Below are 56,104 nucleotides of genomic sequence, written 5' to 3' on the forward strand. Positions count from 1 at the left end.
GATGGAGCCGAGGCCACCTTCGACGATGTTGACGGCGCCGACGAAGTGACCTACGCCGTGACCAACAGCGGTCTCAAGGAGGACATCCTTCTGGAAAGTGCGCCCTCAACTTCCGACCCGGCCCTCGAGTACACCTACAGCCTCGACGCCAGCGCCGGCATCACACCGGTCATGGCGGAGGAGGGCTCGATCGAGTTCCGCGACGCCGCAGGTGACGTCAAGGTCCTGATGCCGGTGGCGTACATGTTCGACTCCGCAGCCCCGGACCCCGCGTTCAGCTACGACGTGGACTACGACCTCGCCCCGACTGGAAGCGGATGGGAGGTGACGGTCACCCCGGACATGGACTGGCTGCTCGACCCCGCCCGGGTCTACCCCGTCACAGTGGACCCTTCGCTGGCTCAGGAGCCCCCCTCGAAGGACTGCTGGATCCGCGACAGCACCCCGACCGGCAGCAACTGCGGCGACGCCTCGACCTTTATCAAGGTCGGACGGAGCACCGCGCCGGCAACGTTCCGGGGTCTGCTGGACTTCAACACTTCGTCGATCCCCACCAACGCCGACATCTCGTACGCAGGCGTCGCCCACCACCGTGGGTGCAGCCCAGCCCTACGGCGCCATCTTGAAGGCTGATTTCGCCGCCAGTTTGAGCGGTGTAGGCGACTTCGAGTACTACCGAACTGACGCTGCGCTTGTCAATAACGACGCGTGCCCGACCTGTATCCGCCAGGTGACCACCGCCCGTCTTGATAGCAGTTATCAGATTCGTTGCGATTCCATGACTTACTTCAATCAATCACCTGGTTGTGTGGTGCCAGCGGCGGAGCCAACCTTTGGGCTCAGTATGTCGAATGAGAACGTCGACGAGTCGGCAGAATTCATCAAGCGCGTTCAGGAGACTGTGGCGCCGTGGGGGGTCGCAGAACCCTACTGGCTCACTCGGACGACGCCTGAGTATCGAGATCTGAACAGAAAGGCGGCGTGCAGAGGTTTCGATCGTCAGGGTAAATCATGCGATGAATTCCCGTTCGCAAGCACGCTCCAGGGTTGTTTCACCTGGGCGAGCGAGTCAAGTTGCAACGCTGCCTCAGTGGACCTGCAAGACAATGTGAGGGCTGGCCGGAAGCTTGGCGCATTCTATAGGCGTGAGAGAATAATGCGATCTCGATCGGACGACCAGTTTTATGTTAAGATCTATCCATAAGTTGTTCGAATGATTATTAATGCACTTGATGGCGCTTACTACGTCATGAATGAATTCTTCGACGGACCACTCCCGTTGATAGGAGACGGGGCTATTTCAATTGCGGCCGCGAAGGACCTCGCCATTGTCTCTACCCTGGCGAACTGGGAACCGGTTCGCGTCCATCTTGCAGTGGATTCGGTTCGGGTTCGGCTGGGCGACGGATGGCCCACCAAGGTGGAAAAGGTGGTGGAATTTAGCGGCCCGGTCCGGGTAACCGACATGGAGTTCGACCCGAACGATAGCCCGATCGTTGACATCAAGCCTGGGCCGTACCTCGTTCAGGTTTTTGCGAGGTCGGTCGAGTACGTCGCTCAGCGGCCCAAGCTGCAGGTGGACGACGTGGCCATGGAGCAACACCTGGTCTTCTTGTCGCCGTTCCGGTGACAAGGTTGGGGGCGTCCGTTGCTGTACAGGATCGGGCATGTGTCACCCGATCAGGAGACGAGCGGTGTATTACGTGTGTGAGGACGTCAGTGAGCCAGCGGTCTGAGCTCGTACCCGCGCGGGATGAGGTGGACGACTTCGATGAGTTTGTCCAAGCGCGAATCCAAGCGCTCCATGCTTTCGCCGCTTCGCTCACCGGCGACCATCATGAGGCATGGGACCTGGTTCAAGACGCCCTGATGCGTCTGGCGGTGGCATGGGACCGCGTCGACTGCGCGCGTAACCCTGACGCATACGCGAGGACGATCCTGGTGAGGCTCAACCTCAACCGCCTTCGTCGACTCGGACGCGAGACCCGCGCCTACGTCAGGTTCAAGACGGACGACTCGACGCGACAGCCTCAGACGGCGGAGCCACCAGACCCTCAGACTTGGCTCGCGGCCGCACTCCACGCGCTTCCCGCGCGTCAGCGAACCGCAGTCGCTTTGGTTCACGTTTGGGAGTTCACCCTCAGCGAGGCGGCCGAATTCATGGGCTGCAGTCCGAACACCGCCAAGACGCACGTCGCCCGGGGCATGAAGACCCTGCGTGCTGTCACATCCGAAAGGAAGGACGATGTCGACTAACGACTCCTCGGATCGGGAGCTGCGAAACGGTCTGCGTGATCTGGCTCGGTCTGAGCCGAACTGGCGACGCGCCCCTGGTAGGCAAGAGCTGATGCGGCGGCACCGAGCGCGCCGGCGAGGGCTTGCTGTTGGCGCGGTTCTTGCTGTCTCGCTCGGGGCGGTAGCCGGTGGAGTTGTGGCAGTCGCCCGACCGGGCTCGGACCCAACCGCCATTGCCTCTGAGGCTGGCGAGAACGACTGTATCGATCCCGCTATATGGGAGCAGGTGATCGACGATCAGACCCAACGTGCCGAGTCGCCAACTGGGGCCGTCATCGACCTGACTGCGAGCAGTGTCGATGTGCTTGCTGTGCGCAGCACGAATGCCAAGACGCGAGAGGTCGACGTCAGCGATCGGCGAGGTCGCCCTGGCACCTACACGGTGGTCAGGGTTGGCCAGGCGTGGGCGGTCACTAAGGGGCTGGGCTGCGGCGCAATGTCAGGAGCTCCGAAAGGTGGGGACTGCCCGCCAGTGGATGTCCCCAGCGCCTCGCCCGGCACGATTATCAAGCAGGTCTGCTGATCCTGCCTGCATCCGTGGCGGAGGTCGGAGTTCTGGTGCCATGTATCGGGATATGCGCACCCGCGCCGTATGACGGCGCTAAGCGTCGCATCGACGACGCTCTCAAGATCATCCGCCCGCTTGAGCGCATTGGACAAGACCACCCGGCTCACCCCGAGTTCCGTGCCGATGGCTGTGTAGGTCCAACCGTCACGTCGTAGGACAACTGCGCATTCAGAGCCTCTCCAGTCACCCTCGCCTGGTTGGTGGGCCGAGCTTTGATCCCACGAGCTTTCAAGTTGTTGAGCACGGTCTCTCCATCAATGCCGTACTTCTCACCGCGTCGTTCGATGACATCCCCGCCTGGTAGTCAGCGATCACCTGATCCATCTCGGCAGTAGCCAGCCGACGCTGCAGCTGCTGCAGGCGTCGTCCCACCGGCAGATCCACTGCCCTGTCTGGGGGATGCGCGAGCACTCGAGCCGCTGGACCCCAGATCGAACGGGTCCAACGTTGTGTCAGTTGGGCCGCCAGTACAAAACAGCCTCTGACCTGGGGAAACCTTGGGCCAGAGGTTGTTTTGCTTGGGCAGCGTGCCAGATACGTGCCAGATTGCCGCAACCAGACACGCACCGTGCCCGATCCTGCCCATGCAAGAAGACGTATCGAGCGCAGGTCCCACGACTAACCACCACGGCACGAGCATCCTGTTCGCCGCACTCGACATCGCCGCCGGCCAGGTCACCGCCGCGTTGCAGCCACGGCACGGCCACCAGGAGTTCCAGGCCTTCCTGCGCCAGATCGAGCGGGCCTACCGCCACGGGGTCGACGAGTCGGGCGTCCCGGACGTCACCGGGTCCTTCTCCTCGCCGAGTGCGCAGCGCCCCGATCGGCCTACGGCAAAGCAGGCGGATCGGGGCGCTGGTCTACGCGAGACCACTTCTCGTAGATCTTGCGGATGACACCTTGGAAGAAGATCACCAAGGTTCCCTCGTCCTCAGCGTCGACCACCTCGGCGTGTGGCAGGTGCAAAGAGACGCCATTCTTGGTCTTCAGCAGTCGTTGCTTCTCCAGGTCATCTCGGACAGCGAGATAGAGGAAGGGCCCCGACGCCAGGTTCTCGGTGACCCATCTGTCCCACTCCGGCTCGACCCTCAGCAGATGCCAGGCCTTGTCGAACGCCTTTAGTTGGGCTGATGTCGCGTTGATGCTGAGCCATGCCGTGCTAATCCCAGAACGAGGCGGGTAGGCGGCCCCCACTTCACCGTCATTCGCATCGCGACCCGAGCCGCTCCTCACCACGAATTCGACAGTAGCGGTGACCATGCCGTGCGGCAAAGGAGTTCGACCCGAACGACAGCCCGATGATTGACATAAAACGGCGATAGCTGGTCCAGGTGTTTGCGAGGTCGGCTGAGTACGCGGCTGAACGGCCCAGACTGCAGGTGGACGACGTGGCCATGGAGCAGCACATGGTGTTCCTGTCGCCGTTCCGGTGACGAACGCGACGTAGGTCCAATCGGCGTGCGTACGGACATCGGTCAGATCCGCCACCCACAGCTGGTCCGGACCGGCCGCACGCTCTCCTGAGCGCCGCGTCGCCCAGTGCTCAGCGGCGCTCGTCGTCCGGCTCCGGCTGGTCGGGCTCGGTCGGCTCGACCGTGAGCGCGAAGTCGTCGCCGTGCATGATCACCCCGCTGACCACCGCGTCGTCGACGACCTGGGCGCCGTACGCGCGGCGCACCATCATCGGGTCGCGGCGCAGGTCGCGCAGGAGGGCCCAGCAGATGCCGACCATCACGAGAGCGAAGGGGACGGCGGCGACGATGGTGAGGTTCTGCAGGCCCGTCAGCGCGTCCTCGTCGATGAGCAGCATGACGGCGGCGACGCCGCCGGTGGCCACGCCCCAGAAGACGACGTTGAGGCGGCTGGGCTCGATGGTGCCGTTCTGGGAGAGCGTGCCCATCACGATCGAGGCCGCGTCCGCGCCGGAGACGAAGAAGATGGCGACCAGCACCATGACCAGGACGCTGGTGACGGTGGCCCAGGGCATCGTCTCGAGCAGGGCGAACAGCTGGCCCTCCGGCGTCGCCTCGCCGGCTAGGTCGATGCCGGCCTCCTGCGCGTGGATCGCCGCGCCGCCGAACACCGCGAACCAGACCAGGCTCACCAGGCTGGGGACCAGCAGCACCCCGGTCACGAACTGCCGGATCGTGCGCCCACGGGAGATGCGGGCGATGAACATGCCGACGAACGGCGTCCAGGACATCCACCAGGCCCAGTAGAAGATCGTCCACGCCGAGAGCCACTCCGACATCCCGTCGCCGCCGGAGGCGCCCGTGCGGGCCGCCATGGTGCCGAGGTCGGAGACGTAGCTGCCGAAGGTCGTCGGGATCAGGTCGAGGATGAACACCGTCGGGCCGACGAGGAACACGAAGAGCGCGAGCGCGACGGCCAGGACCATGTTGGTGTTGGACAGCCACTGGATGCCCTTGGCGACCCCGGACACCGCGGAGACGATGAAGCAGATGGTCAGGACGACGATGATGCCGACCAGCACGCCGTTGCCGACCGTGCCGATGCCCGCCACGATCTCCAGGCCGCTGCCGATCTGCAGCGCACCGAGCCCGAGCGAGGCAGCGGAGCCGAACAGCGTCGCGAAGATCGCGAGGATGTCGATCACCCGCCCGGCGGGGCCGGCCGCGCGGCGCTCGCCGATCAGCGGGGCGAACGCCGCGCTGATGAGCTGCCGGCGGCCCTTGCGGAACACGCCGTACGCGATGGCGAGCCCGACGACGGCGTACATGGCCCACGGGTGGAAGCTCCAGTGGAAGAGCGTCGTGGCCATCGCGGTCTGCACCGCCTGGTCGTTGCCGAGCTCGCCCGTCCCGGGCGGCGGCGTGACCAGGTGCGACAGCGGCTCGCTGACGCCGTAGAACATCAGCCCGATGCCCATGCCGGCGCTGAACATCATCGCCACCCAGGAGACCGTCCGGAACTCTGGCTCCTCGTCGTCACCGCCGAGCGGGATGTCGCCGTACTTACTGGCCGCGAGCCACAGCACGAACACGACGAAGCCAGAGGCCAGGATGGTGAACAGCCACCCGAGGTTGGTCACCGTCCAGGTCAGGGACTTGTCGGAGGCCGTGGCGAGGCTCTCGGTGTTGACCAGCCCCCAGATCACGAACGCGATCGCGATCACCGCGGTCACGGCGAAGACCACCCGGTCGAGCTGGGGGTGGGCGGGGTCCTTCGCGGCCGTGCTGGGCGGCTCCAGGGCCGGGTGATCCGGCAGATGGGGGCTGCCGGGAAGCACCGTGCTGCCCCGACGCGAACGCCGGGGCCGGCGGTGCGGGTGGCTGTGGCGGTTCGTCTCTGTGCTCATGGTGCCGCGCGCCGCTGCCTCGGCGCGGCCTTCCCGAGTGCGATGGCAGTCCTACGAGCCCACCACACCCACGGTGGCGGAGCAACCGCCGAGTGGACGGTCAGCTCGACCCGACTCAGATCTCGGTACGGCGCTCGCTGACCGTCTGGCTGCCGTCGGGGTGGACGGTGGTCGCAGTGCTGCGGGCGCGACGGCCGGCGTTCATGGTCACGGCGGACAGGATGATCACGCCGAGTCCGACCAGTGCGCAGATCCAGCCGACCATCTGCAGGTCGACCTCGTTGATGCTGTCCTGGACGGCGAGCGCCAGAACGAGTCCCACGACGAGGAGAAAAGCTCCGAGTCCGTATCCCATAGCGAGCTCCTTCTTCCGTGGCCCCTGCGGTGGGCGCCAACCCCGGCCGCTTACCCGGCCAGCGGTCGCCCGAAACATCCGACGGTCAGCCGCCAGGGCGGTCCTCGTCCAGGCAGAGCGCCACCAGGACGCCTGGGCGGCGCTCGGTGAAGACCGCCCAGCCCTCCTCGAACGAGACGTGGTGGAGCCGGCCGTGCCGGCGGATCAGCGCCGATCTCGGCTGGACCTCGGCGCCGAATCCGGCCTCCGCGCAGTCGTGGCGCTCGAGGGCCCGCGCCAGCCTCGTCGGCGGGTCCGGCAGGTCCACCGTCGAGAGCGGCGGCTGGGGCCGGGACGGAGGGGGGCTCGGGCTCCCGACCAGGCCGAAGGCCAGCACGACCACCGCCACGAGCACCAGCGACTTGGCCACGGACAGCGCGAGGGCTGCACTCGAGGGAGGTCTGCGCCGCATGTCGTTCTCCTCCTGCCGAGCTCCTCGTCTGCCCAACGAGGCACGGTGGGGCGGGTCACGCCGCGCCGCGGAGGGGGGCGGTGCGCCAGGATGGGGGCATGACCTGGTTCGCCTCGCCCGCCGACGCCGCCGAGCGTCTGACCGCCGCCGGCTACCTCGCCGACGCGGCCACTGCCACGACGACCTTTCTCGCCGGGGCGCTCGAGAAGCCGATGCTGGTCGAGGGGCCGGCCGGGGTGGGCAAGACCGAGCTGGCCAAGGCCGTCGCGCGTGCGACGGGCTCCGAGCTGGTGCGGCTGCAGTGCTACGAGGGCCTCGACGAGGCGCGTGCGCTCTACGAGTGGAACTACAAGAAGCAGCTGCTGCGCATCCAGTCCTCGCACGGCGAGCAGGAGTGGTCGGCGACCCACGACGACATCTTCACCGAGGAGTTCCTGCTGACCCGGCCGCTCCTGACGGCGATCCGCCGCGAGGAGCCCACCGTCCTGCTCATCGACGAGGTCGACAAGACCGACGTGGAGGTCGAGGGGCTGCTGCTCGAGGTGCTCTCGGACTTCCAGGTCACCATCCCCGAGCTCGGCACGGTGTCCGCCGTACGCCGGCCGCTCGTCTTCCTGACCTCCAACGCGACCCGAGAGCTGTCCGAGGCCGTCAAGCGTCGCTGCCTCTACCTGCACCTCGACTACCCCGACGCCGAGCGCGAGCGCGAGATCGTCGCCTCGCACGTGCCGGAGCTCGACGACCGGGTGGCCGAGCAGCTCGTCGCCACGATCGGTCGCCTGCGCGAGCTGGAGCTGAAGAAGGCGCCGTCCATCGCGGAGTCCGTGGACTGGGCCCGCACGCTGATCGCGCTGGAGATCCGCGACCTCGACGACAAGGCCGTCAACGACACCCTCGGCGTGGTGCTCAAGCACGCCTCCGACCACGACCGCGCGGTCCGCGAGCTCCGGCTGAACAGATGACTCCCGCCGCTCCCCGCTCGGGTCTCGTCGACCGCCACATCGCCTTCCTCGAGGCGCTGCGGGGGGCCGGGCTGCCGGTGTCCCTGGCCGAGGACCTGGACGCCGTCGCGGCCCTCACCGCCCTCGACTGGTCCGAGCGCCTCGTCATCCGCGACGCGTACGCCGCCACCCTGGTCAAGCGGCGCACGCAGCGCCCGACGTTCGAGGCGCTCTTCGACATCTACTTCCCGCGTCTGGTCGGCGCGGGCGCGGCGCCGTACGGCGAGGAGCAGGGCCCTGACGAGTCCGGCGCGCGCGACAACGGGCAGGCGCTGGCGAGTTTCCGGCAGGAGCTGCTGGAGGCGCTGACCGAGGGCGACGAGCAGCGGCTGGCCAGGCTCGCGGCCGACATGGTCGGCCGCTTCGGGGCGATGCCCGGTCGCGGACCGGGGCTGTCCTCGTGGTCGGCCTACACCGCGCTGCAGCGGGTCTCGCCGCAGCAGCTCGTCGACCAGATCGTGTCGGCGCTGCTGGCCCAGGGCCGTAGCGAGGAGGAGGCCCAGCGGGTGTCCGGGCGCCGGGTCGGGGCGTTCACCCGCCAGGTGGAGGACGACGCCCGCCGCCGGATCGCCGAGGAGAAGGGCCCCGACCACGTCGCCAAGGTGGCGACCAGGCCGAGCATCGACCGTGTCGACTTCACCGCCGCGCGCAAGTCGGACCTCGAGGAGATGCGCCGCGAGATCTACCCACTGGCCCGCCGGCTGGCCACCCGGTTGACCCAGGAGCACCACGCCCGCCGGCGCGGGCCGCTCGACTTCCGACGTACCGTCCGGGCCTCGATGTCCACCGGCGGCGTCCCCCTCACCACCCATCACCGGCCCAAGCGGCCGCACCGCACCGAGCTGGTCGTGCTCTGCGACGTCAGCGGCTCGGTGGCCAACTTCGCCCAGTTCACGCTGCTGCTGGTCTTCGCGCTGCAGGACCAGTTCCAGAAGGTCCGGGCCTTCACGTTCATCGACCACGTGCACGAGGTGACCCACCACTTCCGGCCCGGCGCGGACGTCGTGGACGTCATGGCCGACCTCGCCGCGAGCACCTCCCACGCCGCGCTCTGGGGGCGGACCAACTACGGGCGGGCGCTGGCGAAGTTCGAGGAGGCGCATCCCGACGCGCTCGGGCCCAAGTCCTCGCTGCTGATCCTGGGCGACGCGCGCTCCAACTACAGCGACCTCAACGCCGACGTGCTGGTGCGGCTCGCGCGCTCGGCGCGCCACGCCTGGTGGCTCAACCCCGAGGCGGTGCGCCACTGGGGCACCGGCGACTCGGCCGCCCGGACCTACGGCGACATCGTGCCGATGGTCGAGTGCCGCAACCTCACCCAGCTCGGCGAGTTCGTGCACGACCTCGCGGTCTAGCGCTCAACCCTTCACGGCTCCCGACAGGAAGCCCTGGGTGACCTGGCGCTGCAGGGCCACGAACAGGACGACGACGGGCAGGATCGTGATGAGCGCGCCGGCGGCCAGCGGCCCGATGTCGACCGAGCGTCCGCCGAGGAAGAGGTAGAGGCCGGTCGTGAGCGGCTGGTACTCCCCACCGGGCATGTAGAGCAGCGGCACCAGGAAGTTGTTCCAGTTCTGCAGGAACGTGAACACCGTGAGGGCCCCGATCCCCGAGCTGACGAGCGGCAGCATGATGCGCGTGAAGATCTTCCACTCCGAGGCGCCGTCCATCCGTGCGGCCTGCTCCAGCTCCTGGGGCAGGTCGGAGAAGAACGCCCGCATGAAGAACGTGCCGAACGACAGCCCGGTGCTCGCGAGCACCAGGTTGATGCCAACCAGGCTGTCGAGCAGCTGCATGCTGCGCAGCTGGTAGTACAGCGGGATCATGTAGGCGAAGAACGGCACGAGCAGCCCGAGGATCACCAGGTAGAACACCATGGTCCGGCCCGGGAACGGCAGCCTCGCGAAGACGTAGCCCCCCATCGTGGACAGCACCACGACGAGCGCCGTGCTCGGCACGGTCAGCAGGAAGCTGTTGAGCAGGTAGTCGCCGAAGTGTCCGACCGTCCACGCCGTCTCGAGGTTCTCCGTGGAGAACGACGAGAACAGTCCGAAGGGGTTGGTCGTGACGTCCTTGCTGTCCTTGAACGCCGTCGAGACGGTCAGCACCAGGGGGAAGACCATCACCAGGCACAGGGCGACCAGCGCGACATGGCGCAGGCCGATCGCCACGCGCCGCCGCGGCGTCGTGCGGTTGACGTGCTCGCTCATGCGCCCGTGCCCTCGAGGGACAGGCGGCGCTGCAGCCGGTTGAGGCCGACGGCGAACGGGATCGCCATGACGGTGATGATCAATGCCAGGGTCGTCCCGTAGCTGATGCGGTTGAGCTGGAAGGCGCTGCTGTAGGCGTAGGTCCCCAACGTCTCGGTGGCGCCGGCGGGACCGCCGCCGGTCATGACGAAGACGATGTCGAAGACGCTGAAGCCGCCGATGAGGGTGATCGTCGTGACCATCAAGAAGACCGGCATGATCTGCGGGAGGATCACGTAGCGCAGCCGCTGAGCCGGATTGGCCCCGTCGAGCATCGAGGCCTCGACCAGCTCGATGTCGACGTTGCGCAACGCCGACAGGACGATGATGAAGACGAAGCCCGAGGTCGCCCAGACGGCGGTGCCGAGCACGGCGTAGAGCGCGGTGTCCGGGTCGCCGAGCCAGCCGCGGGTGAGCGAGCCCAGCCCCACGGCGTCGAGCACGCGGTTGAGCCAGCCCCGGGTCGGGTCGTAGATCCAGCTCCACACCACGCCCACGGCCACCTGGGGCAGCACGTAGGGCAGGAAGAGCGCGGTCCGGTAGAGCACGCTGCCCCGCTTGACCGTCCAGACCAGCAGCGCGTAGCCCAGGCCGATGACGAGCGGGGCGACGGTGCCCAGGACGATCCAGATGACGTTGTTCTTGAACGCGCCCCAGACGTCGGAGTCCTGTGCCAGCTCGGTGAAGTTGGCCGTGCCCACCCAGGGCGGCGTGACGTCGATGCCGTTGAAGTCGACGAAGACGTAGTAGACGGCGTTGGCGAGGGGGAACAGGAGGAAGACGGCCACCACGGCCACCAGCGGCGCCACCATCAGCATGCCCAGCCTGGCCTGCGCCCTGCGGGTCGCCGGCGGCGCGTGGGACGCCGCGGGCCGCGATCCTCGCCGGGCCGGGTCTCGTGGGCGGGCCGGCGGGGTCGGCACCGCGGTCGTGGTCGTCACGACGGCTCCCGCGAGCTCCGGCTCACTTCTGCGCCGCCTCCTGGAGGTCGGCGGCGACCTCCTCGGGCGACTGCTGGCCGGTCAGGACGGCCTGAACGCCGTCGTAGAGCGCCTCGTTGAACGCGTCGGTGGTCAGGACGTCGATGTTGTAGCCGAAGTCGCCGGTGGTCGACAGGGTCGCGGTGTCCTCGAGGACCTGGGCGAACAGCGGGGAGACCTCGAGCTCGCTGGTCTCCAGCGGCATCGGCGGGATGGTGTGCAGGTTCTCGACGGTCCACTCGCCGTGCTCGGGGGAGGCGAGGAAGTCCACGAGCTCCAGGGCGACGTCGGGGCTGGTGGCCTGCGCCGAGACGAACGGGCCGGAGCCGAGCCCCCCGGTGAAGATGCCCGGACCGTCGGGTGCGGGGAACGGGATGTAGCCGGCCTCGAACTCGGCGTTGTCGTCGATCTCGCCGACCAGCCAGCTGCCGGTGGGGACCATGGCCGCCTCGCCGGCGTAGAACGGCGCCAGCGAGTTGTCGTAGTCGACGGAGGTGGGCGACTCCCCGAGGTAGCCGGACTCGTTGAGATCGCGCCAGACCTCGAGCGCCTCGACGACCTCCGGCGAGTCCCAGGAGGTCTCCCCGTCGATGAGGGCCTTGACGCCCTCGGAGCCGACCGCGCTGGAGAGCGCCATGCTCAGCAGGTGGCCGCCCTCCCAGCCCTCCTTGTCGCCGACCGACAGCGGGATCTTGCCGGCGGCCTTCACCGCCTTCGCCGCGGCCTCGAGGTCGGCCAGGCTCTGAGGTTCCTCGAGGCCGAGCTCGGCGAAGAGGTCCTTGTTGTAGAAGACCCCGATCGTCTCCATCTCGCCGGGGAGCCCGTAGAGCTTGTCGTCGACGGTGACCCGCTCCTTGGCGAAGTCGTAGACCTCCCAGCTGTTGTCCTCGTAGGCGTCGGTCATGTCGTAGAGCAGGCCGGCCTCGGCCAGGGCGCCACCGAACCCGGGGCCCGAGCCCCAGTTGAAGACGTCGGGGCCGTCTCCCGAGCGCAGCTGGGTCTGCAGGACCGTGCGCATGGTGTCGAAGGGCAGCGTGTCGACGTTGACCTCGATCCCGGACTCCTCCTCGAAGTCCGCGAGGTGCTTCTTCAGGGCGTCGAGAGCCTCGGGGTCCTCCGGCTCCTCGATGAGGTAGTCCAGGGACTTCGCGTCGCCCTCGCCCTCGCCCTCGCCGTCGTCGACGGACTGGCCGGTGCAGCCGGCGAAGGCGAGCACGAGCGCGGCGGCCGCGACCGGCGTCCTGAGGGTCCTACGTCGCATGGCGAGCTCCCCGTCCGTCCTGCCCGGGCGGTCCGCCCGGCCCGACCAAGGGTCAGCGCCCGCGTGCGATGTGTCAACCGTCACAAGGGGTGGTGCCGGCCCTCGGGCGTGCGGCGGGGTTACCCGGCCAGGTAGCCCAGGGACTGGATGCGCGAGATCTCCTCGCGCAGCTCGGGGTGGCTGGCGCCGTCGGCGGCGCGCCCTCCGGTGACGTAGACGCTCTCCCCGTCGCGGCCGGCGCTGTCGAAGACCACCGTCAGCCGGTTGGTCGCGCCGGCGCTCATGAGCGAGCCGAGCACGGCGACCGGGTCGGAGCGGTCCTCGAGCGAGAGCACCCGCGTCCCCTCGGGGATCCGCGGCACATGCGCCGACGGGGCGCCGGCGGTGATCACCTGGTCGATCACGAACGTCTCGGAGGGGGCCCGCGCGGCCACCTCGGCGGCCGTCACCCCGCCCTGCGCCGAGCCGACCAGCATCACGTGGGCGCCGGGGTCGCCCTCGACGGCCGTCTCGATGCTGCGCAGCACCTGGGCGGCGTACGTCGTGCCGTCCCCGCCGACCAGGCGCAGGCGCCGGCCGTTGCCGACCGAGGGACCAGGCAGGTAGGCGATGTAGCGGCCCTCGGTGACCTTGTGGACGACCACGCTGGTGGCGGCGTTCTCCAGGGCGGACATGAGGTCGGCCAGGGTGCGCGGTGCGGCGGCGTCGGCGACCAAGGGCTCCACGGGCGGTGCGGTCTCCATCAGGCCGCCGGCCGTGTCGCGCAGGGCTGCGCCGAAGTCGGCGGGGAAGGGCGCCACGCCCATGGCGCGCAGCCCGCCGCGCGCGGCCAGCCGGCCCTCGTCGCCCGACAGCACGCCGGCGGTCAGGAGCGAGCGCATCTGGAGGCCGTCGAGGAGGCCGCCGCCGCCGCTGGTGACGTGCTCCATGAGCTCGGGGTTCTTCTCGGCCAGCTCGTTGAGGTAGGCCGCCACGCCGTCGCGGTCGAGGGCGTCGGTCTCGATCAGCCCCGCGGAGACGATGGCCCCGCCGAGCGCCACCTCGGGGGCGAGGTACCCGATCGCGCGTCCGGCGATGGAGCCGAGGGTCTGGTACGCCGCGGCCTGCAGCTCGTCGATCCAGCGGTAGGTCAGCACGGTCGCACGCAGCACGAGGGCGTCGGCGTCCAGCTCGATCGAGCGCGTCAGCAGGCCGTGGGTGCCGGTCGTGGCGCCGCGCACGTCCTCCTCGGCCTGGGCGTGCGTAGCGGGCGACAGCCCGGCCGACTCGGTGAATGCCGGGTCGTTGACCAGATCGGTGCCGAGCTTGGCCCGCTGCCGCATCTCCTCGCCGGCGGAGTCGAAGAGGTCGGCCAGACGCATCATGCGGTCGTACTTGTCGGCCAGGTCGCGGGCCTCCGCCTGGGTCGTGGGCGCCTCGCGCGTCTCGCGCGCGGCGGCGCCGACCACGGAGTCCTGGCTGGTCTCCTCGGAGCTCATCGGCTCACCTCCGCGAGCACTGGGGCGAGGTGCTGGGCCAGGTCGGCCGCGTCCATGCGCCGTACGAGGACCCGGAGGACGTCGTCCTCCAGGTGGGGGCAGAGCGCTCGCCAGCCGTCGGCCAGCAGCACCCAGGAGACGACGCCCACGACGGTGGTGGTCTCCGACGAGACGTCGGCGACCAGGCCGCGCAGGCGTCCCTGCGCCTCGCCGGACAGGGCGGTGAGGATCGCGACCAGCTCGCTCTCGCCGAGCGAGCGCCCCTGGGCGTCGCGCGCGGACTGGGCGTGCTGTGCGGCCAGGACCGGCAGCAGGTCGTGGCGGGCGGCCGCGACGGCCTCGACCGCGGCGTCCACCAGCTCGTAGGGGAGGTCGACCTCGTCGGGTACGACGGAGTCGCGCAGCGCCAGGTCCTCGGGGATGACCGCGACCCGGGCGAGCTCGGAGGGCCAGTGTCCGTTGGCGAACCAGGCAAGCTCGAAGACGATGCCGTCAACGGTGGCCAAGGTGGCGACGGCGTCGGCATCCTGGCGGTGCCACGCCTTGGCCTGGACGTGGCCTGCGGTCACGTCCAGGTCCAGCGCGAGGGTCGGGGTGGCCAGCAGTCCCACGGCGCCGACCAGGCCCTCGTCGACGGTGCCACCGACCATGAGGCCGCGGCGGGTCAGCGAGTCGGCTCCGTCATGGAGCGAGGCCACCGCGGCGACGTAGGCCTGGTCCTCCGAGGTGCCCCTGGTCTGGCCGAGCCGCCCCTCGAGGGGCGGGGCCTCGGGTGGGGCGGTGAGGTCGAAGGGCAGGGGGGCGCCGCCGGCCGCCTCGGCGACCAGCCGGAGCTCCTTCAGCGTCAGACTCGCCCTGCGGGGCAGCGACTCGAGGGTGCCGGTCGGGGCCGGCGGCGGGGTGCTCAGGTCGATGGTGGTCATGAGGTCCTCAAGTCGTCGCGAAGGCCCGGCAGCTCGACACTCAGCCAGTCCAGGTGGCCCGGCGGAGGTGGCGTGAACGCCACCAGCGCGGTGTCGTCGGGGTCCGGGACCCGCCGTACGGCGGCGTCGGCGTCCTCGTTGGCCGCCTCCACCTGGGCGATGCGGGTGCGGGCGTCGGCCACGAGGGAGGCCACGGTCCGCTCGCGCTCGGCGATCGCGTCCTGCAGCGACGTGACCTCCTGCGTGTGGCGGTCCAGGCTGTCGGCCGCCGTCTCGTGCGCGGCGGCCACGGCGCGGAGGTGGTTGGCGCGCTCCTGCACGCGCAGCCGCATGCTCTCCGCCGCGCGACCGGTCCAGCCGAGCCCCTCGGTCTGCGCGATGAGCTGCTCGGCCAGCATCCGCACGTCGACCCCCTGCTCGCGCAGCTGGTCGGCGCGCCTGCGCAGCACGTCGGTGTCGCCGTACATGGTCACGTCCTCCGCCCGGTTCCCGTGTCGTCAGGCGCTTTCCCTCGTTGAACAGTGCCGAAACGCCCTCCCCAGCCCCGATCATGGTGGCCACCCTCACGAAGGAGCAGCCGATGACCCGGTCCGCAGCCCGCCGCGCGACGGTGGCGGCCCTGGGCGCCGCGCTCGCCTTGACCGGTCTGGTCGCCGCCACGGCGCCGGCCCAGGCGTCCTCGGCGGCGCCCGTCGTGGACGAGCAGCGGGCGAAGATCCCTCCCGGCGTACGCCGCGTGGTGTTCGTGGGCAACAACTGGGACGGCACCGCCGACCTGCTCGCGCCGGGCACGTTCAAGCGGCTCGCGCGCATCAACGTGATCCCCGACTACGACGCGCGCATGCAGGAGATCGCCACCAACCCCTACCGGCTGGCCTACTTCCTGGCGATCCGCGCGCTGATCGGCGAGGGACACGACCAGTTCGTGGACGACATGTACTCCTCGAACGACGGCCGGCTGGTGGTGATCTCGCGGCCGTCCTTTGGCGACGTGGTCGCGATCAGCCTGCGCACGCGCGAGATCGTGTGGCGCTTCGCGGTCGACGGGGTGCGCTCGGACCATATGGCCGTGTCGCCCGACGGCCGGCGCGTGGTCGTGAGCGCCTCCACGGGCAACGTCGTCCACGTCCTGCGCGTGCGTGACGGCAAGGAGCTCGGCCGCTTTCCCTCCGGCGGGTCACCGCACGAGAGCGTGTTCATCGACGGCGGGCGCCGGATCCTGCACGCGAGCATCGGCATGGTCTACAGCCCGCTCGACGACCCGGCGCTGGACGCGACCAAGGACGACCGGGTCCTGCAGATCGTCGATGCGCGCACCTACCGGGTGCTTCGGCGCTACCACCTGCGCAAGGCGCTCGACGAGCGCGGCCTCGACGACGTCAGCACCGCCGTCCGACCGATGACGCTGTCGCCGGACGAGAAGAAGATCTACTTCCAGCTGTCGTTCTTCCACGGCTACGTCCAGCTGGACCGGCGTACCGGCAGGATCACGCGGGTACGCCGGCTGCCGAACCTGGTCCCCGACACCCCGCGTGAGGCCTACCTGCTGGACTCGGCGCACCACGGCATCGCCATGAACCCGCGCGGCACCAAGCTGTGCGTCGCCGGCACCATGTCGGACTACGCCACGGTGGTCGACGCCCGGAGCGGTCGGCACAGCCGCCTGATCAAGGGTGGGCTCAAGCCGTACTGGGCCACGCCGAGCTGGGACGGCCGCTACTGCTACGTCTCCTGGTCGGGCTCGGACACCGTCTCGCGGATCAGCTACGCCACCGCGCGCATCGTCTCGACCACCAAGGTCGGCGACCACCCCCAGCGCGTCCGCAACGGCGTGATCCGCCGGGCCTTCCTGGCGCGCCCGGCGTCCTCCTGAGCGCCCCCGCCGGGGTAGTCCCTCACAAATCTGCGAGTAGGAGCCCTCCTATTCGCAGATTTTGTGAGGGACTATCCGACCGGAGCGGCGTCAGGTCCAGGCGCGGCGCAGGCGCTCGAGGGCCTCTTCGATGTCGGTGTGGGGGCCGGCGAAGCTGAGGCGGATGTGGTGGTGGCCCTCGGCGGTGTCGAAGTCGACGCCGGTGGCCAGGGCGACGCCGGTCTCGGCGAGGAGCTCGCGGGTGAAGGTCATCGAGTCCTGGGTCAGGTGCCCCACGTCGGCGTACACGTAGAACGCGCCGTCGGCCGGAGCCAGCCGGGTGATCCCGAGCTCGGGCAGGGACTTCAGGAGCAGCCGGCGGTTCTCCGCGTAGCGGCGCACATGGCCGTCGAGCTCGGCGTACGCCGCGTCGTCGAAGGCGGCCAGGCAGGCCCGCTGGGCGATGACGGGCGGGCAGATCGTGAAGTTGCCGGTCAGCACGTCGACCGCGCGTCGGAGTCGCTCGGGCACCAGCATCCAGCCGATCCGCCAGCCGGTCATGGAGAAGTACTTCGAGAAGCTGGAGAACACCACCGCCTCGCGGCTGGTCTCCCACGCCGACCGGGCGAGGTTCGCGCCGCCGTCGAGGCCGGCGTACTCGATGCCGTGGTAGATCTCGTCGGAGATCAGCTGCACCCCGGCCTCGTCGCACCACCGGGCGATCGCGGCGAGCTCGGCCGGCAGCAGCATGGTGCCGGTCGGGTTGGCCGGGCTGGCGACGACGACGCCCGCGAGCGGGGTGCGCTCGTGGGTCTCGGCCAGCTGCGCCACCGTGGGCTGGAACCGGGTCTCCGGGCCGGTCTCCACCTCCACCACCTCGCAGCCGAGGGCGGCCAGGACGTTGCGGTAGCAGGGGTAGCCGGGGCGCGCCATCGCCACCCGGTCGCCGACCTCGAACGCCGCCAGGAACGCGAGTAGGAATCCGCCGCTCGAGCCGGTGGTGACCACGACGTCGTCGGCGGACACCTCGATGCCGTGGGTGCGCCGGTGGTGCCCCGCGATCGCCTCGCGCAGCTCGAGGATGCCGGTGGCGGGGGTGTAACCCAGCGGATCGCCGGTCCCGAGCAGGCGCACCGCCTCGTCGCGCACCGGGGCCGGCGCCCCGCTGCTCGGCTGGCCGGCGAGCAGGTTGATCACGTCGCCGTGCGTGCGCTGGCGCTGCGCGGACGCCTCCAGCAGGTCCATCACGTGGAACGGCGGCACGTTGGCGCGCTGCGCCACCTGGAGGCGGTTGGTCACGGTGGTGAGGCTACGGGGTGGATTGGTGGGAGTGGGAAACGCGAGTTTCACCGCTGGGGCGGTGAAACTCGCGCCCGTGGCGCCGGCCGCCCTTATGTCATGAAACTCGTGCTGGTGGGGTGCAACTGCATGACGCAAGCACGTGTTTCACCGCGTAGCCGGTGAAACTCGCGCGGCGTGCCGGCCGGCCCGGCGGCCGAAGTAGGACCCCTCGCCCAACTGGGTGCCCGAGCAGTAGCCCTTGCCGTCCTGGGCCAGGTTGGAGGCGCACGCGCCGGCGGCGTACAGGCCGGGCACGACCGAGCCGTCGGGGCGCTGCGCCTGGCCGTCGACGCTGACCCGGATCCCGCCGAGGGTGAAGCCGGCGTAGAGGGCGTGGCCGAGCCGGACGTCGAAGACCGCCCAGGGGCCGACCGACTGCGGCGCGAGCCACTCGGCGGCCTTGTGGAAGTCGGGATCCTCGCCGTGGGCGGCGTGCTCGTTGTAGCGGTCGAGGGTCTCCTGCAGGGCCGCCTCGGGGACGCCCAGCCCCAGCGCCATCTCGGCGACGCTCTCGTAGCCGTCCAGCAGCGGCACGAGCGGCATCGCGGGGTACTCGACGTGCTCGCTGTCGACGATGAGGTACGCCGCCGAGCCGGGCTGCTCCATGACGAACTGCGACGTGCGCGAGTGGTAGCTGTCCTCGGCGACGAAGCGCCGGCCGTCCTGGTTGACCAGCACCCCCGTCACCAGCACCGACGGCGGGTAGAACGGAGCGGTGATGAACGGCTCGTCCATGTGCTTGAGCTCGGCGCCCATCGACCGGCCCAGGCGGATCCCGAGGCCGTCGTCGTAGGTGGAGCCGAGCGTGAACAGCTTGGACCCGAGGGCGGGCGTGTGCTCGGCGACCATGTCGGGGTTCATGACGAACCCACCGGCCGCGAGGACCACCGCGGGCGCGGCGACGTACCCGGTCTCCTCGAACGAGCGCCAGGCGACACCGACGACCTCTCCGCTGGCCGAGGCGACGAGGTTGGTCGCGCCGGTCTCGTAGCGGACCGTGACCCCGGCCTCCTCGACCCGCTCGCGCAGCAGGTCCATCACGATCCGGGTGCCCTCCGTGTCTCCCGGCACCGGCACCTTGTGACCGCGCGGTGCGGGCCTGGCCTGCTCCCGGAACGGCCACACCTTCTCGTTGCCGGTGAACATCAGCCCCTGCGTGCCGGGCTGGATGACCGCCTTCTCCGGGTAGAAGCTGCGCTCGAACTCGAAGCCCAGCGACTCCAGCCACTCGAAGTGCGCGACCGAGTCGTCGCAGTAGGCGCGGATCTTGTCCGGCTCGGGGTCCTTCGACACGGCGAGCAGGTAGTCGTACATCGCCTCGACCGAGTCCTCCTGCCCGGTCGCGCGCTGCACCGCGGTGCCGCCGCCGAGATAGAAGTGCCCGCCCGACATGCTCGACGTGCCGCCGTGGACGGCCGCCCTCTCGAGCAGCAGTACGGAGGCGCCGGCCCGGGCCGCCTCCAGGGCCGCGCAGCCGCCGGCGATCCCGAACCCCACCACGACCACGTCGTACGCCGGCGCGTCGGCCGGCAGGTCGGCCGGCGCGAGGACGTGGGGGACCGCGGTGCCCTGGGCGCTCATGGGGCAAAGGTAGAACATGTTGCAGTTTCGTGCGTCACATCCCGATCGGAGCCTGCCTCCGGCTGCCGATAGACTGCGCCCGGCGACCGATCACGAGAGACGCGAGGTGACATGTCCTTCGACGTCCACCAGCTCGACACGGTCCTCCTGGTGGGCTCGGCCGTCACCCTGCTGGCCATCCTCGCGGTGCGCGTCTCGTCGCGGGCGGGGCTCCCCAGCCTCCTGATCTACCTGCTCATGGGCGTCGCGCTGGGCGAGGAGGGCCTCGGCATCCCCTTCGAGGATGCCGAGCTCGCGCACGCCCTCGGCTTCGCGGCCCTCGTCCTGATCCTGGCCGAGGGCGGTCTCACGACCAACTGGCGCGAGATCCGTCCCGCCATGCGGCTGGGGGTCTCACTGGCGACCATCGGCGTCACCGTGTCGGTGGCCGTCGTGGCGCTCGGCGCCCACTACGTGCTGGGGCTGCCCTGGGAGACGGCCGTGCTGCTGGGTGCCGTCACCTCGGCGACCGACGCGGCGGCGGTCTTCTCGGTGCTGCGCACGGTGCCGTTGCCACGCCGGCTGACCGGCTCGCTCGAGGCCGAGTCCGGCCTCAACGACGCCCCCACCGTCGTCCTCGTGGTGCTGGTCTCGTCCGGAGCGGCCGCCGAGGAGGGCGTCCTGCGGATGATCCTCCAGATCCTCTTCGAGCTCTCCGGCGGCGTGCTCCTGGGTCTCGCCGTGGGCTTCGGCGGCGCCTGGATGATGCGTCGCGCCGCCCTGCCGTCGACCGGGCTGTACCCGATCGCCGTCATCTGCCTGACCGTGCTGGCCTACGCCGGCGGCGCCGCCCTGCACGTCTCCGGCTTCGCCGCGGTGTACGTCGCCGCGCTGGTGCTCGGCAACTCCGAGCTCCCCCACCGTGGCGCCACCCGGTCCTTCTCCGAGGGGATCGCCTGGCTGGCCCAGATCGGGCTCTTCGTGATGCTCGGCCTGCTCCTCTCGCCGTCGCGGATCTCCCTGGAGACCGTGGGCCTCGCCATCGCGGCCGGGTTGATCCTCACCTATGTCGCCCGGCCGCTGTCGGTGCTGGCGAGCTCGGTGATGCAGCCGATGCCCTGGCGGGAGCTGGGCTTCCTCTCCTGGGCCGGGTTGCGCGGCGCGGTGCCGATCGTGTTCACGACCATCCCGCTGGCCGAGGGCGTCGCCGACGCGGAGCGGCTGTTCGACATCGTGTTCGTGATGGTCGTCATCTACACCCTGCTGACCGGTCCGACGCTGCCCCTCGTCGCTCGGATCCTGGGGGTGGCCCAGCGCTACGAGCCGCGCGACCTCGAGCTCGAGGCTGCCCCGCTGGAGCGAGTCGCGGCCGATCTGCTCCAGATCACCATCACCCCGGGGTCGCTCATGCACGGTGTCGAGGTCGGCGAGCTGCGGCTGCCGCCCGGTGCCTCGGTCTCGCTCATCATCCGCGAGGGCGAGGCCAAGGTGCCCGAGCGGCGCTCGGTCCTGCGCCACGGCGACGAGCTGCTCGTCGTGGCCCCCCGCAAGCTGCGCGAGCTGACCGAGGAGCGGCTACGGCAGGTCAGCCGTGGTGGTCGCCTCGCGCAGTGGCTCGACGACGACTGAGGAGGCCGGGCGAGGACCGCTCAGTCCACGACGCCGGGGTCGTCGTCGGCCTCGGCCGGCGGGCTGCAGATCACGCTGTCCTGGTTGGACTTGGCCCATTGGCCGCCCTTGGCGAGCTCGACGAAGTCATCGCCGACGATCACGTTGACCCCGGGCAGGCTGGTGTCGCGGCGGACCACCTGGGCCCGCTTGCCCAGCCGGCTCTTGACCAGCTTGACCGCCGGGCTCTGCGGCTGGTCGGTCCAGATCTCGGCGAACCTCACGTCGGTGCCCTCGGGCGCGTTGTTGATCCCGCCCCGGCCGAAGCCGCCGTCGACCAGGAGCTGCATGGTCCGTCCGGCGAGGCCCTCGCGCGTGCCCGCGTTGGCCACACTCACCGTCACCTGGTCGGGATAGATCTTCGTGCCCGCCGGCACGTCGGTGTCGCTGCAGATCGGCACCTCGTCGGCCTCGGGGAACGGCTCGGTGACGGCGCCCCAGCCCCAGGCGACGCCGACCAGCAGCAACAGGGCGAGCGCGAGCAGGGTGAGCGCCGAGCGCAGCCGCGCGGCGGCGAAGCCGGGCATCTCAGGCCTCCAGCCGGTGGACGCGGGCGTGCAGGACGTTGCGCTGCTGCAGGGCGGCCCGCAGCGCGCGGTGCAGCCCGTCCTCGAGGTAGTACTCCTCGCGCCACTCCACGACGTGGGCGAACAGGTCGCCGTAGAAGGTGGAGTCCTCGTCGAGCAGCGCCGCCAACTGCAGGGTGTCCTTGGTCGTGACCAGCTCGTCGAGGCGGACCTGGCGCGGAGGCACGGCCGCCCAGGCCCGGGCCGAGAGGCCGTGGTCGGGGTACGGCCTCCCGTCTCCGACTCGCTTGAAGATCACGCCGCGACTATAAACGGCCCCGCCCCACGCCCCATGTCGGCGGGCGCCACGCGACCCCGCCGTCACGCCCGGCAGGGCCGGTCAGGGCGCCCCCGTGCCGGCTAGGCCGTCCAGCGCACCGCGTCGTCGACCAGGTCGGCCAGGGCGTGGACGCCCCGCAGGTCCTCACGCTCTCCCATCAGCGTGGTCAGCCCGCGCGCGTGGCGCAGCTTCAAGGCGGCCCGCCGCTCCCGGGCCGCGTCGGTCTCCTGCTCGGTGACGATGTTGTCGTCCATCGGGGGTCTCCCTCTGTCTCTGGGTGCTCGGTGTGAGACCAGCCTGAGCCGCGAAGATGCCCGACAGGTTGAGCGCGAGTTACAACGACGTCTCACTCCGCCGAGAAGAGGTGATCCGGCTTACATTGCTGGCTGTGACCGACTACGACGACATCTGTCAGCTCAAGTACCGCTACCTGCGCACGCTGGACACCAAGGACTGGGACGCCTTCGAGGCGTGCTTCCAGCCCGACGCCACCGGCGACTACGACGGGCTGGTCTTCGAGGACCGGGCGGCGTTGGTCTCCTACATGCGCGAGAACCTCGGGGAGGGGCGGATCACCATGCACCAGGTGCACCACCCCGAGATCACCGTCGACGGCGACGAGGCCGCGGCCCACTGGTACCTGGAGGACCGGGTCATCGTCGAGGCCTTCCGGTTCATGCTCGAGGGGGCGGCGTTCTACACCGACCGCTACGTCCGTACGCCGGACGGCTGGCGGGTCGCCCACACCGGCTACCGCCGTACCTTCGAGCTGAGCTACGACCTCGCGGACCTGCCCGGGCTGAAGATCACCGGCCCCGGCGTCCACACCCACTCCTGAGGGTGACGGGGGACTGCCCCCACGCCGAGCTCAGAGGGTCGGGTCGGTCCACGCCGTCTGGACGACCTCGGTGCCGCGGTCGCGGGTGATCAGGCGGCCCCGACCGGGGGGCAGGGGGACCGGGCGCAGGTTGCCCAGCAGGGGGCCCTCGTCGGGGCTCCCGGAGAGCATCAGTCCGGGCATCGCCAGGTCGCGCATCGACTGGATGACCGGCTCGTACAGCGCCCGCGAGGCGCCGCCGGAGCGGCGCGCCACCACGACGTGCAGGCCGACGTCGCGCGCCTGCGCGAGCAGCGGCTGCAGCAGGGCGACCGGCGAGGTCTGCTGGGTCGCGACCAGGTCGTAGTCGTCCACGACGACGAACACCTCGGCCCCGGTCCACCAGGACCGGTTGCGCAGCTGCTCGGGCGTGACGTCGGGGCCCGGGATCCGGCTCTCGAGGTACGTCGCGAGGTCCTTGAGCGCCGGCGTGGCCTGGGTCGCGGAGGTGAGGTAGTTGAGCAGGTAGTCCTCGGGCACCTCGCCGAGCAGGGAGCGCCGGTAGTCGACGACGACGACCTGGGCCTGCTTGGACGTGCGCGTGCGCATCACCTCGTGGATGTAGGTGCGCAGGACCGAGCTCTTGCCCGACTGGCCGTCGCCGAAGATCAGCAGGTGCGGCTCGGCGTCGGCGTCCAGGGTGACCGGGGCGAGCTCCTTCTCGTTGATGCCGAGCACGAGGAGCGCGTCGTCGGTGCCGGCGACCTCGGCCTGTTCGCGCACCAGCTTGAGCTCGATCCGCTCGGGCAGCAGCCGCAGCTTCGGTCCCGCCGGGCCGCGCCAGGCGGCGGCGACGCGGCTGATCAGCTCGTCGACGCCGTCGCCGAGGCTGCCCGGGTCCGGGTTGCCGTCGATGCGCGGCAGTGCGCCCAGGAAGTGCAGCTTGCTCTGGACCAGACCGCGCCCGGGGCGGCCCGTCGGAACGAGCTGGGCGATCTTGCGGTCGATCTCGGAGTCCATGGCGTCGCCCAGGCGCAGCTCGAGGCGAGTGCCGAACAGGTCGCGCATGGCGGCGCGGAAGTCGGCCCAGCGGGCGGCGCCGGTGACGATGTGCAGCCCGAAGGTGAGACCGCGCGAGGCGAGCTGCTGGATCTCGATCTCCAGGTCGTCGAAGTCCGAGCGCAGCGTGCTCCAGCCGTCGATGACCAGGAAGACGTCGCCGTAGCCGTCGTCGACGCGGCCCTCGGCGCGACGCGACCGGTAGGTCTCGATCGAGTCGATCCCATTGGCGCGGAAGTACGCCTCGCGGCGGTCCACGACCCCGGAGACCTCGGCCATGATCCGGCGTACGACGTCGGGCTCCGAGCGGGTGCCGACGCCGGAGACGTGGGGCAGCCGGGCCATCGGCGCGAAGGTGCCGCCGCCGAAGTCCAGGACGAAGAACTGCGACTCCTGCGGGGTCGTGGTCAGCGCCATGCTGGTCACGATCGTGCGCAGCATCGTGCTCTTGCCGCTGCGGGGGCCACCGACGACGGCGACGTGACCGCTCGCGCCGCTGAGGTTGATGGTGAGCGTGTCGCGGCGCTGCTCGCGCGGGCGGTCCACGGTGCCGAGGGGCACGACCAGCCCGCCGAGAGCGCGCCACTGCTGCGAGATCAGGCCGAGCTCGCCGTCCTCGACCAGGTCGCTCATGAGCTCGTCGAGGGTGTCCGGCACGTCCAGCGGCGGGAGCCAGACCTGGTGGGCGGCCGGGCCGTGGCCGACCATGTGACCCACGGCGACGTCGAGCAGCGACTCCTGGGACTCCGGTTCGACCCGGGGCTCCGGCTCGGGCTCGGGGTCGCTCATCTCGAGCTTGTGCACCTCGGAGATCGTGAACGGCAAGATCCCCTGCAGGTGGCCGCCCTCGTCGCGACGGACGCGCACCCGGCCGGTGGCCGGCGGTCCCGAGACGTACGCCGCCTTGAACCGCGTCATCGACGTCGGGTCGGGCTTGAGGAAGCCCAGCCCCGGCACGGCCGGCAGCTCGTAGGCGTCGGGCACGCCGAGCACCGCGCGCGACTCCTGCGAGCTGAAGGTGCGCAGCCCGACGCGGTAGGACAGGTGCGACTCCAGGCCCCGCAGCCGGCCCTCCTCGAGGCGCTGCGACGCGAGCAGCAGGTGCAGCCCGAGCGAGCGGCCGAGGCGGCCGATGGCGACGAAGAGGTCGATGAACTCCGGCTTGGCCGACAGCATCTCGGAGAACTCGTCGACCACGAGGAACAGCGACGGCATCGGGTCGAGCTCCTCGCCCGCGGCGCGTGCCTTCTCGTAGTCGCGGATCGAGGCGAAGTTGCCGGCATCGCGCAGCAGCTCCTGGCGTCGCACCATCTCGCCGGACAGGGCGTCCTGCATGCGGTCCACGAGGGTGAGCTCGTTGGCCAGGTTGGTGATGACGGCCGAGACGTGCGGCATCTCCGACATGCCGGCGAACGTCGCGCCGCCCTTGAAGTCGACGAGCACCATGTTGAGCTGCTCGGGGGAGTGCGTCATCGCGAGCCCGAGCACGAGGGTGCGCAGGAACTCCGACTTGCCGGAGCCGGTCGCGCCGATCACCAGCCCGTGCGGTCCCATGCCCTGCTGGGCGGACTCCTTGATGTCCAGGTGGACGAGGCCGCCGCCCTCGCCGAGCCCGATCGGCACCCGCAGCCGGTCGCGCGCGGGCCGGGGCCGCCAGGCGGCGGTCGGGTCGAACCGGCGTACGTCGCCCAGGCCCAGGAGGTCCATGAAGTCGGTGGGGCCGGTGATCTCGCCGGGGGTGGCGGTCTCGGTTGTGCCGGGGTTGACCGTGTGCAGCGGCGTGAGGCGCCGGGCGAACGCCTCGGCCGTGGCCAGGTCGCACTGGTCGCCCTTCGCCACGATGCCCTCCTCGCGCAGCCGCAGCGCCAGCATCGGCACCTTGTGCTCGTCCTCGAGCACCGGGCCGTCGAGCTGGATCCGCAGGCGGCTGAGGTCGTCGAGCTCGCCCCAGCGCGCCGGCAGGTCGAGCACCGTCACGCCGTGCAGCCCGTCGGGAGGGATCACATGGTTGCCGGGCGGCAGCTCGACGCCGTCGGTGACCAGCAGGATGTGCGGGGTCGCCGGCCGCTCGTCGGCGCCGAAGCGCGGGCGGTCGCTGAGGTCGGGCGGGAGCAGGTTGGCGAGGTCGGCCAGGGAGGTGACGACCATGCGCATCGGGCCGACCGCGTCGCTCTGCTGGGCGCTCAGCGCGTGGGGCAGCCACTTGATCCAGTCCCAGTGGGCCAGGTGCAGCTCCGAGGAGAGGACCGCGACCACCAGGTTGTCGGGGGAGTGGAACGCCGTGGCGGAGCAGATGATCGCGCGCGCCAGGCTGCGCGCCTCCTCCTCGTCGCCGCAGATCTCGACCCGGTCGAAGGCCCGGAGGTCGATCGAGGCCGGCAGGTCGGGCTGCAGCCGGTGGACGACGAGCAGCCGGTGCAGGGCCGAGGCGGCGGCGGGGTCGACCTCGTCGATCGGGGCGCTCTCGGGCGGCACCAGCTCGAGGGCGAGGGGCTGGGCGCACAGCCCGTAGCGCACGTGCAGGAACTGCGGGTCGCTCGACGTGTGCTCCCAGATCCGGGAGCGCTCCTCGGCCATCGCGGGCAGCGACGAAGGGTCCGGGTGGTGCCACGTGAGCGCGCGGCGCTGCTGGTCGGCGGACTCGCGGGCGACCTTGCGGACGTTGCTCAGATAGCGCAGGTACTCGGTGCGCGAGCCGGTGACCTGCTGGGAGCGCTGCTTACGCTGCCGGTCGATCTGGACCAGGATGAACCCGATGGTGGCGAACAGGAACATGCCGGCGGCGATGAAGCGGATGGACCCGTTGCCGGTCTTGGCGCCCATGGTGGCGACGAGCACGATCGAGCCCAGGCTGCCCAGCATCGGGATCGCGTTCATCATCACGCCGGCCGCGCCCTCGGCGGGCTGGATCTGCGGTGGCGGCTGGAGCACCAGCTGACCGGTGGGCATCTCCGGCTCGTCCACCCGCGCCCCGCGCAGCGTCGTGCTCACGCTCACTCGTCCCCTCGCCGTCAGCCGCCGGTTGTCCGAGAGGTCCGGACACACCGCTGCGGTGGCACGATGATAGGCACACCCACAGCGATTAGGCTGCCCTCGACCGGGCGGTCCCGCCCGGGTTCTGCGGGAGGCGACGTGAGCGGGTCGGGTGCCGGGTCGGCCGGGGGCGCGACCGATGCGGTGGCGCTCACCGTGCTGGGGCCCTCGGGTGCCCTGGACCTGCTCGTGCCGGCGGGGGCGTCGGCCCACGACGTGGCCGTCGAGTACGCCGCTCAGGCCGGCGTCGACGCTCTGCCCACCATCTACACCCGGGTCGGCCGGCCGCTCGCCCCCGACGCCGCGCTCGAGAGCGCCGGCATCGGCGCGGGCGCCCTGGTGGTCGCGCTGCCGTACGGCGCGGCCCCGCCGGCGGTGGCCGGGCGCCGGGGTCGTGCCGACTCCCGGCCCGCGCGGCGCGTCGAGGAGCCCGGGTCCCTGTCCGTGCTGTGGTTCTGCGTCAGCGCCGCGGCCGCGCTGCTCGCCGGGTGGTTCGCCTCCCAGCAGGAGCCGTCCGACCTGCGCACCGCGACCGTCGCGCTGCTCGGCGGCGCGGCTCTGCTCGGGGTGCTGCCCGTCGGCAGGTACGCCGCCCACCGGATCCTCGCCGCCCCGGCGTTCGCGGCGTCGGCGGCCTTCGTCGTGGCCTGGGACCCCGCCCCGGAGCGGCTCCCCACCATCCTCGGCGTCGCGGCGCTGAGCGCCGCCGTCACGGCCGCGGTGGCCAGGTCCCTCGACCGCTACTCCGAGGAGGCGCTGCGGGTCTGGGTGGTCGTGGGCGTGGCCGTCTTCGTCGTCACCTGCGCGGTGGCCCTGCTCGACTTCCGCCCGCAGGTGGCCTGGGCGCTCCTGCTGGTCGCGGCGATGCTGGCGGCGCGCTTCGTGCCCACACTCGCCGTGGACGTCCCCGACCAGTTCCTCATCGACCTCGAGCGGCTGGCCGTGACGGCGTGGTCGGCGCGGGATCGTCCCACCGGGCGCCGTGGCCGGATCGTCGTACCGCCCCGCGCGGTGGAGATCGTCGCCGCCCGCGGCACCCGGATCATCACCGCCTCGTCGGTCGCGATCCTCGCGGTCGTGGTGGTCGCCGCGCCGTTGCTGCTGGAGACGGCCACCCAGCGGCCCGACTGGATCGGCGCGCGCTGCGTGGTCGGCTTCGCCGGCGGGTCGCTGCTCTTCGTGGCCCGCAGCTACCGTCACGCCGCCGCCCGCGCCCTGCTCCGCGCGGCGGGACTCGTCTGCTGGGCGGCCCTGCTCGTCGTGCTGTTCCGCGGCATGGAGCCGGGGTCCCTGATGGCGGTCGGGATCGCCGCCACCGCGGTGGCCGCGCTGTTGCTGTTGGTGGCCGTCGCGCTCGGCCGCGGCTGGCGCTCGGCGTGGTGGTCACGCAAGGCCGAGGTCGCCGAGGCGATCTGCGGATCCTTCGCCGTGGGGGCGCTCGTGCCCGCCGTGGGGCTCTTCCGGCACCTGTGGGAATTGACAGGGTGATGTTTAGCGTGTTTGCCCCCGGGTAGACGACTGCGTGTCCGGATCGGCAGCCGAGAAGGACCAGGACGACATCGCACCACCCACTTGTCAGGAAGCACCACCACGATGCGCGGCGACATGCCGCCACACATGAAGGAGCAGGCGACATGTCGGAAAACTCCAACGAGTTCGGCCAAGGCGAAGGTGTACTCACCCGCGCCGCTGGAATGGTGGCCGACGCCCGGGTCGACTTCAACAACATCAGCCGGCAGCTGACCGACCAGATCTCCTCGGTCCAGGGCCGCTGGGGTGGCCAGGGTGCCACGGCGTTCTTCGCCCTGCAGCAGGCCTGGACGGAGAAGCAGCAGGTCATCGTCGACGCACTCAACGAGTTCGAGAACTCCCTCGGGGTCACCGAGCGCGACAACATCAGCACCGACGAGACGCAGGGCTCCAACTTCGCCAACCTCACCCACAAGCTCGGCTGAGCGCCCCACCAGACCAAGGAGAACAGTCATGAACCTCGACGGAATCCGCGTCAACCACGGTGCGGTCGACCAGGCCGCAGCCGACATGTACCAGAAGGTCAAGGACATCGACGACCGCATGAACCGTCTGGAGTCCGAGCTCGAGCCGCTGCGCAGCCAGTGGATCGGTCAGGCCCAGTCCCAGTACACGGTCTCGAAGGCCAAGTGGGACATGGCGATCCAGGAGATGCGCGACCTGCTCGACAAGAGCAGCCAGACGGTCTACCAGTCCAACGCCGAGTACGCCGCCGCCGACAAGCGCGGTGCCGCGCAGTTCGAGATCTGAGCCAGCGCTCGATGCAGATGACTCCGAGGGGGCCGACACCGTGAGGTGTCGGCCCCCTCTCTGACGACGTCGTCCGACACCGGCCGGATCGTCGCCGACGAGCAGGGGTGGACCGAGGACGACGGGGCCGCGCCGGATGTGATCGACTGACGCCCCCGCGGGAGGCGGTCCGGCCGGTAGCATGCGGCTCGCCCGACGGTCGGACGGTGGTCGCTGCCCCCGCTCGGCTCGCACTGTGACCGCTGCGAACACTGAGGGAGAGACGATGAGCCAGGCCACCGCCGGAGCCTCGGGACTGGTGCGGGTGACGGTGACGTCGGGGACGCGCCGCGTCGACCTGGTGCTGCCGGGTGCCGTCCCGGTGGCCGAGCTCGTCCCGGAGCTGGCCCGCAGCGTCGGACTGCTCGACGCCAGCACCGTCTACGGCGGCTACCGCCTCGTCACCTCCGAGGGGCGCCGGCTCGCCCCCGACTCCGGCCTGACCCTGCAGGGCATCGAGGACGGCGTGACGCTGACCGTGACCGCGGGCATCGACGAGGCGCCGCCCCGGGTCTACGACGACGTCGTCGAGGCCATGACCGACGTGGTCGAGCGCGACCTCAAGCCCTGGGAGCCGGCGTCCGGCCGACGCGCGGCGCTCACGGCGGCCGGCCTGCTGATGGCCCTCGGCGCCGTCGCCCTGCTGATCCAGCGCGAGAAGACCCTGGCCTCCGTCGCGGCGGTGACCGTGGCCGTCGCCCTCACCGCGGGCGCGATCGTGCTGTCGCGAGCCCAGCGTGAGCGCGAGGCCGCCGTGGCCGTGGCCTGGATGGCGGCCGGGTACGCCGCGCTCGCCGGGCTGATGCTGGCCCCGGACGGTGAGCTCTTCGACTACCCCGTCGCCTACGCCGGAGCCGGAGCGCTGCTCGCCGGCGTCGTCTGCCTCGTGGGTCTCGGCGAGGGCCGGCCCCTGGTCCTGCCGCCAGTCGTCGCGGGCGCGGTCTACGTGGCGGCGGGGCTCCTGCTGCACGCGATCGACGGCCTCGACGCCGCCGTCCTGCTGACGGTCGTCCTGACCGTGGTCGTGATGATCGGCAGCATCTTCCCGTGGCTGGCGCTCGGCGTCACCGGGACCACCGTCGACCAGCTCTACTCCGACGCCGACATCACCGCCGACCCGACCGACGTCGACCCGGCCCGCGTCGGCGCCGACGCGAGGGTGGCCCACGAGATCCTGATCGCGATCTCCGGGACCGTCGGGCTGCTGCTGGTGACGATCGCTCCGCTCGCGGTGTCACTGGGGCTCTTCGGCACCCTGCTGGCCGTCGACGCCTCCCTGGTCGTCATGCTCCGCACCCGCCAGTACCGCACGGGCTCCGAGGTCCTCGTGGGCCTGGCCTCCGGCATCGCGGGGCTGGTCTCGACGGCCGTGTCGATGCTGGTGCTCTACCCCGACTGGCACCCGGTGGCGGCCGTGGTGCTCGCCGCGTCGGGCGCGGTGCTCCTCGCCGCCACGCTGGTGCCGGGCACGCCGTCGGTGCGTCGGGGCCGCTTCGGCGACATCGTCGAGAGCATCGCGCTGCTGGCCCTGCTCCCGCTCCTGGTCCTGGCGGTCGGCATCTTCGACTTCGCCCAGTCGGTCGGCTAGTCGCATGGCCACCAAGAAGGACCTCGTCGAGGCCTACTCGTTCAGCCGGCGCCGGCTCGTCACGGCGTTCGTCTCCGGTGCGCCCGGAGGTCGGGAGGTCGAGCCCACCAAGCCCGGGCGCACGATCGTCGGCGGCCTGGCCCTGGCGATCCTGCTCCTGGCCGGTGCGGCGATCGCGGGAGTCCTGAAGCCCAACGTCGACGTCGACTGGGAGCAGCCCGGCTTCGTCCTCTCCAAGGAGAAGGGCGCCGCCTACGTCATCCTCGAGCCGGACGAGGAGGGCAACGCGCGGGTGCGCCCGGTCATCAACGTCACCTCGGCGCAGCTGATCCTCGGCGAGGACATCGAGCCCGAGGTCGTGCCGCAGGAGGAGATCGACACCCAGACGCCGGGCGCCGACATCGGGATCCTCGGCGCGCCGGTCACGGTCCCCGACACCGGCCACCTCGTCGAGAGCGGCTGGACCGCGTGCACCGGCGACGGGCTCGGGATCAAGCTCGACGTCCGCACCCGGCCCGACGCGTCGCCCGTCGCCTCGGGGGGCGTCGTCGTCCGGGCCGGCAAGGCGGTCCACGTCATCGCCGAGTCCGTCCCCGAGGACGGCGACGAGCCGACCGCCCGCCGCTTCGAGCTGCCTCGGACCCCGGGGATGGACATCCTGCTCGGCGCCCTGGGCCTGGAGAAGTCCGGCTCGGCCGCCAAGGTCCCGAGCGACTGGCTCGACCTCTTCCCGCGCGGTGGGGCCCTCGCGGCCGAGAGCCTCGGCCTCGACGGCTTCGGCACCCCCTCGGCCGCCGCCGGCAAGGGCGGGCTGCCGGCCGACGCCAACGTGGGCGACTACTACGAGATCGAGGGCGTCCTCTACGTGCTCACGAAGGAGGGTCCGGCCCAGTTCACGGCGTTCCCGAGCGCGGTGTTCCTCAACGTCGACTTCCCCCAGCCGCCAAAGGACCTGGGGCTCGAGGAGCCGCCGGACCTGTTGCTGGAGGACCCGCCGTACCAGGCGGCCGGATGGCCCGATGAGCTGCCCACCGTGGCGAGCGCGGAGTGCGCCCAGCTCCTGCCTCAGGAGGGTGAGAAGCCGCGGGTGCTGCTGGCGGACGGGCCGGGCAGCGACGCGAGCGCCGAGGACGTGGAGCACAAGAGCCGCGAGGTGACGGTCGAGGCCGGGCAGGGCGCCTACGTCCTCTCGGGCGGCTGGGACGCGACGGACGTCGGCGAGCCGTTCGTGGTGGACTCGAAGGGCTTCAGCTACGCCCTGCTGGGCACCGATGCGGTGGAGAACCTCGGGTACGCCGGCTACGACGCACCGGTCGTTCCGGAGAGCTGGCTGGAGCTGTTCGAGTCCGGCGTGGCGCTCTCGGTCAACGCCGCCCTGTGCCCGCCGTCGCGCCCCGACGCCCCGGCACAGGAGGCGGCGACGGAGGAGGCGGCGACGGAGGAGTCGGCCGAGGAGGGCCGCTCGTGCGAGTGAGCGGCGTCCTGCGGGGCGGGCTCGCGGCCGGGCTCGCGCTCGGCGTGCTCGCCGTCGCGTCCGCTCCGGCGTACGCGGAGGACCAGGACTGCTCGAGCATCAACGCGGAGGTGACCGACACCGTCGAGGCGACCTCGCCGAGCTCGCCCGCGCAGCTGATGCAGGTCGCGCAGGCACAGCGACTGGCCGCGCGCTCCGGCAGCGGGCCGGGCCAGGGCGTGACGGTCGCCGTCCTCGACTCGGGGGTCGCCCCGTCCACCCGGCTGAACCCGATCGTGCCGGCGCCCTCGTCCGGGCGCAGCCCGGAGCTCCTGGACTACCAGGGCACCGCCATCGCCGGCCTGATCGCCGGACGTGGGGAGCCCGACAAGCCGATCGGCATCGCTCCGGAGGCCACGATCATGGACGTGCGGGTCTACGACCGCCGCGAGGCCCAGGACCCCGCCGCCGAGGCCGAGCCCAGCCTCGACCTGTTGATCCAGGGACTGCGCCACGTCGCCGGCCTGCCCCGGGGCCGGGTCGGCGTCGTGAACGTGTCGCTGGCCCTGCCGGCACGCGAGGAGCTGGGCGACGCGCTGCGCGCCGTGCTCGACGACCTCGCCGCCAAGGACGTCGTGGTCGTCGTGGCCACGGGCGACCGGCCCGAGGAGTCCGACGCCCTCTACTCCGAGTTCGGCTACGCCGAGCGCGACGGCGAGGACGAGGGATCGCCTCCCCCCGGCGAGGACGCGGGGGGTGCGATCTGGCCGGCCGCCGCCCCGCACGTCGTCGCGGTCAACGCGACCGCGACCGCGCTCGTGGAGGACGAGGTGGTGGTCGGCGACGCCGCGGACAGCGTGCTGCGCAGCTCCGACACGGACCTCGCCGCACCCTCGAGCGGTGCGGTGTCGCTCGGCATGGACGGGCGCAGCACCTGCGTGCTCGGCGAGGTGTCCAGCGAGTACGCCGCCGCGGAGGTCTCGGGCGTCGTCGCCCTGCTGCGCTCCGCCTTCCCGGACGACACGGCCGCGCAGGTCGTGGCCCGGCTGACCCGCACGGCGACCGGCTCTCCGCAGACGAGGAACGTGCTCACCGGCCACGGGATCGTGCAACCGGTCGAGGCCCTCACCCGGCCGCTGCGGCCGGGGAAGAAGGGCCAGCTGCCCGCCACCACGATCGACGACCGGGGCGACGAGCGCGCCACGGCTCCCCGCGAGCAGCCCGACGTACTGGCCAGCACGAAGCGCAACGCGGTCTGGTGGGGGCTGCTCGCCGGCGGCGCCCTCATCGTCGCGACCATGCTCCGGCCGGTGCTGGCCAGACGCCGCGAGTGACCCGCACGGACCGTCAGCCGGCGCCGACGTCCGCGCGGGGCTCGACCACGGCCGTGCCGTCGACCAGGAAGCGGTAGAGCTGGTAGCCCGTCACGAGGCGGGTCTCGGCGTCCATGAAGACGACCGGGAACGACGCCTCCTGCTGGGGCGGCGACCACGGGGTCGAGAAGTTGTTGATCGTCGAGGCCGCCACGGCCCCGCCGGAGGTGTTGAGCTCCATCACGAAGGTCCAGGTGCCATCGGAGTTCCACACCACGCGCGGCTCGATGTCGCGGTGCCAGTGGCTGTAGAACACCGCGCCCGCCGGCAGGTCGCGCACGTCGTCCTCGACCGGGTCGACCAGCGAGCTCGGCTCCTCGAAGAACGCGCGGACGTCGTCGACGCCGAGGAACGCCGCGGCGGCGTACCCCTCGTGCATGAGGACCAGGTCGGGCCGGTCGCCGTTCGTGGCCTCGTCGTGGAGCCGGGCGCCCTGGTCCTGCTGCGTCTCGTCCCCGCGCAGGGACGAGCCGCCGAACAGCTCGGTGCGGCTGGGGTCGCCGTCGCCGAGGACGCGGACGTCCGCCACGTCCTCGGCGTCGCCGTCGAGGACGGTCATGCCGGCGTCGGCCATCTGCTGCGCGCTCAGCTCGGTCTCGTGGTTGCCGGTGATCGCCACGACCGGCAGGTCCCCGCCGATCGCAGCCTCGTCCCGGATGCAGGTGCCCTCCGCGGCCGTGCCGTTGGTCGTGAGGTCGCCGGCGATGGCCAGCATCCGCAGCGCGTCGTCGCCGTGCTCCTCACGTACGAGGGACGCCACGCGTGACTGGAGCGCGATCATCGTGGCGTTGCAGTGCATGTCGGACTGCATCAGCACGGCCAGCTCGCCGTCCTCGGGCCCCTCGATCGCATCGGCCTGGTCGTCCAGGGAGTCCTGGGCCTGCTCGCGGTAGGCCGCGACGCTCTCCTCCTGCCGCTCGACCAGGACCTTCGCCTTGGCCACGGCACCGCCGAGGAGCGCGCGAAGCACCGGGCTGTTGGTCGTGCTCCCCTCGGCCAGCGACCCGTCGAGGGCGGGGAGCGCGTAGCGACCGTCCACGCCGGCCGTCCCCGTCTCGGAGGTGCTGAGCTGGAGCCACGCCCCGGCGCCGCTCGTCGCCAGCGCGAGGACCAGCACCGCCGCGCCGCGGCCGAGCCGCTTGCCGCGGGTCGCTGCGGGGCGCACGGGCAGGACCCGGCTGAGCGCCAGCAGCAGTGCCCCGCCGCCGCCGGCGACGACGGCCAGCGCCACGAGCAGCTGGTGGCGGAACTCCTGCTCCACCAGGTCGACGTACTCCTGCACCGCGGCCGCCGGGTCGTGGAAGAGGCCGGTGTAGAGGGCGAGCATCTCGGGACGGACGTACGCCGCCAGGTCGCCGCTCCCGGCCCCTGGGTCGCCCGGGCCCTCCACGGTCGCCACGACCCCCACGCCGCCTCGGGACTCGGGCACGAAGACGGTCCCGGCGATGCCGAGGCGCAGCTCGCTGTGGCCACGGGTCGTCAGGGAGAACGTCGTCGGGGAGGTGCCGATGTGCGACTCGACCTGCGTGTGGGTGAGCGCCCACGCGACGGCCAGCGGCGACCCGACGAGCCCGGCCAGGAGCACCGAGACCAGCGCGCGCACGGCGACGCGGGCGACCCGCCGCCCGGCACTGTCCTCCGGCGCCACGCCCTCGTCCTCCACGCCTCCAACCTAGCCAGGACGGCAGGGCCCGCGAACGGCGAACGGCGCCGCACGTGAGCGCGGCGCCGTTCGGCTGGCGGAGGATAGGGGATTCGAACCCCTGAGGGCTATTAACCCAACCCGCTTTCCAAGCGAGCGCCATAGGCCACTAGGCGAATCCTCCGCCGGAGACCCTACCGGGGGCGCGACGGGCTGAGAAATCCGCCCGGCCGGGGTCCCGGTCCACCGCCCACGGGCGATCGCCTAGACTCGGGGCAACCCCCCGTGCGGCGGTATCTCGCTCAACTCCCCCAGGGCCGGAAGGCAGCAAGGGTCGGCGGGCTCTTCCGGGTGCACGGGGGGCCTTTTCACGTCACGCCCCCGCCGCCTGAGCCTGCGAAGGCGCGGACCCGGGCGGGAGGTTGAGGAGGGTCGGCGCCAGACCGAGCGCAGCGAGGTCAGGCGCGACCCGTCTCGAAACCCGAGTCGGTATGGGGAGACAGAGGCGATACGCAGCGTCGAAGGTCGGTCGCCCACCCCTCGCCGCCGCCCACCTACCCGCTGTCGGACCCGGTGGTTAGGGTTCAGAGGTGGAGTCCCCCCTGGCGCTGTACCGCCGCTACCGCCCCGAGACCTTCCAGGAGGTCATCGGGCAGGAGCACGTGACCGAGCCGTTGCGGGCGGCGCTGGCCAACAACCGGGTCAACCACGCCTACCTCTTCTCCGGTCCGCGCGGCTGCGGCAAGACCACCTCGGCCCGCATCCTGGCCCGGGCGCTCAACTGCGAGCTGGCGCCCGTCGCCGACCCGTGCGGCGAGTGCGACAGCTGCCGGGACCTCGCGCGCGGCGGCCCGGGCTCGATCGACGTCATCGAGATCGACGCCGCCTCCCACGGCGGCGTCGACGACGCCCGCGACCTGCGGGAGAAGGCGTTCTTCGCGCCGGTGCGCAGCCGCTACAAGGTCTACATCATCGACGAGGCGCACATGGTGACGACGCAGGGCTTCAACGCCCTGCTCAAGCTGGTGGAGGAGCCGCCCCCGCACCTGCGGTTCATCTTCGCGACCACCGAGCCCGACAAGGTGATCCCGACGATCCGCTCGCGCACGCACCACTACCCGTTCCGGCTGATCCCGCCGCGGCTGCTGTCGACGTACCTCACCGAGCTCTGCGCCCAGGAGGGCGTCAGCATCGAGCCCGCCGCCCTGCCGCTGGTCGTGCGCGCCGGTGCCGGCTCCGCACGCGACACCCTCTCCGTGCTCGACCAGCTGTTGGGCGGGGCGGGCGAGCAGGGCGTGACCTACGCGCTGGCCAGCGGGCTGCTCGGCTACACGCCGGACACGCTGCTGGACGAGGTGGTCGACGCGTTCGCCGCCGGCGACGGGTCCGCGGTCTTCGGGGTGGTCGACAAGGTGATCGAGACCGGGCAGGACCCGCGCCGCTTCACCGAGGACCTGCTGCGCCGGCTGCGCGACCTGGTCATCGTCTCGGCGGTGCCCGACGCCCCCGCGAGCGGCCTGATCGACGTCTCCGAGGACCAGGGCGAGCGCCTGGTCGCGCAGGCGGCGCGCTTCGGCGCCGCCGAGCTGACGCGCGCGGCCGACCTGGTGGCGACCGGGCTGACCGAGATGCGCGGGGCCACCGCGCCGCGGCTGCTGCTCGAGCTCATCTGCGCCCGGGTGCTGTTGCCCAGGGCCGACCACTCCACCGACGGCGTCCTGGCCCGCCTCGACCGGCTCGAGCGCCGTGCGGCCATCAGCGGCACGCCGTCCGCCGAGGCCGCGGCGCCGCCGGCCCCCGCCCAGGACCGCCCCGCCCAGGCGCGACCGGCCCCCCGCGAGCCGGCGCCGGCACCCCCTGCGCCCCCGGCGACCCTGGCGCCCGCTCCGGTCCCGGTGACAGCCACGTCGCCGGCCCCGGCCCGACCGGTCGAGGTGTTCCCGGTGCGCCCGCCCGCCGCTCCCGAGCCGGCGGCCCCGTTGGCGCGGACCGCGCCGACGGCGGCTGCGCCCGAGCCCGAGGCCGCCACGGTCGGCTCGAGCACGCTCTCCCTGGTCGACGTACGCCGGCTGTGGCCCGACATCGTCGAGGCCACCAAGCAGCGCCGGCGGGTCACCTGGATCCACCTGACCCAGCACGCGCAGGTGGTGGCCGTCGACGCCCGCACCTTGACGCTGGGCTTCTCCAACGCCGGGGCCCGCGAGTCGTTCGACAACGGCGGCAGCGCCGAGATCGTCCGCCAGGCCGCGATCGACGTGGTCGGCGCCGACTGGAAGGTCGAGACGATCGTCGACCCCGGGGCCAGCGCGGACGCCGCGCCGCCGCCCGCCGCCGTCCCGGCCGCGCCGGAGCCGGTGCGCCCGGACCCGCCGGTGGCCCGCGACGAGGTGGAGGCGCCGCCCGCCTGGATGAGCGACGACGAGGCCGCCCCGGCACGGCCCGGCCCCGAGGCGGTCAACGCGGCCCGCGAGGCCATCAAGTCCACCCGGCCCGCAGGCGGGGAGGCCGACCGCGGGTCGAACCTCGCGGAGGCCGACGCGGACGCCCGCCCCGACGACCTCGACGCCGACCACGACGAGCTCGGGGGTGCCGACCTGCTGGCGCGCGAGCTCGGCGCCCAGGTGATCGAGGAGATCCCCCACTCATGACCTTCATCCCTCCCACCGACCGTTCCCCTAGCCATGAGGTGACCCGATGACCCAGAACCCCTTCGACGCACTGGGGGGCGGTGGCTTCGACATGAACGCCCTCCTCCAGCAGGCCCAGCAGATGCAGGAGCAGCTCCAGTCCGCGCAGCAGCGCCTCGCCGACACGGTCGTCGACGGCACCGTCGCCGGCGGTGCCGTGACCGTCAAGGTCAGCGGCGTCGGCGAGCTCGTCGGTGTCGAGATCAAGGCCGGCGGGTTCGACGGCAGCGACGCCGACGACCTGACGGACCTCGGCGACATGATCGTCGCCGCCTACCGCGACGCCAAGTCGCAGGTCGACGCGCTGGCCGCCGAGGCCCTCGGACCGCTCGCCGAGGGTGGCGGCCTCCCCGGCATGCCGTCCTCGGGACAGCTCGGGTTCTGAGCCGCCTTGTACGAAGGTGTCGTCCAGGACCTGATCGACGAGCTCGGTCGGCTGCCGGGGATCGGTCCCAAGAGCGCCCAGCGGATCGCGTTCCACCTGCTGCAGGCCGAGCCGACCGACGTACGCCGCCTGGCCGACGTGCTCCTGGAGGTCAAGGCGAAGGTGCGGTTCTGCTCGGTGTGCTTCAACGTCTCCGAGGACGAGCAGTGCCGGATCTGCCGCGACCCGCGACGCGACGCGACGGTGCTGTGCGTCGTCGAGGAGTACAAGGACGTCGTCGCGATCGAGCGCACCCGTGAGTTCCGCGGCCGCTACCACGTGCTCGGCGGGGCGATCTCGCCGATCGACGGCATCGGGCCCGACCAGCTGCGCATCAAGGAGCTGATGCCGCGGCTCAACGACGGGGTGGTCACCGAGGTGATCCTGGCCACCGACCCCAACCTCGAGGGCGAGGCCACCGCGACCTACCTCACCCGCCTGCTGAGCCCGATGGGCCTGCAGGTGACGCGGCTGGCGAGTGGACTGCCGGTGGGCGGCGACCTGGAGTACGCCGACGAGATCACCCTGGGACGAGCATTCGTAGGAAGACGGGCAGCACAATGAGCGACACCACCATGGACGACACCGAGGACTTCGCCCAGCAGATCGCCGACAGCGTCGAGAGCTTTCTGCTCGCGCTGCGCGCCATCAGCCGCGAGGCCACCTCGGGCCAGGCGATCTCCCTGCTGCTCCTCGAGATCAGCCAGGTGCTGCTGGCCGGCGCCCGGCTGGGTGCGCAGCAGGACTTCACCCCGACGGCCGACTACCAGCCCGACGTCGGGCCCGAGGCCGACCTCGACGCCATGCGGTTGCGGCTGGCCGAGCTGCTCGGCAACGTCGACACCTACAGCTTCGTCTTCGACCCCTACGTCCCGGACGTCGTGGAGAGCCAGCTCTCCGACGATCTGACGCAGATCGCCAGCGACCTCGAGAACGGCCTGCGCCACTACCGCTCCGGCGACATCGCGGAGGCGCTGTGGTGGTGGCAGTTCTCCTACGTCGCCTCCTGGGGCAACCTCGCCGGGGCGGCGCTGAACGCGCTGCTGTCGGTGGTCTCGCACGACCGGCTCGACGTCGACAACGACGCGGAGATCGAGCAGATCGTGGCTGCCGAGGCGGTCTTGGACGTCGACCCGGTCTGAGCCCCGGCACTCGGTAGGATCGGGGGGTCCTTCCCCGATCGCAGGAGTGAGCCCGTTGGGCATTGTCGTGCAGAAGTACGGCGGTTCGTCCTTGGCCGACGCAGGCCGCATCAAGGAGGTCGCGCGCCGCATCGTCGAGTCCAAGAAGGCCGGCCACGACGTCGTGGTGGCCGTCTCGGCGATGGGCGACTCCACCGACGAGCTCCTGGAGCTGGCCGAGGGCGTGAGCCCGCTGCCGCCGGCCCGCGAGCTGGACATGCTGCTGACCGCGGGCGAGCGGATCTCGATGGCGCTCGTCGCCATGGCGATCTCCGACCTCGGGTTCACCGCGCGCTCCTTCACCGGGTCCCAGGCGGGCGTCATCACCGACTCCACGCACGGTCGGGCCAAGATCATCGACGTCACGCCGGGGCGCATCTCCGCGGCCATCGCCGACGGTCACATCGTGATCGTGGCCGGCTTCCAGGGCGTGAGCCAGGACACCAAGGAGATCACCACCCTGGGCCGCGGCGGCACCGACACCACGGCCGTCGCCCTGGCCGCCGCGCTCGGCGCGGCGTACTGCGAGATCTACACCGACGTCGACGGCGTCTTCACCGCCGACCCGCGGATCGTCCCGACCGCGCGTCGCCTCGAGCGCGTCTCCTACGAGGAGATGCTGGAGATGGCGGCGTCCGGCGCCAAGATCCTGCACCTGCGGTGCGTCGAGTACGCCCGCCGCTACGACATGCCGGTCCACGTCCGGTCCTCCTTCTCGCACAAGGAGGGGACCTGGATCACCCCCAGCCAACCAGGAGAAGAAGAAGCCATGGAGCAGGCGATCATCGCGGGCGTGGCCCACGACCGCAGCGAGGCCAAGATCACCGTCGTCGGCGTCCCCGACAAGGTCGGCGAGGCGGCCCGGATCTTCGAGGCGCTGGCCGCCAGCGAGGTCAACATCGACATGGTCGTGCAGAACGTCTCCGCCGCCGCGACCGGCCTGACCGACATCTCCTTCACGCTGCCGCGCGCCGACGGCCAACAGGCGATGAGCGCACTGGCCGGCATCCAGGACGAGGTCGGCTACGAGAAGCTCCTCTACGACGACCAGGTCGGCAAGGTGTCGCTGATCGGCGCCGGCATGCGCGCGCACCCGGGCATCACGGCGAAGTTCTTCGCCGCGCTGGCGTCGGCCGGCGTCAACATCGAGATGATCTCCACCTCCGAGATCCGGATCTCGGTGATCGTCGACGAGGCCCAGGTCGACGAGGCCGTCCGCGCCACGCACACGGCGTTCGAGCTGGACGCCACCGAGGTCGAGGCCGTCGTCTACGGCGGGACCGGGAGGTAGTCATGGGTGTCCGACTCGGCATCGTCGGCGCGACCGGTCAGGTCGGCGTCGCCATGCGCCAGATCCTCGAGGAGCGGGACTTCCCCGCCGACGAGGTCCGGTTCTTCGCCTCGGCCCGCTCGGCCGGCACGGTGCTGCCGTACGCCGGCCGCGAGATCACCGTCGAGGACGCCGCCACGGCCGACCCGAGGGGCCTGGACATCGCGCTCTTCTCCGCGGGCGCGACGACGTCGCGCGCGCTGGCTCCGGCGTTCGCGGCCGCCGGCGTGATCGTCGTGGACAACTCCTCGGCGTTCCGCATGGACCCCGACGTCCCGCTGGTCGTCTCCGAGGTCAACCCTCAGGACATCGACCAGGCCCGCAAGGGCATCATCGCCAACCCCAACTGCACGACGATGGCCGCGATGCCGGTGCTCAAGCCCCTGCACGACGAGGCCGGGCTGGTACGGCTGATCGCGTCGACGTACCAGGCCGTCTCCGGCTCGGGCGTCGCCGGCGTCGAGGAGCTGGCCGGTCAGGTCGCCGCCGCGGGCGACAAGGCGCGCGAGCTCGCCTACGACGGGGAGGCCGTGACGTTCCCCGACCCGGACAAGTACGTGCGCACGATCGCCTACAACGTGCTGCCCCTGGCCGGCTCGATCGTCGACGACGGCCTCGGCGAGACCGACGAGGAGCAGAAGCTCCGCAACGAGTCCCGCAAGATCCTGGGCCTGCCCGACCTCCTGGTTTCGGGGATCTGCGTGCGGGTGCCGGTCTTCACCGGCCACTCGCTGGCGATCAACGCCGAGTTCTCCTCGCCCATGACCCCCCAGCGCGCCCGCGAGCTCCTCGCCTCGGCGCCGGGCGTCGAGCTGTCCGACGTACCCACCCCGCTCCAGGCCGCCGGCAAGGACCCGTCGTACGTCGGTCGCCTGCGGCAGGACCCCGGCGTCCCCGACAACCGCGGCCTCGCCCTGTTCATCTCCAACGACAACCTGCGCAAGGGCGCCGCCCTCAACACCGTCCAGATCGCGGAGCTCCTCGCCCACCGCTGACCCGTCACCAACTGCACGAAATCATCGCTGACCCGTCACAAACTTTCTGACGGGTCAGCGGTGATTTGGGTGAGTTGGTGACGGGTCAGTCTGGGGTGGGCTCGATGAAGGTGGCGGTGACCCAGTGGGAGAGCAGGTGGGTGGCCACGCTGACGAGGGGGATGACCAGGATCATCGACCAGTGGTCGAGCACGTCGATGAGGAAGAGCAGGGCCACGACGCTGGTCATGCCGGTGGCGAGGAAGCTGGTGCTGGTGGGGTCGGGGACCGCGAACCGGCCGAGCAGGAGCGCCCCGACGGCGATCCCCGCGACGAAGACGAGGGCGAGCAGCGGGAAGCCCGCGCGGCCGCAGGACGACGTGCCCTGGACCGCCTCGCAGCCCTGGAGCGCCCCGTAGGTGCCTCCCACGAGCACCAGCCCCACCACGACGCCCGTGAGCGCCGTTGCGGCACGCCCGGACAGCGGCTCGCGCGGAGCCCTCGGCTCCTTGGCGGGCTGGGGCGCCTGTGGCTCCTCGGCCTTGGCGGCCTGCGTCTCCGGTACGACGGCGGCTGGCTCGGCCTCGGCGGCCGGCTCGTCCTCCACCTCGTCGGCGAACAACGGCGGAGCACTTTCGACCTGAGGCGCGGGATCGGGCTGGACGACCTGGGTCGGCTCGTCCTCGGCCGGCGCGGCGGGCGCCGCCGGCTCGAGGGCGACCTCGGTCGGCTCGTCCGTCTCGATGACCTGGGTCGTCTCGACGTCGGCGGGCTCCGCCGCCGCCGGCTCGGGCTCGGGCTCCGGCGTCGGCTCGGGCTCGGGGTCCGGCTCCGGCTCCGGCTCCGGCTCCGGCTCCGGCATCGGCGTCGGCTCGGGCTCCGGCTCCGGCTCCGGGGTGGCGTCCTGGGGTACAGGCGCAGGTGCCGTGCGGCGCTTCTTGCGCCCGAAGAGCCGGGGCGGCTCGAGCTTCGCGGCGGCGTCCTGCTGGTCCTCGTCTGCCATGCCGGGCAGTGTGCCACCGCCGAACGTCCAGAACGGGCAGAACCCCGGACCTGATCAGGTCCGGGGTTCTGCCGTTCATCTGGTCGGGCTGACAGGATTTGAACCTGCGGCCTCCTCGTCCCGAACGAGGCGCGCTACCAAGCTGCGCCACAGCCCGATCATGGGCTCGTTCCCGGTGAAGGGAGGTGAGCCCACAAGCACGGGAGCATACCGGAGCGCCCAGCGCTGTTCGTAATCGGTAGGGGGTGCGGGTCAGGGGCGGGCGACCAGCGTCAGGAGGGTGGCCTCGGGCCGGCAGGCGACCCGGATCCGGGCGTAGGGGCTGGTGCCCAGGCCGGCGCAGACATGCAGCCACGCGGAGCCCGGGTCGCCGGGCCGGGAGTCGGCGGGGTGGCGGTGCAGGCCGCGGGCGCGGGCCGGCTCGAGGTCGCAGTTGGTCGTCAGGGCCCGGCCGCCGGGCAGACACACCTGCCCGCCGTGGGTGTGGCCGGCGAGGATCGCGTCGTAGCCGTCGGCGGCGTACTGGTCCAGGACCCGCAGGTACGGCGCATGGGCGACGCCGAGCCGCACGTCGGCGGTCGGGTCGGCCGGACCGGCGACCAGGTCGAGCCGGTCGTAGCCGAGGTGCGGGTCGTCGACGCCGGCGAACGCGAAGGTCGTCTCGCCCACCGTGACGGTGTCCTTGCGGTTGGTCAGGTCCCGCCAGCCGGCGTCGGACAGCGTGCGGGTGAGCAGCGGCCAGGGCAGCTGGGCGACGTCGGTGTGCCGCTTCCCGTCGTCGGACATCAGGTAGCGCAACGGGTTGCGGAGGGACGGCTCGTAGTAGTCGTTGGAGCCGTGGACGAAGACCCCGGGGACGTCGAGCAGCCGACCCAGGGCGTCACGCACGACCGGCACGGAGTCGCGGTGGGCCAGGTTGTCGCCGGTGTCGACGACCAGGTCGGGCTCGAGCTCGGCGAGGCCGCGCAGCCACTCCTGCTTGCGGGTCTGGCCCGGGGTCATGTGGATGTCGCTGAGGTGCAGCACCCGCAGCGGACGCTGGCCGGCGGGCAGCACCGGCAGCTCGACGCGTCGCAGGGTGTAGGCGCGGGCCTCCCAGGCGGCGTACGTCGTCAGCCCGGCGCCGGCGAGGGCCCCGGCGCCCAGGAGTCGGGGGAGGAGGCGGGGGAGAAGGGGGAGGCTGGGCACCGGGCCAGGCTGCCACAATGGCCTCATGAGTGCTCTCAAGGACCGCCTGCGCGCCGATCTCACCACCGCCATCAAGGGTCGCGACGAGGTGCGCTCCTCCACCCTGCGGATGGTGCTGACCGCCATCACCAACGCCGAGGTGGCCGGCAAGGAGGCCCGTGAGCTCTCCGACGACGACATCATCGGCGTGCTGTCCAGCGAGGCCAAGAAGCGCCGCGAGGCCGCCACCGCCTTCGCCGACGGCGGGCGCGCCGAGATGGCCGCGAAGGAGCAGGCGGAGGCCGCGGTGCTCGCCGACTACCTGCCCGAGGCCCTGACCGAGGCCGAGATCTCCGCGCTGGTCACCGCGGCCATCGAGCAGACGGGTGCCGCCGGTGAGGGGATGCGCGCCATGGGCAAGGTCATGGGCGTCGTCACCCCGCAGGTCAAGGGTCGCGCCGACGGCGGCGCGGTCGCCGCGGAGGTACGCCGCCAGCTCGGCTGAGCCGGTCAGCGATCGCCGCGCCGGCCCTTGGGCGGCTTGCCGGTGGAGGTGTAGATGACCACGGTGTCGCCGCTGGCGAGCTCGGCGCCGGCGCCGGGCTCGCTGTAGGCGACCGTGTCCCTCGGGTAGCCGGACGGTCGGCGCCCGCCGAGGGTGACCGAGAACCCGAGGTCCTCCAGCTCACGGGTGGCGTCGTCGACGCTCATCCCGCCGACGTCGGGGATGCCGGTCAGGACGCCGAGCACGTCGGTGCTGTTGGGCGGCACGAAGTCCTCGTCGTCGAGCCACTGCTCGATCTCCTTCATCGCATCACCCCACATCGGGCCGGCGAGCGTGGAGCCGAACGCCGCCGAGACGTACGACGGGCCGATCGTCTGCCCGTTGAGCGTGATGGGCTGCCCCTCCTTGTTGGCACCGGCGATCATCGAGGCCGTGGCCAGGTTGGGCGTGTAGCCGACGAACCACACCGCGCGGTTCTCCTGGATCGTCCCGGTCTTGCCGGCCGCCGGCTGCACGGTCTGGATGTTGGCGCCGTAGCCGAACCCGCCCGGCTCGAGGAGGCCGCGCAGGACGTCGTTGACGGCATCGGCCACGGAGCTCGGCATCACCTGGGTGCAGCGGGCGGGGTACTTCTTCAGCACGTTCTGGTTGGCGTCCACGATCGCCGTCACCGGTCGGGCGTCGCAGTGCAGGCCGCGCCCGGCGAAGGTCGCGTACGCCTCGGCCATCTCCAGCGGGCTCACGTCGGCGACCCCGAGGGTGAAGGTCGGCACGAGCTCGCGGTCGGGGTCGGTCAGCTGGATGCCCATCGACTTGGCGAGCTCGTAGGGCTCGCACAGGCCGGTGCGCTGCTCGAGCTGGGCGAAGAACGTGTTCACCGACAGCCGGGTGCCGGTGTAGAGGTTGAAGGTCCCCGAGTCGGTGGAGTTCTCGGGGTCCCAGATCTGCGAGCTGGGGTAGTTCTGGCCGTCGCACACCTCGAAGTCACCCTGGTTCAAGAACACCTGGGGCGGGGAGGAGATGGTCTCCGACAGCGGGATCCCCTGCTTGATCGCGGTGGCGAGGACGAAGACCTTGAACGTCGACCCGGCCTGGAAGCCGTTGGAGTCGCCGTACTGGGAGGGCACGACGTAGTTGAGGTACGACTCGCCCGCGTTCTTGCGGCGACCCATGGGTCGTGACTGGGCGATCGCCTTCACCTCTCCGGTGCGCGGCTGGACCATCGCGAGCGCGCCGATCGCGTTGTTCTCCTTGTAGACGTGCGCGCGTACCGACTTGTCGGCCGCGTCCTGGAAGCGCAGGTCGATGGTCGTGCGGATGGTGAGGCCGCCGGACTTCAGCAGCCGGTCGCGCTCCTCGGCGGTCTTGCCCAGCGAGCGGTCGCGCATCAGATAGTTGAGGACGTAGTCGCAGAAGAACGGCGCCCGGGAGTAGACGCAGCCGTTGCGCGTCTTGCGCACCTTGAGCGCGAGACCGCGCTCCTTGGTCTTCTCGGCCTGCTTGCGGGTGATGACGTTGAGCTGGGCCATCCGGTCCAGCACGATGTCGCGCCGCACCTTGGTGCGGTCGGGGGAGTTGGTCGGGTCGAACTTGGTGGGGTTCTGCACCAGACCGGCCAGGATCGCCGACTGGTTGAGGTTGAGCTTGCGGGCGTTGACGTTGAAGTAGTGGCGCGCGGCCGCCTGGATGCCGTGCGCGCCGTCACCGAAGTAGGCGGTGTTGAGGTAGCGCTCGAGGATCCAATCCTTGTTGTAGCGCTGCTCCAGCGCGATGGCGTAGCGGAGCTCGCGGAGCTTGCGGGCGTAGGTCCGGTCGACCGCCGCCTTCTTCTCCTCGGGGGTGTCGGCCTGGCTGAGCAGCGTGAGCTTGACCAGCTGCTGGGTGATCGAGGAGCCGCCCTGCACCGTGCTGGAGGAGGCGGAGTTGGTGAGCAGGGCGCGCAGCGTGCCCTTGAGGTCGAGCGCCCCGTGCTCGTAGAAGCGGTAGTCCTCGATGGCCACGATCGCCTCGACCATCGTGCGCGAGACCTGGTCGAGCGAGACGTTGACGCGGTTCTCGTCGAAGATCGTCGCGATGGTCTCGCCCTTGGCGTCGACGATCCGGGTCTTCTGGGGAAGCGCGTCGGCCTCGAGGTCCTGCGGCAGCTGGTCCATGCTGTCGGCGACGTTGTCGGTCGCGACGCCGAGGACGGCGGCGAACGGGATCGCCAGGCCGGCCACGACGACGCCGAGTACGGCGGACACGGCCACCATCACGCCCAGGTGGGAGAACACCTTGGCGAAGGGCAGACGCTCGGAGCGGGGGCGCGACATGGCGCCCAGCGTACGTGAGAAGCGGGCGTGGGGCCGCCTCGCCGCGGTGCGCCCAGGATGGCCCCCCGGATGGCCCCGAGGGGGCGCATGGCCCAGACGGACTAGTCATTTAGGACTAGACAAGTTGGGTCGAGAGGACCTACCGCCCGTGCGGCATTGTTCCTTAACTTGGGATCCAATGGGCTGAGCTCGGAGAGGCGTCATGGGGACGCCGCTCTTGCTCAGAAGATGTGGGGACATCATGTGGGTAGAGGACTGGGCGCCGCGCGCCGCGTGCCGGAGCACGACGCCGGACCAGCTGTTCGTCCGTGGGGCTGAGCAGAACAAGGCGAAGCAGCTGTGCTCGGGGTGCCCGGTGCGCACCGAGTGCCTGGCTGAGGCCCTGGACAACCAGATCGAGTGGGGTGTGTGGGGAGGCATGACCGAGCGCGAGCGCCGGGCGCTGCTGCGCCGCCGTCCCGCGGCGTCCTGGCGGACGGTCCTCGAGACCGCCCGCGCGGGTGCCGCCCAGGAGCCGGTCTCGGTCTGAACCACGGACGCGTCGCCTGAGCCGACCCGGGAGGGAGGGTTCAGGCGCCGCTCGTGGTGAGCTGCTCGCCCTGGGCGAGCAGCTCACCGATCTTGCGCAGTCCCTCGAGGTCGTGCACGTCGCCTGCGAGCGCCGGCACGACCGCGGTGGCGACCTGGGGGTGCGCGGCGTGGAAGCGCCGCCGCAGCCGTGCCTCGCGCTCGACGAGGCGGCTCTGGTCGGCGTGGAGGCGCAGCATGCCTGCCGTCGGCGACTCCGGGTCCTGTCGACGCAGTCGCTCGGCCGCGGCCATCGCCTCGTCGGCGGAGAGCCGGCCGAGCGGCGCGGGGCTCGCCCGGTTGACGATCAGCCCCGCCACCGGCATCTCGTCCTCGCTGAGCCGCTCGACGAAGTACGCGGCCTCGCGCAGCGCGTCCGGCTCCGGCGCGGCGACCACCAGGAACGCCGTGCCCTCGGCCTGGAGCAGCGCGTAGGTCCTCTGGGCGCGCTGCCGGAAGCCCCCGAACACGGTGTCGAGCGCCGAGACGAAGGTCTGCAGGTCGCGCAGCACCTGGGCGCCGAGGATCCTGGTCAACGCGTTGGTGATGATGCCGAGACCGGCCGACATCAGCCTGGCCGGACCGCGCGCCGGGGCCAGCATCAGCCGGATGAAGCGGCCGTCGAGGAAGCTCGACAGCCGCTCGGGGGCGTCGAGGAAGTCCAGCGCCGAGCGCGAGGGCGGGGTGTCGACCACGATCAGGTCGTAGGTGCCGTCGGCGACCGAGGTGCCGTGGATCTGGCCGAGCTTCTCCATCGCCATGTACTCCTGCGTGCCCGCGAAGGAGCTCGACAGCGCGATGTAGAAGGGGTTCTGCAGGATCTGCTGCGCCTTCTCCGGGCTGGCCTGGCTCTCGACCACCTCGTCGAAGGTGCGCTTCATGTCCAGCATCATCGCGTCGAGGTGCCCGCCGGCCGTGCCGTCCACAGCCGCGACCGGTCGGGGCGTGTTGTCGAGCTCCTCGATGCCCATCGACTGCGCCAGGCGGCGGGCCGGGTCGATCGTCAGCACCACGACCTTGCGCCCGCGCTCGGCGGCGCGCAGCGCCAGCGCCGCCGACGTCGTGGTCTTGCCGACGCCCCCGGAGCCGCAGCACACGATGATGCCGGTGTCGGGGTCGTCCAGCAGTGCGTCGACGTCGAGCATCCGCGCGCGCTTGCCCGTCGGTCCCACCCGCGTGCGTGCCTTGCTCATCTAGGCCATCCCCTGCTCGCGGAGGGCGGCGGCCAGCTCGTACAGCGCGCCGAGGTCGACGCCCTGGGGCAGGCGCGGGAGCTCGTAGGTCGGCACGCCGAGCTCGCCGACGATCACCCGCTGGGAGTCCTCGAGGGCGCGGCGCTCGGCGTGGTCGCGCGCCTCGGCCAGAAGGCCGTCGACCAGCGCCGGCTCGGTGTCGATCCCAGCGCTTGTGAGGTCGGCCTCCAGCCGGGCGCGGTCGAGGGCGCCGGCCCGCGCGCGGGCCAGGTCGGCGGGCGCCAGGTCCTGCGGGCGGACCAGGTTGACCACGACCCCGCCGACCGGCAGGTCGGCGGCGCGCAGCTCGGCGATCCCGTCGGCGGTCTCCTGCACGGGCATCTCCTCCAGGACGGTGACCAGGTGCACGGCGGTCCGCGGGGAGCGGAACAGCGTCATCATGGTGTCGGACTGCGACTTGATCGGGCCCACCTTCGCCAGCCCGGCCAGCTCGTTGCTGACGTTGAGGAACTGCACGATCCGTCCGGTCGGCGGGGCGTCGAGCACGACGGCGTCGTACTGCTGGGCGCCCTTGTTGCGGCTGTTGCGCTGCACCGCCTCGAAGACCTTGCCGGTGAGCAGCACGTCGCGCACGCCGGGGGCGATCGTGGTGGCGAACTCGATGACCCCGAAGCGGTCCAGCGCCCGGCCCGCGCGGCCGAGCTTGTAGTACAGGGAGAGGTACTCCAGGAGCGCCGCCTCCGCGTCGATGTGGAGCGCGTGCACGACCCCGGGTGTGCCGTCGGCCCCGGGCAGACCGGTCGTCAGCCGGCGCTCCTCCGGCGGCAGCGGGTCGACGTCGAACATCCGGGCGATGCCCTGCCGTCCCTCGACCTCGCAGAGGAGGACGTTCCTCCCGCCCTCGGCCAGGGCCAGCGCCAGGGCGGCCGCCACCGTCGACTTGCCGGTGCCGCCCTTGCCGGTGACCACGTGCAGTCGCACCTTCGGCCAATCGCTCACGAGGAGAGCCTAGGACGTGCGCGGTCGGCGCAGGGCGCGTGACAGGTCGTGCGCGGCCTGGAGCAGCAGGCCGCCGAGCTCGCGGCGGCGGTCCGCGGCGAAGCGCTGCTCGATGCCGGTCAGGCTCAGCGCCCAGGCGGGCCGCTCCCGGTCGTCGAAGACCGCCGCCCCCATGCCCCAGCTGCCCGGGACGATCAGGCCGGGGTTGACCGCGTAGCCGTCGGCGCGGGTCGTCGCGACCCGCGCTTGCACCCGGTCGGCCGCGTGCTCCGGGCCGTACTGTGCGGCGAGGTGGGCGCGCGCGAGGTACTCCTCGATCTCCGGGTCGGGGAGGAAGGCCAGCACGACCATCCCGGCCGAGGCGACGCCGAGGGGGAACCGGGTGCCCTCGGAGAGGACGTGGGAGCGGATCGGGAAGCTGCCGTCCTCGCGCACCAGGCAGATCGTCTCGTCCCCGCGGCGGGCGGAGAAGAACGCGCTCTCGCCGGTGGCGAGGGCCAGGCGGCGTACGACGGGCTGGGCCACCGCGGTGACGTCGTAGCGGGAGGCGGCGGCGGCGCCGAGGAGGTACAGCTCGGGCCCCAGCAGCCAGCGGCCGGTCGTCTCGTCCCGCTCGAGGAGCCCTTCGGTCAGCAGAGACGTCAGGAGCCGGTGCGCCGTGGGGCGGGCGAGGTCGCTGGCGCGGGCCAGGACGGAGGTCGTCGCGCCGGCAGGCTCGTGGGCCGACACCGCCCGCAGCAGCGCGCCGGCCCGACCCAGGACGTCGACGGGAGCGCTCACTGGATGAACGGTAGCCGAGCCGTAGGTCCACTCTGCGATTGATCTGCGTCTGGTGGGTGGGCGTGCGTTGACGGCGACGCCCGCGGTGCGTTGGATCGGCGCATGGACAAAGTGGTGGCATCCGCGGCCGAGGCCGTCGCCGACATCCCGTCCGGGTCGACCCTCTCGGTGGGCGGGTTCGGCCTGTGCGGCATTCCCTCGACCCTCATCGACGCCCTCCTGGCCGCAGGGGTGAGCGACCTGGAGGCGGTCTCGAACAACTGCGGCGTGGACGACTGGGGCCTGGGCAGGCTGCTGGCCGCGAAGCGGATCCGGCGGATGATCTCCTCCTACGTCGGGGAGAACAAGGAGTTCGCGCGGCAGTACCTCTCCGGGGAGCTCGAGGTCGAGCTGACCCCACAGGGCACGCTCGCGGAGCGGATGCGCGCCGGTGGGTCAGGCATCCCGGCGTTCTTCACCGCGACCGGCTCGGGCACGCAGGTGGCCGACGGCGGGCTGCCGTGGCGCTACGACGACGCGGGCAACGTCGTGGTGGCGTCGCCGCCGAAGCAGACCCAGTCCTTCGAGACCGCCGAGGGGCCGCGGGAGTTCGTGCTGGAGCACGCCATCGTCGCGGACTTCGGGCTCGTGCGGGCGTGGAAGGGCGACCGGCACGGCAACCTCGTCTACCGCGACTCCGCGCGCAACTTCAACCCGCTGGCGGCGATGTGCGGGCGGCTGACCATCGCGGAGGTCGAGGAGCTCGTCGAGCCGGGGGAGATCGACCCCAACCACGTGCACACGCCCGGTGTGTTCGTGCAGCGCGTCGTGGCGCTGACCCCCGAGCAGGCCGCAGACAAGCGGATCGAGAAGCGCACGGTCAGGAGCAGGGCATGAGCTGGACCCGCGAGCAGATGGCCGCCCGCGCGGCCTCGGAGCTGACCGACGGCTCCTACGTCAACCTCGGCATCGGCCTGCCGACGCTGGTGCCCAACTACGTCGACGACGACGTCGAGCTGGTGCTGCAGTCCGAGAACGGCATCCTGGGCGTCGGCGCCTACCCCGTCGAGGGCGAGGAGGACCCGGACCTGATCAACGCCGGCAAGGAGACCGTCACCCTGCGCCGCGGCGCGAGCTTCTTCGACTCCGCCACGTCGTTCGGGATGATCCGCGGCGGCAAGATCGACGCCGCGATCCTCGGCGCCATGCAGGTCTCGGCCCGTGGCGACATCGCCAACTGGATGATCCCCGGCAAGATGGTCAAGGGCATGGGCGGCGCGATGGACCTGGTCCACGGCGCCAAGCGGGTGATCGTGCTCATGGAGCACGTCGCGCGCGACGACTCCTACAAGATCGTGGAGGAGTGCTCGCTGCCCTACACGGGTCGTGGCGTGGTCCAGCGGATCATCACCGACCTGTGCGTCCTCGACGTGACGCCGGAGGGCCTGCGGCTCGTGGAGCTCGCGCCCGGGGTCACCGAGGACGAGGTGCGCGAGAAGACCGAGCCCGCCCTGATCTGACCCCCGGTCTCTGCGGCTGGGCGCGCGCGGTCGCGACCCCGCGCGCCAGCCAGGTCGCCAGCTCGGCGTCCGCGCCGAGCGCGGCCGCGTCGACGCGCAGCCACGTGCGCGAGGACTGGGAGCCCATCACCATGGGACCGACGTGCTCCTGCAGGAGGAGGTCGTCGGACTCCGAGCCGTCGGTGCGGACCAGGAGCCCGCCGTCGTGGCTCACGCAGACCGCCATGTGGCCGCCGAGCATGAAGGCCAGGCCGCCGAACATCGGCTTCTCGTCGGCCGCCCCGTGCTCCTGCACCAGCTCGCGGACCCGGCCGGCCAGCTCCTCGTCGTAGGCCATGGGCACAGTCTGGCGCTTCGCGTCGACGCCACGCCAGGATGAGCCCATGAAGGTCGCGGTCGCGGGAGCCACCGGTGTCGTCGGACGCCACGTCGTCGCGGTCGCTCGCTCGCGGGGGCACGAGGTCCTGGAGCTCGCCCGCTCGCTCGGTGTCGACCTCACCACCGGCGGCGGGCTGGCCGAGCGGCTCGACGGGGTCGCCGCGGTGGTCGACACCACCAGCGTCGCGACCCAGCGGCGGGCGGCCTCCGAGTCGTTCTTCGGCAGTGTCACCCGCACCCTCCTGACGGCGGAGAAGCGGGCCCGAGTGGGCCACCACGTGGTGCTCTCGATCGTCGGCATCGACGACGTGGGGCTGGGCTACTACCAGGGCAAGCAGTTCCAGGAGTACGTCGTCACCGAGGGCGCGGTGCCGTGGAGCATCCTGCGGGCGACCCAGTTCCACGAGTTCGCCGAGCAGTCCCTGGGCTTCATGCGCCTCGGCCCGGTGTCGCTGGTCCCTCGGATGCCGAGCCAGCCGGTGGCGGCGAGCGAGGTAGCCGAGGCGCTGGTGGACCTGGTCGACGCCGGTCCGTCCGGCCGGGTACCGGACCTCGGGGGCCCCGAGCGGCTGGACCTGGTCGACCTGGCGCGGCGCGTCTCGCGGGCGCGGGGGATGGGGCGCCTCGTGGTGCCGCTGCGGGTGCCCGGGGGCGCCGGCAGGGCCATTCGCTCGGGTGCGCTGTTCCCCGCGGAAGGCGGTCCGCGGGGACGACAGACGTTCGAGGAGTGGCTCTCCGCGACCTGAGCGGAAACGCGTGGACACTCGCGGCGAAGGCCGTTGTCGGTGATGATGGCGCGATGCTCCTTCCAGGACGTGTCCCGTGACCGCCGCCGCCGACGCCGCGGCGACCGACTCGGCCGGCCGCCCCCCGAAGTGGCGAGTGGTCGGGCCCGGCCTGGTGGTCGCGGCCACCGGCGTCGGCGCCGCCGACCTGGTGGCCACGCTCGTGGCCGGCGCCAAGTTCGGCTACACGCTGCTGTGGGTGGCGGTGCTCGGCGCGGTCATCAAGGTCGTGCTCGTCGAGGGCGCCGGGCGCTACTCGCTCGCCACCGGGCGCACCATCTTCGAGGGCTGGCGCAGCCTCGGGCGCTGGACGACCTGGTACTTCGCGCCGTACATCGTCGTGTGGGGGCTCGTGTACGGCGCGACCGCGATGTCGTCGTCCGCGCTGCCGCTGGTCGCCCTGTTCCCCGACCTGTCGCTGCGCTGGACCGCGATCGTGATCGGGCTGGTCGGGCTGGTGCTCGTGTGGTTCGGCACCTACGCGGCGTTCGAGAAGGTCATGGCGGTCCTGGTCGGGATCATGTTCGTGACCGTCGTGGGCGCGGCGGTGCTCACGACCCCCAACCTCGGCGAGATCGTGCTCGGCCTGCGCCCGATCTTCCCCGACGACTCGATCATCAACGTGCTGGCCATCGCCGGCGGCGTCGGGGGCACGATCACGCTGGCGGCGTACGGCTACTGGCTGCGGGAGAAGGGCTGGGCCACGCCCGCCTTCATGCGGGTCATGCGGCTCGACAACGGCGTCGCGTACGCCGTGACGGGGATCTTCGTCGTCGCGATGCTGGTCGTGGGTGCCGAGCTCTACTACTCCGCGGGGATCGCCGCCGAGACCGGCGACCAGGCGCTGGTGCAGCTCTCCGACGTGCTCGACGACCGCTACGGCGAGGTCTTCGGCAAGGTCTTCCTGGTCGGCTTCTTCGCGTCGTCGTTCTCGTCGCTGATCGGGGTGTGGAGCGGGGTGAGCCTGATGTTCGCCGACTACGTCGGCAACCTGCGCGACCTGCCGTCGGGTCACCCGGACACCCGGACCGGTGGGCGCTACTTCCGCGCGTACATGCTGTGGCTGACCTTCCCGCCGATGCTGCTCCTGCTGCTCGACGAGCCGGTCGGGCTGATCCTGGCCTACGGCACCCTGGGGGCGCTGTTCATGCCGTTCCTCGCGATCACCCTGCTGGTGCTGCTCAACAAGCGACGTGCCGGCGCGCTGCCGCACTCCGCGGTGCCCGACGAGTGGCGCAACGGCTGGCTCTCCAACGGCTTCATGTCGTTGTGCGCCGTGCTGTTCCTCGCGCTCGCGGTCAACGAGCTGCGCAACGTGCTGGAGGAGAACCTGCCGTTCTGGTAGGCCTGGGTCATGAGCGCTGCGACGTACAAGGACCTGTGCATCGATGCCGTCGACGTGCCCCGCATGGCGGCGTTCTGGGCGCGGGTGCTCGGCCGTGACCTGCGCTCCAGCGACGACGAGCTGGCGACCCTGACCGGGCCGACGGAGCGGCACACCGTGTGGGTCAACCCGGTGCCGGAGCCGGTCACGGCCAAGCAGCGGGTGCACCTCGACGTGCACGCCGCGTCGGTGGGCGACGTCCTGGCCGCCGGTGCGACCCCGCTGGACCTGGAGTCGTTCGCCTGGCGGGTCCTGCGGGACCCGGAGGGCGGTGAGCTGTGCGTCTTCGAGCGGGAGACGGTGCCGGACGAGCTGCTGTACGAGGTCGTCGTCGACAGCGCCGACCCGGAGCGGATCGCGACCTGGTGGGCCGACGTGCTGGGCTCGACGGTGGAGACCGGCGGGCAGCCGGGGGACCGCTGGGTGGCCGTGCCGGTGCCCGGGGCGCCGTTCGAGGCCCTGGTCTTCGGCCAGGTGCCCGAGCCGAAGACCGTCAAGAACCGCATCCACTGGGACGTCGACACCCCCGACGTCCGGCTGCTGACGGGGGACGGCGCGCGGGTGCTGCGCGAGCCGGACGGCGACATCTCGTGGACGGTGCTCGCCGACCCCGAGGGCAACGAGTTCTGCGCGTTCGTGGACTGAGGAGGGCGACCTGGTGAAGCCGGAGCTGGACGAGCTGCTGGTCCCCGACGCGGCCGCGTGGCGCGCCTGGCTCCTGGCGCACCACGACGACGCCCCCGGGGTGTGGCTGGTACTGAACAAGAAGGGGGACTCCGTCACCGAGCTCACCTACGCCGCCGCCGTCGAGGAGGCGGTCTGCTTCGGCTGGATCGACGGCCAGGCCCGACGCCGCGAGGGCGGCGGCACCTTCATCCGGATGACCCCGCGCGGTCGGCGCAGTAACTGGTCGGTCAGCAACGTCGAGCGCGTGGAGCGGCTCGACGCCGAGGGGCGCATGCACGAGGCCGGATGGGCGGCCGTCGACGTCGCCAAGGCCAACGGCCGCTGGGACGCCGCCCTCGCCGCGCGCGAGGGCCGGGGTCGTTGAGGTCGCCGGGTCTCGAGGCTCTCGCGCCGGACGACCCGATCTACGCGGCGGCCTGCGCCGCCCGGGCGCCGTGGAGCACGGCCGGCAGGAGCGAGTCGGCGATGACGGCGTAGCCCGCGCTGGAAGGGTGGAACCGGTCGCTGGAGAACAGCGACCGGTCGGTGGCGAAGGCTCGCGACGCGCGCTGGTCCTCGTCGGCCACCAGCCCTCGCTCGATGCGCACCACCGCGGCCTGTCGGGACCGCAGCTCCTCGCCGGCGGCCCGGACGGCGTCGCGGAGGAACGCGGGCACGTGGGGGACCGCGCTCAGGTCCGGAGCCGGCGCCACGACGACCTGGGCGTCGGCGGCGCGCAGGCGTCGTACGGCGCCGGCCAGCGCCTCGACGGCGCGGCCCAGCGGCTCGAGGTGGGTGAGGTCGTTGGCACCGATCACCACGACCGCCAGGTCCGGGCC

Annotated in this window: 54 protein-coding genes, 2 tRNA genes and 1 other RNA gene (2 of these 57 cut by a window edge); 30 read left to right on the forward strand and 27 right to left on the reverse strand. The window is 71.5% G+C overall.

Annotated features, from left to right (window positions below):
- The 4 genes from LQ940_RS01320 to LQ940_RS21855 form a co-directional block, all read left to right on the forward strand.
- Positions 1–633: the 3' portion of a hypothetical protein gene (locus LQ940_RS01320; RefSeq protein ID WP_231240974.1), read on the forward strand. It extends 318 nt beyond the left edge of the window; 633 of the gene's 951 nt are visible here — the last part of the coding sequence; its start codon lies beyond the left edge, outside the window; it ends in the stop codon at positions 631–633.
- Positions 634–844: 211 nt separating this feature from the next.
- A complete protein-coding gene (locus LQ940_RS21850) occupies positions 845–1,204 on the forward strand; it encodes a NucA/NucB deoxyribonuclease domain-containing protein (protein ID WP_442939795.1) in 360 nt (119 codons plus the stop codon).
- Positions 1,205–1,249: 45 nt separating this feature from the next.
- Entirely contained in the window at positions 1,250–1,630 is a 381-nt protein-coding gene (locus LQ940_RS01325; protein WP_231365063.1) for a hypothetical protein, read from the forward strand.
- 128 nt (positions 1,631–1,758) lie between these two features.
- Positions 1,759–2,256, forward strand: a complete 498-nt coding sequence (locus LQ940_RS21855) for a sigma-70 family RNA polymerase sigma factor (RefSeq protein ID WP_442939782.1) — start codon at positions 1,759–1,761, stop codon at positions 2,254–2,256.
- Positions 2,257–3,691: 1,435 nt separating this feature from the next.
- Here LQ940_RS21855 and LQ940_RS01330 read toward each other — a convergent pair.
- From LQ940_RS01330 to LQ940_RS01345, 4 genes are all read right to left on the reverse strand, one after another.
- Positions 3,692–4,123 (reverse strand): hypothetical protein, encoded by a 432-nt coding sequence (locus LQ940_RS01330; protein ID WP_231240972.1) that lies wholly within the window; start codon positions 4,121–4,123, stop codon positions 3,692–3,694.
- Positions 4,124–4,406: 283 nt separating this feature from the next.
- Complete coding sequence (locus tag LQ940_RS01335) at positions 4,407–6,182, reverse strand: BCCT family transporter (RefSeq protein ID WP_231240971.1); 1,776 nt, start codon at positions 6,180–6,182, stop codon at positions 4,407–4,409.
- A 115-nt stretch (positions 6,183–6,297) separates the two neighbouring features.
- Positions 6,298–6,537 carry a DUF6458 family protein gene (locus tag LQ940_RS01340; RefSeq protein WP_269214187.1) on the reverse strand — a complete coding sequence of 80 codons (240 nt, stop codon included), beginning with the start codon at positions 6,535–6,537 and terminating at the stop codon, positions 6,298–6,300.
- A gap of 85 nt (positions 6,538–6,622) precedes the next feature.
- On the reverse strand, positions 6,623–6,988 hold the full coding sequence (locus LQ940_RS01345) for a hypothetical protein (protein WP_231240969.1): 366 nt from the start codon (positions 6,986–6,988) through the stop codon (positions 6,623–6,625).
- A gap of 98 nt (positions 6,989–7,086) precedes the next feature.
- Between LQ940_RS01345 and LQ940_RS01350 the strand changes: the two genes are divergently transcribed.
- Both LQ940_RS01350 and LQ940_RS01355 read left to right on the forward strand, forming a co-directional pair.
- The gene (locus tag LQ940_RS01350) at positions 7,087–7,950 is read left to right on the forward strand and encodes an AAA family ATPase (RefSeq protein ID WP_231240968.1); all 864 of its coding nucleotides are present in this window, start codon (positions 7,087–7,089) and stop codon (positions 7,948–7,950) included.
- Positions 7,947–9,344, forward strand: coding sequence for a vWA domain-containing protein (locus tag LQ940_RS01355; protein ID WP_231240967.1), 1,398 nt, complete (start codon positions 7,947–7,949; stop codon positions 9,342–9,344). Before LQ940_RS01350 ends, LQ940_RS01355 begins: the two co-directional genes overlap by 4 nt.
- 3 nt (positions 9,345–9,347) lie before the next feature.
- Here LQ940_RS01355 and LQ940_RS01360 read toward each other — a convergent pair whose 3' ends face one another.
- The 6 genes from LQ940_RS01360 to LQ940_RS01385 all read right to left on the reverse strand — a co-directional run bounded on the left by LQ940_RS01360 (position 9,348) and on the right by LQ940_RS01385 (position 15,347).
- Positions 9,348–10,199, reverse strand: coding sequence for a carbohydrate ABC transporter permease (locus tag LQ940_RS01360; protein WP_231240966.1), 852 nt, complete (start codon positions 10,197–10,199; stop codon positions 9,348–9,350).
- On the reverse strand, positions 10,196–11,179 hold the full coding sequence (locus LQ940_RS01365) for a carbohydrate ABC transporter permease (protein WP_231240965.1): 984 nt from the start codon (positions 11,177–11,179) through the stop codon (positions 10,196–10,198). Before LQ940_RS01365 ends, LQ940_RS01360 begins: the two co-directional genes overlap by 4 nt.
- A 22-nt stretch (positions 11,180–11,201) precedes the next feature.
- On the reverse strand, positions 11,202–12,479 hold the full coding sequence (locus LQ940_RS01370; protein ID WP_231240964.1) for an ABC transporter substrate-binding protein: 1,278 nt from the start codon (positions 12,477–12,479) through the stop codon (positions 11,202–11,204).
- A 119-nt stretch (positions 12,480–12,598) separates the two neighbouring features.
- The gene (locus tag LQ940_RS01375) at positions 12,599–13,957 is read right to left on the reverse strand and encodes a hypothetical protein (protein ID WP_231240963.1); all 1,359 of its coding nucleotides are present in this window, start codon (positions 13,955–13,957) and stop codon (positions 12,599–12,601) included.
- Positions 13,954–14,880, reverse strand: coding sequence for a hypothetical protein (locus LQ940_RS01380; protein ID WP_231240962.1), 927 nt, complete (start codon positions 14,878–14,880; stop codon positions 13,954–13,956). The genes LQ940_RS01375 and LQ940_RS01380 overlap by 4 nt, the downstream gene beginning before the upstream one ends.
- Entirely contained in the window at positions 14,877–15,347 is a 471-nt protein-coding gene (locus tag LQ940_RS01385; RefSeq protein WP_231240961.1) for a hypothetical protein, read from the reverse strand. Before LQ940_RS01385 ends, LQ940_RS01380 begins: the two co-directional genes overlap by 4 nt.
- Positions 15,348–15,460: 113 nt before the next feature.
- Between LQ940_RS01385 and LQ940_RS01390 the strand changes: the two genes are divergently transcribed.
- Entirely contained in the window at positions 15,461–16,753 is a 1,293-nt protein-coding gene (locus LQ940_RS01390; RefSeq protein WP_231240960.1) for a YncE family protein, read from the forward strand.
- A 90-nt stretch (positions 16,754–16,843) separates the two neighbouring features.
- On the opposite strand, the gene LQ940_RS01395 is transcribed toward LQ940_RS01390, so the two are convergent.
- Together LQ940_RS01395 and LQ940_RS01400 are read right to left on the reverse strand one after the other, a co-directional pair.
- Positions 16,844–18,031 (reverse strand): pyridoxal phosphate-dependent aminotransferase, encoded by a 1,188-nt coding sequence (locus tag LQ940_RS01395; protein WP_231240959.1) that lies wholly within the window; start codon positions 18,029–18,031, stop codon positions 16,844–16,846.
- 147 nt (positions 18,032–18,178) lie between these two features.
- Positions 18,179–19,654 (reverse strand): FAD-binding protein, encoded by a 1,476-nt coding sequence (locus LQ940_RS01400; protein ID WP_231240958.1) that lies wholly within the window; start codon positions 19,652–19,654, stop codon positions 18,179–18,181.
- Positions 19,655–19,765: 111 nt separating this feature from the next.
- On the opposite strand from LQ940_RS01400, the gene LQ940_RS01405 reads away from it, so the two are divergent.
- Positions 19,766–21,262 carry a potassium/proton antiporter gene (locus tag LQ940_RS01405; RefSeq protein WP_231240957.1) on the forward strand — a complete coding sequence of 499 codons (1,497 nt, stop codon included), beginning with the start codon at positions 19,766–19,768 and terminating at the stop codon, positions 21,260–21,262.
- 20 nt (positions 21,263–21,282) lie between these two features.
- Here LQ940_RS01405 and LQ940_RS01410 read toward each other — a convergent pair whose 3' ends face one another.
- The 3 genes from LQ940_RS01410 to LQ940_RS01420 all read right to left on the reverse strand — a co-directional run bounded on the left by LQ940_RS01410 (position 21,283) and on the right by LQ940_RS01420 (position 22,401).
- Positions 21,283–21,828: a LytR C-terminal domain-containing protein gene (locus tag LQ940_RS01410; protein WP_231240956.1), complete on the reverse strand. Its 546-nt coding sequence runs from the start codon at positions 21,826–21,828 to the stop codon at positions 21,283–21,285.
- 1 nt (position 21,829) lies between these two features.
- On the reverse strand, positions 21,830–22,126 hold the full coding sequence (locus tag LQ940_RS01415; RefSeq protein ID WP_231240955.1) for a type II toxin-antitoxin system VapB family antitoxin: 297 nt from the start codon (positions 22,124–22,126) through the stop codon (positions 21,830–21,832).
- A 101-nt stretch (positions 22,127–22,227) separates the two neighbouring features.
- On the reverse strand, positions 22,228–22,401 hold the full coding sequence (locus LQ940_RS01420; protein ID WP_231240954.1) for a hypothetical protein: 174 nt from the start codon (positions 22,399–22,401) through the stop codon (positions 22,228–22,230).
- Between the two features lie 134 nt (positions 22,402–22,535).
- On the opposite strand from LQ940_RS01420, the gene LQ940_RS01425 reads away from it, so the two are divergent.
- A complete protein-coding gene (locus LQ940_RS01425; RefSeq protein WP_231240953.1) occupies positions 22,536–22,985 on the forward strand; it encodes a nuclear transport factor 2 family protein in 450 nt (149 codons plus the stop codon).
- Positions 22,986–23,015: 30 nt separating this feature from the next.
- Here LQ940_RS01425 and eccCa read toward each other — a convergent pair whose 3' ends face one another.
- Positions 23,016–27,014, reverse strand: coding sequence for a type VII secretion protein EccCa (eccCa, locus tag LQ940_RS01430; RefSeq protein WP_231240952.1), 3,999 nt, complete (start codon positions 27,012–27,014; stop codon positions 23,016–23,018).
- A 141-nt stretch (positions 27,015–27,155) separates the two neighbouring features.
- Here eccCa and LQ940_RS01435 point away from each other — a divergent pair, with 141 nt between their 5' ends.
- The 6 genes from LQ940_RS01435 (at position 27,156) to LQ940_RS01460 (ending at position 33,750) form a co-directional block, all read left to right on the forward strand.
- Positions 27,156–28,544 (forward strand): hypothetical protein, encoded by a 1,389-nt coding sequence (locus tag LQ940_RS01435; RefSeq protein WP_231240951.1) that lies wholly within the window; start codon positions 27,156–27,158, stop codon positions 28,542–28,544.
- Between the two features lie 146 nt (positions 28,545–28,690).
- Entirely contained in the window at positions 28,691–29,011 is a 321-nt protein-coding gene (locus tag LQ940_RS01440; protein ID WP_231240950.1) for a WXG100 family type VII secretion target, read from the forward strand.
- 28 nt (positions 29,012–29,039) lie between these two features.
- The gene (locus LQ940_RS01445; RefSeq protein ID WP_231240949.1) at positions 29,040–29,336 is read left to right on the forward strand and encodes a WXG100 family type VII secretion target; all 297 of its coding nucleotides are present in this window, start codon (positions 29,040–29,042) and stop codon (positions 29,334–29,336) included.
- Positions 29,337–29,601: 265 nt separating this feature from the next.
- Complete coding sequence (eccD, locus tag LQ940_RS01450; protein WP_231240948.1) at positions 29,602–30,963, forward strand: type VII secretion integral membrane protein EccD; 1,362 nt, start codon at positions 29,602–29,604, stop codon at positions 30,961–30,963.
- 4 nt (positions 30,964–30,967) lie between these two features.
- The gene (locus LQ940_RS01455) at positions 30,968–32,437 is read left to right on the forward strand and encodes a type VII secretion protein EccB (RefSeq protein WP_231240947.1); all 1,470 of its coding nucleotides are present in this window, start codon (positions 30,968–30,970) and stop codon (positions 32,435–32,437) included.
- Positions 32,428–33,750, forward strand: a complete 1,323-nt coding sequence (locus tag LQ940_RS01460; protein ID WP_231240946.1) for a S8 family serine peptidase — start codon at positions 32,428–32,430, stop codon at positions 33,748–33,750. The genes LQ940_RS01455 and LQ940_RS01460 overlap by 10 nt, the downstream gene beginning before the upstream one ends.
- Positions 33,751–33,763: 13 nt before the next feature.
- On the opposite strand, the gene LQ940_RS01465 is transcribed toward LQ940_RS01460, so the two are convergent.
- Complete coding sequence (locus LQ940_RS01465; RefSeq protein WP_231240945.1) at positions 33,764–35,452, reverse strand: metallophosphoesterase; 1,689 nt, start codon at positions 35,450–35,452, stop codon at positions 33,764–33,766.
- Between the two features lie 74 nt (positions 35,453–35,526).
- A tRNA-Ser gene (locus LQ940_RS01470) sits at positions 35,527–35,615 on the reverse strand.
- Positions 35,616–35,708: 93 nt separating this feature from the next.
- On the opposite strand from LQ940_RS01470, the gene ffs reads away from it, so the two are divergent.
- The 7 genes from ffs (at position 35,709) to LQ940_RS01505 (ending at position 42,048) form a co-directional block, all read left to right on the forward strand.
- Positions 35,709–35,799: signal recognition particle sRNA small type (ffs, locus tag LQ940_RS01475), an RNA gene on the forward strand.
- Between the two features lie 222 nt (positions 35,800–36,021).
- Positions 36,022–38,079, forward strand: coding sequence for a DNA polymerase III subunit gamma and tau (locus tag LQ940_RS01480; protein ID WP_231240944.1), 2,058 nt, complete (start codon positions 36,022–36,024; stop codon positions 38,077–38,079).
- A 46-nt stretch (positions 38,080–38,125) separates the two neighbouring features.
- Positions 38,126–38,503, forward strand: a complete 378-nt coding sequence (locus tag LQ940_RS01485; protein ID WP_231240943.1) for a YbaB/EbfC family nucleoid-associated protein — start codon at positions 38,126–38,128, stop codon at positions 38,501–38,503.
- 6 nt (positions 38,504–38,509) lie between these two features.
- Positions 38,510–39,106: a recombination mediator RecR gene (gene recR / locus LQ940_RS01490; RefSeq protein ID WP_231240942.1), complete on the forward strand. Its 597-nt coding sequence runs from the start codon at positions 38,510–38,512 to the stop codon at positions 39,104–39,106.
- On the forward strand, positions 39,103–39,684 hold the full coding sequence (locus tag LQ940_RS01495; RefSeq protein WP_231240941.1) for a DUF5063 domain-containing protein: 582 nt from the start codon (positions 39,103–39,105) through the stop codon (positions 39,682–39,684). The genes recR and LQ940_RS01495 overlap by 4 nt, the downstream gene beginning before the upstream one ends.
- 55 nt (positions 39,685–39,739) lie before the next feature.
- Positions 39,740–41,014, forward strand: coding sequence for an aspartate kinase (locus LQ940_RS01500; protein WP_231240940.1), 1,275 nt, complete (start codon positions 39,740–39,742; stop codon positions 41,012–41,014).
- 2 nt (positions 41,015–41,016) lie between these two features.
- Complete coding sequence (locus LQ940_RS01505) at positions 41,017–42,048, forward strand: aspartate-semialdehyde dehydrogenase (protein WP_231240939.1); 1,032 nt, start codon at positions 41,017–41,019, stop codon at positions 42,046–42,048.
- Positions 42,049–42,133: 85 nt separating this feature from the next.
- Here the strand turns inward: LQ940_RS01505 and LQ940_RS01510 are convergent, their stop codons facing one another.
- The 3 genes from LQ940_RS01510 to LQ940_RS01520 form a co-directional block, all read right to left on the reverse strand.
- Positions 42,134–43,030: a hypothetical protein gene (locus LQ940_RS01510; protein WP_231240938.1), complete on the reverse strand. Its 897-nt coding sequence runs from the start codon at positions 43,028–43,030 to the stop codon at positions 42,134–42,136.
- Between the two features lie 80 nt (positions 43,031–43,110).
- Positions 43,111–43,187, reverse strand: a tRNA-Pro gene (locus LQ940_RS01515).
- Positions 43,188–43,282: 95 nt separating this feature from the next.
- On the reverse strand, positions 43,283–44,218 hold the full coding sequence (locus LQ940_RS01520; RefSeq protein WP_231240937.1) for a metallophosphoesterase: 936 nt from the start codon (positions 44,216–44,218) through the stop codon (positions 43,283–43,285).
- A gap of 25 nt (positions 44,219–44,243) precedes the next feature.
- Here LQ940_RS01520 and LQ940_RS01525 point away from each other — a divergent pair, with 25 nt between their 5' ends.
- Positions 44,244–44,702, forward strand: a complete 459-nt coding sequence (locus LQ940_RS01525; protein ID WP_231240936.1) for a GatB/YqeY domain-containing protein — start codon at positions 44,244–44,246, stop codon at positions 44,700–44,702.
- A 5-nt stretch (positions 44,703–44,707) separates the two neighbouring features.
- On the opposite strand, the gene LQ940_RS01530 is transcribed toward LQ940_RS01525, so the two are convergent.
- Complete coding sequence (locus LQ940_RS01530; protein ID WP_231240935.1) at positions 44,708–47,014, reverse strand: transglycosylase domain-containing protein; 2,307 nt, start codon at positions 47,012–47,014, stop codon at positions 44,708–44,710.
- A 241-nt stretch (positions 47,015–47,255) separates the two neighbouring features.
- On the opposite strand from LQ940_RS01530, the gene LQ940_RS01535 reads away from it, so the two are divergent.
- Positions 47,256–47,543 carry a WhiB family transcriptional regulator gene (locus LQ940_RS01535; protein ID WP_231240934.1) on the forward strand — a complete coding sequence of 96 codons (288 nt, stop codon included), beginning with the start codon at positions 47,256–47,258 and terminating at the stop codon, positions 47,541–47,543.
- 40 nt (positions 47,544–47,583) lie between these two features.
- On the opposite strand, the gene LQ940_RS01540 is transcribed toward LQ940_RS01535, so the two are convergent.
- From LQ940_RS01540 to LQ940_RS01550, 3 genes are read right to left on the reverse strand one after another with little or no spacing between them, the layout of a single operon-like run.
- On the reverse strand, positions 47,584–48,774 hold the full coding sequence (locus LQ940_RS01540; protein WP_231240933.1) for an ArsA family ATPase: 1,191 nt from the start codon (positions 48,772–48,774) through the stop codon (positions 47,584–47,586).
- On the reverse strand, positions 48,775–49,773 hold the full coding sequence (locus LQ940_RS01545; RefSeq protein ID WP_231240932.1) for an ArsA-related P-loop ATPase: 999 nt from the start codon (positions 49,771–49,773) through the stop codon (positions 48,775–48,777).
- Between the two features lie 9 nt (positions 49,774–49,782).
- Positions 49,783–50,553 carry an IclR family transcriptional regulator gene (locus LQ940_RS01550; protein ID WP_231240931.1) on the reverse strand — a complete coding sequence of 257 codons (771 nt, stop codon included), beginning with the start codon at positions 50,551–50,553 and terminating at the stop codon, positions 49,783–49,785.
- Positions 50,554–50,655: 102 nt separating this feature from the next.
- Here LQ940_RS01550 and LQ940_RS01555 point away from each other — a divergent pair, with 102 nt between their 5' ends.
- Positions 50,656–51,429, forward strand: a complete 774-nt coding sequence (locus LQ940_RS01555) for a CoA transferase subunit A (RefSeq protein ID WP_231240930.1) — start codon at positions 50,656–50,658, stop codon at positions 51,427–51,429.
- On the forward strand, positions 51,426–52,052 hold the full coding sequence (locus LQ940_RS01560; RefSeq protein ID WP_231240929.1) for a CoA transferase subunit B: 627 nt from the start codon (positions 51,426–51,428) through the stop codon (positions 52,050–52,052). Before LQ940_RS01555 ends, LQ940_RS01560 begins: the two co-directional genes overlap by 4 nt.
- Here LQ940_RS01560 and LQ940_RS01565 read toward each other — a convergent pair.
- Positions 52,006–52,389 carry a TfoX/Sxy family protein gene (locus LQ940_RS01565; RefSeq protein WP_231240928.1) on the reverse strand — a complete coding sequence of 128 codons (384 nt, stop codon included), beginning with the start codon at positions 52,387–52,389 and terminating at the stop codon, positions 52,006–52,008. The genes LQ940_RS01560 and LQ940_RS01565 overlap by 47 nt on opposite strands.
- A 46-nt stretch (positions 52,390–52,435) precedes the next feature.
- Between LQ940_RS01565 and LQ940_RS01570 the strand changes: the two genes are divergently transcribed.
- The 4 genes from LQ940_RS01570 (at position 52,436) to LQ940_RS01585 (ending at position 55,650) form a co-directional block, all read left to right on the forward strand.
- Positions 52,436–53,176 (forward strand): SDR family oxidoreductase, encoded by a 741-nt coding sequence (locus tag LQ940_RS01570; RefSeq protein WP_231240927.1) that lies wholly within the window; start codon positions 52,436–52,438, stop codon positions 53,174–53,176.
- 76 nt (positions 53,177–53,252) lie between these two features.
- Positions 53,253–54,560, forward strand: coding sequence for an Nramp family divalent metal transporter (locus LQ940_RS01575; RefSeq protein WP_231240926.1), 1,308 nt, complete (start codon positions 53,253–53,255; stop codon positions 54,558–54,560).
- 9 nt (positions 54,561–54,569) lie between these two features.
- The gene (locus tag LQ940_RS01580; RefSeq protein ID WP_231240925.1) at positions 54,570–55,244 is read left to right on the forward strand and encodes a VOC family protein; all 675 of its coding nucleotides are present in this window, start codon (positions 54,570–54,572) and stop codon (positions 55,242–55,244) included.
- A 13-nt stretch (positions 55,245–55,257) separates the two neighbouring features.
- Positions 55,258–55,650, forward strand: coding sequence for a YdeI/OmpD-associated family protein (locus LQ940_RS01585; RefSeq protein ID WP_231240924.1), 393 nt, complete (start codon positions 55,258–55,260; stop codon positions 55,648–55,650).
- Positions 55,651–55,690: 40 nt separating this feature from the next.
- On the opposite strand, the gene LQ940_RS01590 is transcribed toward LQ940_RS01585, so the two are convergent.
- Positions 55,691–56,104, reverse strand: partial view of an SGNH/GDSL hydrolase family protein gene (locus LQ940_RS01590; RefSeq protein ID WP_231240923.1) — the 3' portion only. Its footprint extends 195 nt past the window's final position; only the last 414 of its 609 coding nucleotides appear in the window; its start codon lies beyond the right edge, outside the window; the stop codon is at positions 55,691–55,693.

The organism is Nocardioides sp. cx-173, assembly GCF_021117365.1.
GTDB lineage: Bacteria > Actinomycetota > Actinomycetes > Propionibacteriales > Nocardioidaceae > Nocardioides.

Coding starts and splice junctions, on each gene's coding strand:
- LQ940_RS01455 (WP_231240947.1), top strand. CDS start 30,968: ATGGCCACCAAGAAGGACCTCGTCGAGGCCTACTCGTTCAGCCGGCGC.
- LQ940_RS01485 (WP_231240943.1), top strand. CDS start 38,126: ATGACCCAGAACCCCTTCGACGCACTGGGGGGCGGTGGCTTCGACATG.
- LQ940_RS01335 (WP_231240971.1), bottom strand. CDS start 6,182: ATGAGCACAGAGACGAACCGCCACAGCCACCCGCACCGCCGGCCCCGG.
- LQ940_RS01420 (WP_231240954.1), bottom strand. CDS start 22,401: ATGGACGACAACATCGTCACCGAGCAGGAGACCGACGCGGCCCGGGAG.
- LQ940_RS01330 (WP_231240972.1), bottom strand. CDS start 4,123: ATGGTCACCGCTACTGTCGAATTCGTGGTGAGGAGCGGCTCGGGTCGC.
- LQ940_RS01510 (WP_231240938.1), bottom strand. CDS start 43,030: ATGGCAGACGAGGACCAGCAGGACGCCGCCGCGAAGCTCGAGCCGCCC.
- LQ940_RS01380 (WP_231240962.1), bottom strand. CDS start 14,880: ATGACCACCATCGACCTGAGCACCCCGCCGCCGGCCCCGACCGGCACC.
- LQ940_RS01565 (WP_231240928.1), bottom strand. CDS start 52,389: ATGGCCTACGACGAGGAGCTGGCCGGCCGGGTCCGCGAGCTGGTGCAG.
- LQ940_RS01375 (WP_231240963.1), bottom strand. CDS start 13,957: ATGAGCTCCGAGGAGACCAGCCAGGACTCCGTGGTCGGCGCCGCCGCG.
- LQ940_RS01405 (WP_231240957.1), top strand. CDS start 19,766: ATGTCCTTCGACGTCCACCAGCTCGACACGGTCCTCCTGGTGGGCTCG.
- LQ940_RS21850 (WP_442939795.1), top strand. CDS start 845: ATGTCGAATGAGAACGTCGACGAGTCGGCAGAATTCATCAAGCGCGTT.
- LQ940_RS01495 (WP_231240941.1), top strand. CDS start 39,103: ATGAGCGACACCACCATGGACGACACCGAGGACTTCGCCCAGCAGATC.
- LQ940_RS01445 (WP_231240949.1), top strand. CDS start 29,040: ATGAACCTCGACGGAATCCGCGTCAACCACGGTGCGGTCGACCAGGCC.
- LQ940_RS01505 (WP_231240939.1), top strand. CDS start 41,017: ATGGGTGTCCGACTCGGCATCGTCGGCGCGACCGGTCAGGTCGGCGTC.
- LQ940_RS01540 (WP_231240933.1), bottom strand. CDS start 48,774: ATGAGCAAGGCACGCACGCGGGTGGGACCGACGGGCAAGCGCGCGCGG.
- LQ940_RS01440 (WP_231240950.1), top strand. CDS start 28,691: ATGTCGGAAAACTCCAACGAGTTCGGCCAAGGCGAAGGTGTACTCACC.
- LQ940_RS01560 (WP_231240929.1), top strand. CDS start 51,426: ATGAGCTGGACCCGCGAGCAGATGGCCGCCCGCGCGGCCTCGGAGCTG.
- LQ940_RS01340 (WP_269214187.1), bottom strand. CDS start 6,537: ATGGGATACGGACTCGGAGCTTTTCTCCTCGTCGTGGGACTCGTTCTG.
- LQ940_RS01535 (WP_231240934.1), top strand. CDS start 47,256: ATGTGGGTAGAGGACTGGGCGCCGCGCGCCGCGTGCCGGAGCACGACG.
- LQ940_RS01370 (WP_231240964.1), bottom strand. CDS start 12,479: ATGCGACGTAGGACCCTCAGGACGCCGGTCGCGGCCGCCGCGCTCGTG.
- LQ940_RS01385 (WP_231240961.1), bottom strand. CDS start 15,347: ATGTACGGCGACACCGACGTGCTGCGCAGGCGCGCCGACCAGCTGCGC.
- LQ940_RS01580 (WP_231240925.1), top strand. CDS start 54,570: ATGAGCGCTGCGACGTACAAGGACCTGTGCATCGATGCCGTCGACGTG.
- LQ940_RS01555 (WP_231240930.1), top strand. CDS start 50,656: ATGGACAAAGTGGTGGCATCCGCGGCCGAGGCCGTCGCCGACATCCCG.
- LQ940_RS01570 (WP_231240927.1), top strand. CDS start 52,436: ATGAAGGTCGCGGTCGCGGGAGCCACCGGTGTCGTCGGACGCCACGTC.
- LQ940_RS01360 (WP_231240966.1), bottom strand. CDS start 10,199: ATGAGCGAGCACGTCAACCGCACGACGCCGCGGCGGCGCGTGGCGATC.
- LQ940_RS01525 (WP_231240936.1), top strand. CDS start 44,244: ATGAGTGCTCTCAAGGACCGCCTGCGCGCCGATCTCACCACCGCCATC.
- LQ940_RS01390 (WP_231240960.1), top strand. CDS start 15,461: ATGACCCGGTCCGCAGCCCGCCGCGCGACGGTGGCGGCCCTGGGCGCC.
- eccD (WP_231240948.1), top strand. CDS start 29,602: ATGAGCCAGGCCACCGCCGGAGCCTCGGGACTGGTGCGGGTGACGGTG.
- LQ940_RS01325 (WP_231365063.1), top strand. CDS start 1,250: ATGAATGAATTCTTCGACGGACCACTCCCGTTGATAGGAGACGGGGCT.
- LQ940_RS01345 (WP_231240969.1), bottom strand. CDS start 6,988: ATGCGGCGCAGACCTCCCTCGAGTGCAGCCCTCGCGCTGTCCGTGGCC.
- LQ940_RS01355 (WP_231240967.1), top strand. CDS start 7,947: ATGACTCCCGCCGCTCCCCGCTCGGGTCTCGTCGACCGCCACATCGCC.
- LQ940_RS01400 (WP_231240958.1), bottom strand. CDS start 19,654: ATGAGCGCCCAGGGCACCGCGGTCCCCCACGTCCTCGCGCCGGCCGAC.
- LQ940_RS01530 (WP_231240935.1), bottom strand. CDS start 47,014: ATGTCGCGCCCCCGCTCCGAGCGTCTGCCCTTCGCCAAGGTGTTCTCC.
- LQ940_RS01350 (WP_231240968.1), top strand. CDS start 7,087: ATGACCTGGTTCGCCTCGCCCGCCGACGCCGCCGAGCGTCTGACCGCC.
- LQ940_RS01410 (WP_231240956.1), bottom strand. CDS start 21,828: ATGCCCGGCTTCGCCGCCGCGCGGCTGCGCTCGGCGCTCACCCTGCTC.